This is a genomic window from Xenorhabdus innexi (assembly GCF_002632485.1).
GTDB classification, from domain to species: domain Bacteria; phylum Pseudomonadota; class Gammaproteobacteria; order Enterobacterales; family Enterobacteriaceae; genus Xenorhabdus; species Xenorhabdus innexi.
The window spans coordinates 1-57,671 of the sequence record NZ_NIBU01000021.1; the positions used below are offsets into that span (position 1 = coordinate 1).

The following is a 57,671-nucleotide window of genomic DNA, read 5'->3' on the forward strand; positions in this document are numbered from 1 at the left end:
CTCAGAGTTGGAGATAAATCTCGTGGCAAATCGATTAAATAAACGTCCTCGAAAAACGCGAGGTTATCAAACACCGAATGAGTTATTTAAAGGCATACCGACTCGTTTACTTCGTTCATAACGGTGTTGCACTTATTATGTGAATGCAAGAATTGTTTTTAATTGCGGCATGGCCTGTTCTGCCATTGTTTTTGCCGCCGGTCTTCCTATCAATGAATAGAAGCAGAAAACCGCAACCAATGATGCTGCGCCGCTGACAGAACGGAAAACGTCCTCCCGCTTGATATCAAACAAGGTATATCCGAGTAAGGAATAACTGAGCGTATAAAGATAATGATTCAATCCTGATACTAATAACAGAGCAATCACGACCCAGATACTCTGTGTACTATTGATAACCCTGAGAATAACTGAATAAATTGTTGTCAGTAGCACGGCGCTGCCAACTCCTCCCAGCCAGAACGCGGCATGATACAAAATAATCGGAATAATCATGCTCAGTATGACATCCCGTGATATTAAATAACGCCAGATGGATAAATGTGCTCGCTGCATGATTTACCTGATATTTAATTGAATACTATACGTATAGCCGGATTTGCTTATTCTGCAACAAATAAACAGTTTATTTATCTTATGCTGTAGTTCTAAACTTTTATTAAACATATAGTATGAATAACGCTATTTTTTCTCAGGCGGAAAGATGATTGTCATGTATCTCTCAATAATATAGCTGATATTAAATGTCGTTAATTTAGAGAAGGGATTTCACATTAGATTTATCATTGCCTTAGCCGGATAAATACATTAGATTGATGCGCGATTGTTTATTTAGTACTTTGTCGTAGTTCAGTTAAAAGAAGTTACTTTTGTTGTCCTGAACCGAATATATACCTAAAGTTAATTGGGCGTTAACAGGATAAAGGAGAATGAACATGAACGTCCGTGAGTCGAAAGAAATATCTGAAACCCAGCTGGCACGTTGTGTACAGACACTGAATCGTGCTTTTGATGGATATTCCTTAATGCGGCATTTTCTGGCAGAAGATGATCACGAACAGAGAGTGCGGCGCTATCAGGAGACTTTTCTTAGAAAAGTAGGTATGACAGTAGGGCATGTATGGGCTACTGATGACGGAACGGCTTTATCTATATGGACATCCCCTGATATTGAAGACGCAGAGGCTGTTTTTACACCATTGTCTGTCGAATTTGAAAAGATAGCAGGGGCGAGAGCAAACGTCATGCAGGCATCCGAAGCGATTATGGCAAAAGCACGCCCGGAATTTCCGTGCTGGTTTCTGGGGGCTGTGGCCGTCGATCCTGATTTTCAGGGAAAGGGGCTGAGCCGTGCAGTTATTGAACCCGGTCTCGAGAGAGCCGAACGTGAAGGGTTTCCTGTATTTCTTGAAACTTCTGATGAAAAAAACGTCAGGCTCTATGAACATTTGGGATTCAAAATTACGGCATCGTATCTGCTTCCCTTTAATGGCCCGATGACGTACGCAATGATAAGATAGCGGATATCATTGTGAGTTTACTCAGTGCAGAAATGTTAATATTATTCTGCACTTTTTTGTATTTCAGCCTCCTGAAAAAGTACATTATTCTGATTTAGTTTATTAACGGAAAGATCATCAGTGTAACCGGAGGTTGTTGAACTATCATCAGGTTAGTTTCTCTGAATAGTCATGATAATATCCGACATTTAATTAATATAGTTAATTGATTTTAAATGATTATATTTTCTTTTTTGTAAAAATTCGGATTTGCAAATATTTTTTAACACACCTTATTGTAAAATATCTCTTCAATAAGTGAATAATTATCAGTCAAAATGAGACTGTTTTTCGCCCTGTCTAATTTTATACCTCCTTTTATTTATTTTTTATGCAACGTTTGTGCATAAATTGCATAAAAAATCATTTTTATAAATTGTGAAAAACATCAAAAAAGTAAATTCATTGTGATTATGTTGTGTTGACTTTGTTAAAAATCAAAGAGATGATGCGATTAATTGTTAATCAGGTCAAACAATGAAAGGTACTAAAAGATTATTTTAGATTTCAGAGAAACATTGATTCAGTGAATGAGTCTGGCTGAAAATCAATAGAAATAATTAATGGAAAATATGGTTATATCCGTTAATTTAAAAACGCTTTATATTCAATCTTAATATCGCCTTTCTTGTTAATTTTCCGAGGTAAAACAAATGACAAAAGCAATTCAGAGAAGTTGGTTTGAACAGTATATGGTTCCTTGTTTCGCACCTGCTCCCTTTATTCCCGTCAAAGCCGAAGGCTCCAGAGTATGGGATCAAGATGGAAAAGAATACGTTGATTTTGCCGGAGGTATTGCTGTTAACGCATTAGGGCATGCCAATAAAGAATTAAAAGAAACATTAAGCACTCAAATGGAAAACCTTTGGCATATCGGTAATGGATACACAAATGAACCTGTCTTAAAATTAGCAAAAGATCTGGTCGAGAATACCTTTTCTGATAAGGTTTTTTTCTGTAATTCCGGTGCTGAGGCAAATGAAGCTGCACTGAAAATTGCCAGAAAATATGCGTTAGATAAATATGGCAGCCATAAAAACGAAATTATCTCATTTGAAAACTCTTTTCACGGCAGAACATTATTTACCGTAACAGTCGGGGGACAACCGAAGTATTCACAAGATTTTGCACCTCTTCCACAAGAAATTACTCACCTTCCTTATAACGATATTGAAACCATTAAAGCGCGTATTTCTGAAAAAACGTGTGCCGTTATTGTGGAGCCAATTATTGGCGAAGGTGGAGTGATCCCCGCAGACCCGGCCTTTATGAAGGCGTTGAGAGAGCTGTGTGATCAATATCAGGCATTGTTGATTTTTGACGAAATACAGACGGGTGTTGGCCGTACAGGTTATCTGTATGCCTATGAAGAAACGGGAGTTGTGCCGGATATTCTGACTACGGCAAAAGGATTAGGAGGCGGTTTCCCGATTGGTGCAATGCTGGTTAAGCAGCATGTTGCGGAAGTTTTCCAGCCGGGATCACACGGAACGACATTTGGTGGGAACCCTCTGGCAGCCGCCGTTGCCCATAAGGTGCTGAGTATAGTAAACCAGAAAGCATTTCTGGCCGGAGTACAGGAACGGCATCATGAATTTATCCGGCAGATGACCGCTTTGAACCAGCGTTATCAGGTGTTCAGTGAAATACGTGGTAAAGGGCTACTGTTGGGCGCAGAACTGACAGAAAAATATCAGGGTAAAGCTAAAACGTTGTCCAATATTGCTGCGGAAGAAGGGTTAATTGCCTTGATTGCAGGGCCGAATGTACTGCGTTTTGCTCCGGCCTTAAATATCGGGCAGCAGGAAATCAGCGACGGTTTTACCCGGCTTGAAAATGCCCTCAAGCGATTTGTTCAGGAATAACAGCAGGTTTGAGGTGATACCATGATGCTATTTAGATCCGTTCAACATAAAGATTTGGGGGATATCCTCGATCTCTCGTCTCGTGCAGGAGTGGGTTTGACGTCGTTGCCAAATAATCAGGAATACTTGGCGGCTCGGATTTCACGCAGCATTGATTCTTTTCACGATGCACGCGGGCGTTCACAACAGGGATTCTTGTTTACTCTGGAAGACACGGAAAAGCATCGTGTTGTTGGGGTGAGTGCATTGGAGGTTGCGGTTGGGCTGGAGGAGCCTTTCTACAATTACCGTATTCAGAGATCGGTGCGCTCATCCCGCGAATTAGGGGTTTACAATTCGTTTGAGACCCTGATTGTAGGGCAGGATCATACCGGATACAGTGAGCTGTGCACCCTGTTTCTTGACCCGGCTTACCATGGGGGTCGCAACGGTATTTTCCTTTCCAGAAGCCGATTTTTATTTATTTCCGCATTCCGTCATCTTTTTCCGAAAACTATTTTTGCGGAAATGCGCGGAGTGGTGAATGAACAGGGAGAATCGCCGTTCTGGAATGCACTAGGCCAACACTTTTTTAATGTTCCTTTTTCTCAGGCTGATTACCTGACCGGTATTGGCGCCAAAACATTTATTGCCGAACTCATGCCATTCCATCCGATTTATGTGCCCCTGTTACCGGAAGAAGCGCAGCGGGCTATCGGGCAGGTACATGAAAATACCGTTCCGGCGCGTATCATTCTGGAAAAAGAAGGCTTTTCCTATCACGGTATGGTCGATATTTTTGATGCCGGAGCCATTTTACAGGCTGAGATTGATGACGTGCGAACGGTAAAAGCAAGCCGACTGCTATCGGTTAAAAGAAGCGAAAAGGTCTCCAGACAGAGTGATGGCAGATTATGCATTGTTTCTAACCTACATTTTCAGGATTTTAAAGCGCTGCTGCTGAATATCCCTGACGCTATTGATAGTGATGAACTGCACCTGACCGATGCAGAAATGGATGCACTTCAAGTAGAAGATGGGGATTCAGTTCGCTGTGCTGCACTTTTTTCCGAGGAAACTTCACAATGAGTGATCAGGCAAATTACATTGATGGTAAGTGGGTAAGCGGGCAGGGTGTACAGGTAATCAAACATTCTCCCATTGATCAGCAAATCTTGTGGCAGGCACACAGTGCTTCTGTTACGCAAGTGGAAGAGGCTGGTCTGGCAGCACGCAGAGCATTTTCAGGCTGGGCAAAGCTGGCAGTTGAAAAGCGTATCGCCATTGTTCAGGCATTCGCTGATTTACTGGCTGAGGAAAAAGAAACACTTGCCCGTGTAATCAGTGAAGAAACCAGTAAGCCATTGTGGGAAACCCGGACAGAAGTTCAGTCTATGATTGGTAAAGTTGCTATTTCCATTGAAGCATGGCAGCAACGTACGGGGTATTCGGAAACGGTTATGCCGGATGGAAAAGCAATATTGCAGCATCGTCCTCATGGCGTGATGGCTGTTTTCGGGCCTTATAATTTCCCCGGTCATTTGCCTAACGGCCACATTGTTCCCGCTTTGATTGCCGGTAACACATTAGTTTTTAAGCCAAGTGAGTTGACTCCTGTCACCGCAGAAAAAACGATGGCCTTATGGATCAAAGCCGGATTACCAGCAGGAGTATTGAATCTCGTTCAGGGAGGCAGGGAAACCGGCGGTGCGTTACTGGACTGCCGCGAAATTGACGGAGTGCTGTTTACCGGCAGTGCAACCACCGGTTTTCATTTCCACCGCCTGCTGGCAGGCCAGCCGGAAAAAATGCTGGCATTGGAAATGGGGGGAAATAATGCCCTGATTGTCGATGATTATGATGATCTCGATGCGGCAGTTTATACCATCATCCAGTCTGCTTTTATTTCCGCTGGTCAGCGTTGTACCTGTGCGCGACGGTTACTGGTAAAACAGGGTGAAAAGGGCGATGCTCTGATTCAGCGGCTGACAGAAGCTGCTCGTCAGATAGTCCCATCCCATTGGGATGCTGAACCTCAGCCTTTTATGGGCGGCGTTATCTCTTTGGCTGCGGCAGAAAATATGCTGAATGCTCAGTCAGCATTGTTGGCATTAGGCGCTACTGCACTGCTGACGTTAACACAGCCAGATCCCCATTCAACCTTTATGACCCCCGGTATTATTGATCTGACTGGCGTAAGTCAGGTTCCTGATGAAGAATATTTCGGCCCTCTGTTGACTTTACAGCGTTATGACACCTTCGAAGAAGCTATTTCCATCGCGAATGATACCCGTTTTGGTCTGGCTACAGGGTTGATTTCACCTGATGAAAGTCTTTTCCTTCGGTTACAGGAAGAAGCGAGAGCCGGGATTGTGAACTGGAACAAGCCACTGACCGGCGCTTCCAGTAAAGCACCTTTTGGCGGGATTGGCGCATCAGGTAATCATCGCCCCAGTGCTTACTATGCTGCTGATTATTGTGCATGGCCAATGGCATCATTGACGGCGGATAAGTTGTCTCTGCCGGATGCACCAGCCCCCGGACTTGATTTTTTCCGCTCTTAATTTTTTCAGTCAGTTTTTTTCTGAACGTCAGTTTTTCAAAGAACAGCCGGTTGTCAAAGAATAGCCGGTTTTCAAAGAACAGCAGGGAGAACAGGAATTATTATGTCGGGAATTGAAGCAAACTTTGATGGTTTGGTGGGAATGACTCACCACTATGCCGGGTTATCAATGGGTAATGAAGCCTCGATAAATCACCGCGGGCAAAAATCCAACCCTCGTAAGGCGGCCTTACAGGGATTAACAAAAATGAAAGCACTGTCAGATATGGGATTAGTGCAGGGGGTTTTACCCCCGCAACAGCGGCCTGATTTAGCTACTCTGCGCCAGTTAGGGTTTACGGGAAATGATGCTCAGGTGCTGAATAAAGCGGCAAAATACTCACCATTGCTGCTGTCTAATCTCAGTTCTGCCTCTTCCATGTGGACGGCTAATGCAGCAACAGTATCCCCCTCCGCTGACAGTGCTGATAACCGGGTTCACTTTACGGTAGCAAATTTAAATAACAAACTGCATCGCTCACTGGAAAGTGTCACTACATCCAGAGCATTAAAAGCGGTTTTTTCAGATCAGAATTACTTTTCTCATCATGCGCCATTGCCTCAACATGCTGACTGGGGGGATGAAGGTGCAGCAAACCACAACCGTTTTTGTGGTGAATATGATGAAGCTGGTGTACAGCTATTTGTATATGGCCGCAGTGCTTTCCGCGGAGGCCCGGCACCAGAACGCTATCCGGCCCGTCAGACACTGGAAGCGAGCGAAGCTATTGCACGCTTACATCAGCTTGAGGAAAGTCAGACGGTTTTTGCCCAGCAGAACCCTATTGCGATTGATAGCGGCGTTTTCCATAACGATGTCATCGCTGTCAGTAACAAAAATGTGTTGTTTTATCATGAACAGGCATTTTTAAATCAGCAGTCAGTATTGGCTGAAATTGAGGAGAAGCTGGCACTCCTCGGTCAAAAGCTGATCCCTGTTGAAGTACCCGCATCGCAGGTATCTATGCAGGATGCAGTCAGTTCATATCTTTTCAACAGCCAGTTATTAAACTTGTCTGACGGCAGTATGGCACTGATTTTACCGGAAGAGTGCCGGACGAATACTCACGTATCATCATATTTACAGTCTCTGGTTGCGACGGATGATAGCCCTATTCGTCAGCTTCATTTCTTTGATCTGCGGGAAAGTATGCGCAATGGTGGCGGGCCTGCCTGCCTGCGTCTTCGGGTTGCCATGAAAGAAAAAGAGCTGGCAGCAGTCAATCCGGCAGTGCTTATGACACCCGATCTGTATCTGAATTTAACTGACTGGGTTGAACGTCACTATCGTGATTCTTTATATGCCGCTGATCTGGCAGATCCGCAGCTATTGACAGAAGTCTGTTCGGCGCTGGACGAATTAACCCAGATCCTCAGGCTTGGTTCAATCTATGAATTTCAGCGCTAATCAGGAGGACTGATGGATTTACTTTCTCCATTACTTGAAAAGAAACTAGCAAGTACACTCAGTTTTCCGCCTGATTTAGCTGCGACATGGCTGGCAGATGGTGTATTGCAGCTAATCCCACAAGAGAGTAAAAGCAGCACGCTGATCATTTCCGCAGGAATTCATGGTAATGAAACGGCACCGATTGAAATCCTGCTCCGGTTGCTAGCACAACTGGTTCAGGGGCATCTGTCGTTGCAACATAACCTGTTGTTGATCCTCGGTAATGTGCCTGCCATGCGTGAAAGTAAGCGCTATATCGATAATGATCTCAATCGCATGTTTGGCGGGCGGTATCAGAACTTCCCTTCTGGAAATGAGACGCAGCGGGCAGTTGAGCTGGAGTCTGTGATACAGCGTTTTTTTCAGGAGCCTGCGGTTATCGCATCAACACGGCGCTGGCATCTTGATCTGCATACGGCAATTCGTGGCTCCTGTCATGAACAGTTTGCCCTGCTTCCTTTCCAACAGCGTGAATATGCACCTGAGCTACTACAGTGGCTGGATGGAAGTGATATTGACGCGATGGTTTTCCATAAAAGTGAAGGCGGAACATTCAGTCAGTTTACCAGCCAATATTTTAATGTGGATAGCTGTACGATGGAAATTGGCAAAGTCTATCCTTTCGGGCAGAACGATCTGACTAAATTCAGCAATATCACCGCCGCCTTACAGAATCTGATTACTGGTACTTTTTCTGTTAAACGGCAAAAACCGGAAATAAAACGTTATCGTGTTGCTGATTCCATTATCAAACAGGACAACAGCTTCCGGCTTCATATTCCGCAAGATACAAAAAACTTCACAGCCCTGTCGGATGGTTTTGAAATTGCCAGTCAGGAAAACCAATCCTGGAAAATCGCTTCTCCGGCAAACTTTATTTTATTTCCTAACGCTAACGTTGCCATTGGGCTGAGAGCAGGTCTGCTATTGGAGCAAATAATCTGATTACTTCATATATCCCTATATAAAAATAAAACTGTGGAGGTTATTAATGGCGAATACGGTAAAAACATCTGCGGAGCAATCCGCAGGTGCGCAGACACTTCACCGTGGATTGGGAAAACGTCATGTCCAGTTAATTGCCATTGGTGGCGCTATCGGGACAGGTTTATTCATGGGTACAGGGAAAACCATCGCTGTATCAGGCACTTCAATTATTCTGACTTATCTTTTGATCGGCTTTTTTGCCTTTATGGTAATGAGGGCGATGGGTGAGTTATTGCTTTCCAAACTGGATTACCGAACTTTCGCTGATTTTGTTGCTGACTATCTCGGTGAAAAAGCCAGCTATTTTCTGGGCTGGACATACTGGATGAGCTGGGTAGTAAGCTGCATTGCGGATGTTGTGGTATGTGGCGGTTATATTCAGTATTGGTATCCTGATGTTTCTCTTTGGTTTACTGCGCTATTTATTCTCGGATTAATGTGTTTATGCAACTTTTTTTCAGTGCGCCTGTTCGGTGAGACGGAATTCTGGTTTGCGATGATCAAGGTTGTGGCGATAGTTGCGTTGATTATTGTTGGAATCGGCATGGTTGCTGTCAGTTGGACATCTCCAGATGGAGTGACTGCTTCCGTCCGCCATCTGACTGAGCCTGAGTTCTTTCTGCCTAATGGTGTATTTGGGTTTTTGGCCGGTTTTCAGATTGCCATTTTCTCTTTTACCGGTATTGAATTAGTGGGAACAGTCACGGCTGAAACGAAAGAGCCGGAGAAGATTTTACCGAAATCCATCAACAGTATTCCCATTCGCGTCATTATTTTTTACGTGCTTTCCATGATGTGCATTATTGCCGTGACTTCATGGCCTCGTATTTCCGCAGAAGTCAGCCCGTTCGTTACGCTGTTTGCGCTGGCGGGGTTACCGGCAGCGGCGGCAGTGATCAATTTTGTGGCGCTGACATCGGCAATGTCTTCAGCAAACAGTGGATTATATGCCTGTACCCGCATGTTATATGGCTTGTCTACTGAGAAATTGGCACATGGTTGGTTCGGGCGGCTTTCAGCAAACAGCGCAATTCCTGTTTTCAGCCTGATATTTTCTGTTGTTTGTATGGCAAGCGGTGTGCTTCTGCTGTTTATCATCCCCGATGTGATGAAGCTGTTTACCATTGTTTCCACTGTGGCTGCCATCATGGTTGTTTATAGCTGGTGTATGATATTGCTTGCGTATCTGGCTTACCGTAAAAAACGCCCTGACCTGCATGAAAAATCCATCTATAAAATGCCGATGGGCATTCCGATGACATGGTTTACCCTGATATTTTTTGCCTTCACAGTCGTAATCATGATCTTTGATTATGATACGCGTGTTTCGTTATATGGCACACCAATATGGTTTGTGATATTGGAGGTTTTATGGCGGATACGGAAAAAACGGCAACAACAGAAAATCGCTGTATCGCAATAAAGGCACCCGATTAACGCAGTGTGATATCGCAAATAAAGTCGCCAGTGGTGAATAAACCAGTGGATTACCCGTGGTTTCATGTATGAAAAATAACGGTGGCAAATCTCCTGCCGGGCTTAATGGTATTGGGTTAGCCTCGAAAATAGAAACCGGTGGATGGGGATGTTTACTCACCGCTATGGCCAGTTCACTCAGGGTTGGGTAAGTAAATAATGTAGGCAACGTAACTTCCATACCTTGTTCACGCATACGAGCCAGGAGCTGTGCTGCATTCAGTGAATGACCGCCCAGTTCGAAAAAATTGTCATGGCGACCGATATGTTCCAGCTTTAATAACTCCTGCCAGATCCCGGCTAATGTCGTTTCGATGTTTCCGAGGGGGGCTTCATAGCGCTGTGTCACCATGGCTGACAGGTCTGGTGCAGGTAATGCCTGTCGGTCAAGTTTACCGTTGGAAGTCAATGGAAAATGATCGAGTACGACAAAAGCGTTGGGTAGCATATAATTAATCAGATATTGCGCGAGTTGCCATCGCAATTCAGACGGTATTAATTTCGTATCCGGCTCAGCAAGTAAGTAAGCAACCAGTTTTTGTTCATCGGGTTGGTCGCCCAAAACCAGAACTATTGCTTCTTGTACACCGGGGCATTGCCTCAGTCTGCTTTCGATTTCCCCTAATTCGATGCGAAAGCCACGTAGCTTAATCTGAAAATCATTACGGCCACAGTATTCAATCTTGCCGTCCGGCAACCAGCGGCCGAGATCACCTGTTTTATACATTCTTGATCCCGTCTGCGAAGAAAAGGGGTCGGGGAGAAAACGTTCAGCGGTCAGGTCAGGCAGATTTAAATAACCACGGGCAACACCGGCTCCGGCAATATAAATTTCTCCGGTTACACCAAAGGGCACAGGCTGACCATTGGCATCAAGAATATAGATCCGGGTGTTTGCAATCGGACGACCGATAGGGGGTGCTGAGTTTTCCCGACTATTACACTGGTAAGTGGTTGCATAGACCGTAATTTCAGTTGGCCCATAAGCATTGATCATGCGCCATCCATCCGCCCAACGTCTGACCAGCGAAGGCGGGCAGGCTTCGCCGCCCACAACCAGCATTTCTAACGTCGCAGGGAGTGTATCCATTACTGTTAGTGTTATCGGAGGTAAAAGCACATGGGTGATGGTATGAGTCTCTAACGTTTTTAACAGGGCAGAACCGGGAAAAAGTGCAGCTTGCTCGGCAAGACAGAGGCTGGCTCCACTCAGCAAAGCCATACAGCACTCCCAGATACAGACATCAAAACCGGGTGAGGCAAATTGCAGAATACGACTGCTGGGAGATATTGCCAGCGTATTTTGTTGGTTATACACCAGATTGATCAGACTATGATGTTCAACCATCACACCTTTCGGTTGCCCGGTGGAGCCGGAGGTGTAAATCACATAGGCCAGATGGCGTGAATTCAGACCGCTGATGCGGCGGTTGGGATTTGAATCAGGGGCTTCTTTGAGGGTGAACAGTAAGTCGGGAGCATCCAGCAGTATGGCTGGCAAGTGATAGTCCAGTTTTTTCTTCAGGGTGGACTGGGTGAGCAGTGCCACGGGAGCCGCATCCTGAAGCAGATAACTAAGACGCTCTGAAGGAGTGACCGGATCGAGAGGCACATAAGCCCCACCTGCTTTCAGAATAGCCAATAATCCCACTATCATTTCCGGACTTCGTGCCACGCAGAGCGCAATGCGGTCATCGGGCTGAACACCTGATTCAATTAAATAATGTGCCAGTTGGTTTGCTCGTTTGTTCAATTCGTCATAAGTCAGACTTTGCTTGTTGAACACGATGGCAGTGGCTTCCGGAGTTTGTTTTACCTGTTGCTCAAACAGTTCGTGGATCAAAGCCCCCTGCGGGAAATCAGCCTGAGTTTTGTTGAAATCCACCAGTAATTGCCGGAGTTCTGTCGCAGGCAGCATAGGTAAATGGGCGATATCCTGTTTGCTATCGTTGGCAAATGCAGTTAATACATTTTTGAAGTAACCGGCGATACGTTGGATTGTCGGATATTCGAACAGTTCTGGGGTATATTCCAGATAACCATTCAAGCCCTCAGGTGTTTCATGCAGTGATAGCGTCAGGTCAAAAAGAGCACTTCGGCTTGTCTGTTCAATTGACGAAATGGATAAATCAGGAAGCTCAATATGCTGTGATGGCGTGTTGTTTAAACTTAGCATGACCTGAAAGAGCGGATGGAAATTCTGGCTACGAACGGGTTGCAGCACATCGACAATTTGTTCGAAGGGTAGAGCCTGATGTTCATAAGCTGCCAGTGTCTGTTTGCGAACATGGGCAAGAAGTTCTTCCACGGTATGACCGGATGTCAGTCTCACACGTAAGGGCAATACATTGATAAAAAATCCGATCAGTCCTTCAAGTTCAACATATTGGCGGTTGGCAACCGGTGTACCAATGATGATATCGTCCTGACTGCTGAGGCGGCTGAGTACTAAGCTCCAGGCGGCTAGCAGGATCATAAATAACGTTGAGTCATGACGTTGTTCAAGTATTTTCAGTTTATTCAACAAATTAATATCAAGGTGAATAGGGATCTGTTTGCCATTGTAAGTTTGTACCTGCGGGCGGGGTCGATCCGTGGGCAGTGTTAACAATGAAGGTGCATCCAGAAGTCGTTTACGCCAGAAATCAGCATGGAGAGTCCAGCGCTTTTCTTGCATCCATTTGTGTTGCCAAACGGCATAGTCGGCATATTGGATAGGGAGTGGGGATAATGGTTGTTCATGACCGTCAAGAGCAGCTTGATAGAATATACTGAATTCACGGAATAATATTCCCATTGACCAGCCGTCGGAGATAATGTGGTGTTGGGTAAGAATAAATATATGTTTATCATCAGCCAGTTGTATCAGCTTACCGCGAATAAGTGGTCCATCAGAAAGATTAAACGGCGTGAGGCGATCGCTTTCAACCAGTTCAGCAATACGTTGCTTCTGTTCTACTTCGCTCTGTGACTGAAGATCCAGATAAGTAAGGGTAAAACTGCTATCGGCAGCATCGATTAACTGGTAAGGCTGTTCATTTACCAGTACAAGGCGGGTGCGGAGTATTTCATGTCGGGCAACCAGATTATCGAAGGCGGCGGTAAACGCAGAGAGATTGAGCTGCCCCGAAAAGTGCAGAACAGCGGGAATATTATAAGAAAGGTTTGCAGCCGAACTGAGTTGGGTGAGAAACCAGAGGCGTTGTTGACCAAAAGAAAGTGGAAGTGGCTGATTGCGGTCAGCGATAGGAATAGCAATTTGGGTTTTTATCGGAAATTCGGGAAGTATAGCGGCTAAATCTGACAGGATCGGGTTAGAAAACAGTTGTTGTATGGGAAGTTCCCGCGCCAGTACCTGATGGATATGTGCAACTAGCTGGACTGCGGTTAGGGAATGCCCTCCGAGTTCGAAAAAGTGATCATTTCGACCAACACGTTCTAGTTTTAATAGTTCTTGCCAGATCTCTGCCAACGCTGTTTCTGTTTCTCCGATGGAATCTTCATAACCACGCGAAGCTATTGCAGATGAATCCGGTGCCGGAAATGCCTGTCGATCAATCTTTCCGGTGGCAGTCAGCGGGAAGGATTCAAGGCTTACAAAAGCATTGGGTAACATATACTCAGCCAGATGTCGTGCTAGCTGTTGACGTAATTTAGCCGGAATCAGAGTAACACCCGGTTGAGGGATAATGTAGGCAACTAATCGGTTCTGGTCAGGTTCATCTTCACGAGTAAGAACTGCTGCTTCACGTACACCATTACATTGCATCAGTCTGGCTTCAATTTCACCTAATTCAATCCGGCAACCATGTATTTTAACCTGAAAGTCATTGCGGCCGAGGTAGACGATATTACCGTCAGGCCGCCAGTATCCCAAGTCACCGGTTTTGTACATGCGTGCACTGGGATCAGACGAGAATGGGTTGGCGAGAAAACGCTCGCTGGTGAGATCAGGACGATTCAGATAGACCCGTGAAATACCTGCTCCGGCAATATAAATTTCGCCCGTGATGCCTATCGGGACGAGTTGAGCCTGAGTATCAAGGATATAAATTTGAGTATTGGCAATAGGATGACCAATCGGTGGATCACGCTCTTCCTGACTGTCACACTGGTAAAAAGCGGAACAGATTGTGGCTTCTGCCGGGCCGTACATATTAAATAATCGCCTGCCGGGCGCCCAGCGCTTAACCAGTGCCGCTGTACAAACATCACCACCCAGAATCAGGGTCTGCAATCTGTCGGGCAGCGTTTCCATTGCTACCATTGTTGTTGGTGCTAAAAAAGAGTGGGTAATGGCATGGCTTTCTAAGAAGTGCAGTAGCGGCGGGCCGGGCAGAAGTTCGGCAGAGCTGGCCATATGGAGACAGGCCCCTGTCACCAGTGTTGTAAGAAATTCTAACAGGCTGACATCAAAACCACATGAAATAAATTGCAGGATATGGCTGTCCGGAGTAAATCCCAATATAGTCTGGTGATCCATAATGGTATTACACAGACTGTGGTGTTCAACCATGACGCCTTTGGGCTGACCCGTCGAGCCGGATGTATAAATAACATAGGCCAGATGATAGGGTTTCACTCCCAGAGCCTGAGTATCCGGATTATCAGCCGGTATGCTTTCAGACATGTTTATAGAAACGTATTCTGGTATGTCGAGCAGAAGAGTGGGTACAGAGCTTGTAAGGCTATCAGCCAATGAGGTTTGAGTCAGCATGAGCACTGGGGTTGCATCTTCCAGTATATAAGCCAACCGTTCTGCCGGATAAGCCGGATCGAGAGGCAGGTAGGCCGCACCTGATTTTAAAATACCCAACAAACCGATGACCATTTCCAGACTGCGCTCGACACAAATAGCGATGCGATCATCCGGCTGCACTCCCAGAGTCATCAGATGATGAGCCAAACAGTTGGCTCGCTGGTTCAATTCATAATAACTCAGCGATTGTTTTTCGAAAGTCACAGCGATGGCATCAGGGGTGCGTTGTACCTGCGCTTCGAACAGTTGGTGGATTAGCTTATTTTGTGGGTAATCAACCTGTGTGGCATTGAAGTCTACTAACAACTGCTTGCGTTCACTGACGGGCAGAATAGAGATACGCATTATTTTCTGATGAGGCTTGCTTTCCAATGCTTCAATTAAACCCGCCAGAGCTGTTGTCATATAGCCAATCAGGCGTTTTGGGTCGATATCTGATACAGCCTGGGTATGTAACCGGAATTCTTCACCTAAATCATCGACAGCTAACCCAATGGGGTAGTGAGTTCTTTCCTGTGACTCTAACAGGCGTATGCCTTCCCAGACAGGGAGTTGACGGGAAGTGCCCGATTGACTATGGCGGTAATTTAACAACGAGTTGAAAAGCGGCAGAGGTGGAACGACATCACTGCAACGTTGCGCCAGTGCTAGTGATGCCTGTTCGTGTTCGAATAATTCTGTTAGATGACGTTGGCTGTTTTGCACAACATTCAATACACTCAGATCGGTCAGGCAAATACGTATCGGTAATGTATTGATAAAAAGCCCTAAACTTCGGCCAATTCCGGCGCTTCCCTGCATTCGTCCTAATAAGACGGTCCCGAAGACAACATCAGAACGTCCGCTGGTGTGTGCCAGCACCTGTGCCCACGCAACGTGGAATAACACACTGGGTACAATGCCATAACGGCTGGATTGTGTGCGAATCGCTTTACTCAGTGTGGTATCAAGAAATTGTCTGGCTTCTGTTATTTTTTTTCCCTCACCATGAATATTGAGTACTTCGAAAGGCGCGGTAGGAGCATCAATACCTGCGAGCATCTTGCGGAAATAGGTTTCATGAAATGATGGTGGCACATGCAGAGAATGAGCGATGAAGTCACGATAACTCATTGCCTCATTTATTTTTGCCTTGGAAGAATTAGCAGAGGACGGGGTTTCAGGATGGCCATTGAGCTGTTGGTGGATTTCAGTGAAGATCATTTCTAATGTCAGATGATCACCAATGAGGTGGTGGAGGGAAAGTGCCAACAACCACTCATTCCGAACGGGGTCATGCGTTATATCTGTGGAAATAAGCGGTGCATGGTAAATATCAAGACGGCGTTGCAACGGGTCAGTATGAGATAACAATTGTGATCGAACGTCTTGCTCATCGTAAGGCGCTGGAGGTTCGAACGTGGAGATATGTAATGGTGCCTGACGCCAGATGATTTGTACTGGCTGGGGCAGCTCCTGCCAACAGAGTGAAATGCGCAGTATATCGTGACGATCAATCACCTGTTGTAAGGCTATCAGAAAAGCGTCGAGACGTTCCCGGTTATCAAAAGCGAGTAATCTGCGTAACAGGTAGACATCTCCTTGTGTTTCCAGCAAATAATGGAACAGAATTCCTTCCTGTAGTGGTGAGAGCGGATAGATATCCTGAATATTGGCTGCCCCACCGGGAACGGTAGCAGTGATTGCTTCAATTTCCGATTGAGACAGCGAAACCAGTGGCAGCATATCCGGTGTGATGGCAGTACAGTTTTCAGGAATAAGATTGGGCGGTGCGATAAATGTATTCGTATCACTCTCAATAGACTGTATGGTTTCGGCCATTTCTGCCAGTATCGGTGAAGAAAACAGAGTACGGATATCGAGCATCAACCCCAGATTACGCAATCGTTTGATCAGGCTAACCGCCATAAGAGAGTGGCCACCCAGTTCAAAGAAATGGTCGTAACGCCCTACAGTTTCCAGTCCTAACAATTCTTGCCAGACGCCAGCCAGTATTATTTCTGTCTCGTTGACCGGAGTTTCATAGTTGCGGTTTACGGTGGCTTTCTGATCTGGATCGGGTAGCGCCTGTCGATCCAGTTTGCCGTTGGGGGTCAGAGGGAAAGAGTCAAGTACAACGAAGGCACTGGGAATCATATAATCAGTGATATGTTGCGCAAGTTGTTGCAGGAGTTGAGCCGGTTCAGGCTTTGCATTTGGTTCGGTGAGTAAATAAGCCACCAGACTCTGTTGATTTTCCTCATTTTGACGAACAATCACGGCAGCTTCGTGCACGCCATTGCACTGTACCAGCCTTGCCTCAATTTCCCCCAGTTCAATTCGGAATCCGCGAAATTTGACCTGAAAATCATTACGCCCCAGAAACTCAATATTACCGTCTGGACGCCAGCGCCCAAAATCACCGGTTTTGTACATGCGCGCACCGGTTTGAGTCGAAAAAGGATCAGGCATAAAGCGTTTTGCTGTCAGCTCAGGGGCGTTCAGATAACCACGGGCAACGCCGGTGCCTCCAATAAATATCTCACCTGACACCCCTATCGGAACAGCCTGCCCTTCAGTATCAAGGAGATAAATACAGGTATTGGCAATAGGTCGGCCAATCGCTGGCGCACTCTCTTCCTGACTATCACACGGGTATAAGGTAACGCCTATTGCGGCTTCTGATGGTCCGTATCCATTAAACATCTGTCTCTTTTCTGCCCAGCGCTTAACCAATGCCGATGAGCAGGCTTCCCCTCCGACCAGTAAGGCTTGCAGTGTGTCAGGAAGCATCTCCATATGTGCCAATACTGATGGTGGCATAAGAGTATGGGTAATAGCATAGTGTTCTAAGTAACGGTATAGAGCGGAGCCGGGCAGGATATCGGTGCGTCTGGCAAGGTAAAGACGCGCACCCGCCAGCAGTGTCATACAGCATTCCAGAATACAGGCATCAAAACTACTTGAGGTAAGTTGCAAGAGGCGGCTGCCCGGATTGAGTGCCAGTCTGGTTTTATGCTCTATAACGGTATTACATAAACTGTGATGTTCGACCATGACCCCTTTGGGTTGACCTGTTGAACCAGAGGTGTAGATGACATAGGCCAGATGTCGTGGATTCAAGCCAATTGCACGGATATTCGGATTATGGTCTGGCAAGGCTGCGTAATTAATTGTTCCGGCGTCATCGCTACTCAGCTTATCGGCGTTCAATAAAATGACGGGAACAGGGGAGTCCAGAGTTTCAATCAGTGTATGCTGAGTCAGCAGTGCCTGAGTCAATAATACAACCGGTTTTGCATCCTCAAGCATATATAGCAGCCGGCATATGGGATAATTCGGATCGAGCGGAACATAAGCACCACCGGCTTTGAGAATAGCGAGTAATCCCACCACCATATCCGGCCCGGACTCAACACAGAGGGCAACCCGATCATCTGGACGGACACCCAGTGTAATCAGGTGGTGAGCCAGCCGGTTAGCCCGTTTATTCAACTCGTCATAACTCACAGACTGTTCTTCAAACACGACGGCAATGGCGTCAGGGGTATTTTGTACCTGAGCTTCGAACAGCTGGTGGAAGAATGCTTCTTGCGGGAAGGTGTCTTGAACACCACTAAAATCCACTAACAATTGCTGACGTTCCGCAGCAGACAGAAGAGGCAGATGAGCAAGAGGTTGTGTTTCATCTGCCGTCATGGCAGTCAGTATATTTGTCAGATATCCCACCATACGTTCCACAGTCGCATGATCAAATAAATCAGATGAATATTCCAGACGACCCCGAAGACCTTTTCCGGTTTCAGTCAGAGATAATGTCAGGTCAAAATGCGTGCGGTTGTGTTCCTGTTCAAGCCGGTCAATGGACAGGCCGGGTAAGGCAAGAGCTTCAACAGGCGTATTATTCATCACCAGCTCAACCTGAAAGAGAGGGCTATAACTCAGACTGCGAACCGGTTGCAGAGCTTCAACCATCTGTTCAAACGGTAAATCCTGATGGGCATAGGCTGCCAGTGCTTGTTCCCGAGTGTGGGCAAGTAATTCCGTCACTGTGTGACAGGAGGCCAGTTTAATACGCAAAGGGAGAGTATTAGCAAAAAAACCAATCAGCTCCTCAAATTCAGCGCGCTGACGATTGGCAACCGGAGTGCCGATAACGACATCATTCTGACCACTAAGGCGAGCCAGCATATAACTCCACCCTGCCAGCAACACCATAAATAGTGTGATGTTATGACGTTGCCCGAGTTCTTTAAGTGCCGTCACTAAATGACTGTGCAGATAAACCGGTACGTAACTGCCGATGTAACGCTGTTCCCGTGGACGTGAACGATCGGTAGGCAGTGTCAGCAGGGCAGGTGCATCACGAAGTTGTTGCCGCCAGAAGTCAAGTTGGACAGTGAGAATATCCCCCTGTAACCATTGCCGCTGCCAGACAGCATAATCGGCATACTGAACAGACAATGGTGGCAGGGAGATCTCGTCACCACTCAGTATTGCAGAGTATATTTTTCCCATTTCGCGGATCAGTATTCCTTCTGACCAGCCGTCAGAGATAATGTGATGTTGTGTGAGGATCAACAAATGTTCTTCATCAGCCAGTTGTAACAACTGACCGCGAATAGCGGGTTCATTGGAAAATTCGAATGGTGTCTGTTTTTCGTATTCCAGTCGCTCAGCAATACCGTCTTGGCGCGAATTATTGTCTAATTTGCGCAGATCCAAATAAGACAGATTAAAGGTGCTGTCAGTGGAATCAATCTGCTGATAAGGTTCTCTGCCTGTCAGCACAAAACGGGTACGCAGAATTTCATGCCGGACAACCAGACGATTCAGGGTGGCAATAAATGCCTGATGATTAAGTTTTCCACAAAAGCGCAAAACAGCGGAGTTCTGGTAGGCCAGATTAGCCGCAGGATCAAACTGCGCGAGGAATAACAAACGTTGTTGTGCAAAAGAGAGAGGCAGTGGCTGCCTGCGATCTACAATCGGAATAACGTCATGGGGAATAACAGTTTGGGTGACGGTAGCTTGGGTAACTATAGAAGTGTCGGTCAGTAATGCCGCTAAATGAGTCAGGATCGGATGAGTGAAGATTTGTTGTAATGCCAGCTCCAGTTTCAAAGCCCGACGGACATGTGCAGTGAGCTGGACAGCGAGCAGAGAATGTCCACCCAGTTCGAAAAAGTGATCATACCGTCCCACTTTTTCTACCCTTAACAGCGCCTGCCAGATTTCCGCCAGTGTTGTCTCAATGTTACCGATCGGCTTTTCATAATGCCGTGTCCCAAATGAGTCCTGATCCGGCGGGGGTAATGCCTGTCGATCGACCTTGCCATTGGTGGTCAGAGGAAAACTCTCCAGCACGACAAAAGCACTGGGTAGCATATATTCGGCAAGATAAAGAGCAAGCTGCTGGCGCAGTTCAGCAGGAATTAATGTGGTATTGGGTTGGGGTTTCACATAAGCAACAAGGTGTTTTTCATTTGAATGGCCTTTATTTTGGCTATTGTTCTGGCTGTTTACACGGGCAATAACGATAGCGTCACGTACGCCATCACATTGACGCAACCGGATTTCTATTTCGTCCAGTTCAATGCGGAAACCGCGCAGTTTGACCTGAAAATCGTTGCGTCCCAGATATTCAATCGTTCCATCGGGTAACCAGCGTCCCAAATCGCCGGTTCTATACAGGCGGGCATCGGCTATTGTTGAAAATGGATCAGGCAGGAAACGTTCTGCGGTCAGTTCCGGCTGGTTCAGATAACCACGGGCAACACCGTTTCCGCCGATATAGAGTTCCCCCTCAACCCCCATTGGCACGGGTTCGCCATGCTGATCCAGAATATAAATTCGCGTATTGGCAATGGGGTGCCCGATTGGCACGTTATCAATAAAGCAGCTCGGATGTTGAGTATCAAAAATGGTGCAACCGACGGTAGTTTCTGTCGGGCCATATTCGTTGATAATGCGGGAATCCGGCGATAATTCGTTCCACAATGCTACGGTGTTGCTGGGTAGCGTTTCCCCGGCGACGACAAAACAATGTGCCGGACAGGTTCTTCCGGTAGCTTTCAGTTCCTGCCCTATAGCGGAGAAGTGGCTGGGTGTAATCTTGACTAACGCGCCGGATTTCAGAGAAAGCAGCAGGGGGAGGAGTTCGGTCAATTCCTGTCCGTCACGGAGCAGGTGAATTTTACCTCCACACAGTATGGGAAGGTAGAGGCTGGTGACAGTGGCATCAAACGCTAACGGCGATGACACAATACCATCCTGTTGCTGTTCAGTCAGACCATATTCCAGCGCCCAGAATAGGTAGTTGCAGACACTATGATGTTCAACCATCACCCCTTTGGGCTGTCCGGTTGAGCCGGAAGTATAGATGATATAAGCGAGATGATGTGGTGTCAGTCCCAGAGTATGGATATCAGGGTCATTGATGGACTCCGGGGAAATGCAGGACTGAGTAAAATCATCCAGTATTACCGTAGGAATAGTGCAGTTCAGCCTGTTTTTCACCGTATTCTGAGTGAGCAGTAGTACAGGGGCAGCATCAGCAAGTATATAGGCCAGCCGTTCAGTCGGATAAGTTGGGTCGAGCGGCACATAAGCCGCACCTGATTTGAGAATGCCCAGCACTCCGATGATCATGTTCAGGCTGCGCTCGGTGCAAAGGGCAACATGGTCATCAGGATGAACGCCCTGCGCTATCAAATAGTGGGCAAGATGGTTGGCTTGCCGGTTCAGTTCACGATAGCTGAGAGAGTGGCCTTCAAAGACCACCGCAGTGGCATCCGGTGAATGTTGTACCTGCATTTCAAATAGCTGATGGATTAATGCGTCTTGTGGGAATACTCTTTGGGTTACATTAAAATCCACCAGTAGTTGCTGATGCTCAGCAGCCGACATAAGCGGTAAATCAGAAAGGCACTGAGCGTCATTTTCCGTCATGGCGGTCAGTACATTTGTCAGATATCCCACCATCCTTTTAGCGGTCGTCCGGTCAAACAAATCTGAGGCAAACTCCAGATAACCATTCAGTCCTTTTTCGGTTTCAGTAAATGATAGTTTCAGATCGAAATGTGTATGGTTGTGTTCCTGTTCAATTAATGAGACTGATAAACCGGGTAATTCAGTTTGCAAAGGCAGGGTGTTATTTAATGTCAGCATGACTTGAAAGATAGGGTTGTAGCTCAGGCTACGGGCGGGTTGTATAGCTTCGACCAATTGTTCAAAGGGTAAATCCTGATGGGAATAAGCAGCCAGCGTTCGCTCACGGACATGCGCAAACAGTTCGGTCACTGTGTTACAGCAACCGGATTCAATACGAATTGGCAGGGTATTAACAAAAAAACCAATGATATTTTCCAGCTCACTGTGCTGGCGGTTGGCGGTAGGCGTTCCGATAACGATATCATCCTGACCGCTGAGGCGGGAAAGTACAATACTCCATCCCGCAAGCAGGATCATAAACAGTGTAATTTTCTGGCATTGTCCGAGGGTTTTAAGGGCAGTAAGTAAGTCAGCAGTAAGATGGATAGGGACTTTACTGCCAGTATAATGCTGTATTGGGGGGCGAGACCTGTCGGAAGGCAGGCTCAGTAAACTGGGTGCTCCCTGTAGCTGTTTCTGCCAGAAAGCAAGTTGCGCGGCTAATTTTTCTCCCTGTAACCATTTCCGTTGCCAGACGGCATAATCAGCATATTGGACAGATAAAGGCGGCAGCGGGTTGGGGATCGCAGTATGATTAAGTTCAACATGATAAAACGTCCTCAGCTCGCGGAAGAAGATGCCAACAGACCAGCCGTCAGAAATAAGATGGTGTTGGGTGAAAAGCAATACATGCTCTTCATCCGCTAATTGCAACAATTTAATCCGAATCAGCGGTTCACCGGTTAAATCAAAGGGGGTTTGTTGTTCTTGTTCAGTAAGTTCAGAAATACGTTTTAATCGAGCGGTTTCATCTAACTGACGCAGATCCAGATAACTCAGGTTAAAATCTGTGTCAGGAGGATCAATAACCTGATAAGGCTGCCCCTCGATCAGGATGAAACGAGTGCGCAGGCTCTCCTGTCGGGTAACGAGACAATTAAGTGCAGAAGTAAACGCCGGGTAGTCAAGTTTTCCAGATAGGCTGAAAACAGCAAGCTGATGATAGGCGAGCGCGGCTTTTGGATCGAGCTGAGTAAGAAACCACAGGCCCTGTTGGGCAAACGATAGAGGCAAAGGTTGATCTCTTGCGGTTGGCTCAATGACGGAAGACTGCTGAGTTCGTGAGCGTGATTTCAACTGTTCCTGAATTTTTTTCTCCAAGTTCAGTCGGTTCAGATCAGCCGGATTTGCATTGAAATTGCTCATTTATCTATACTCCTGTTGACAATTTTTGCCAGCTCTTCTGGTGACATTAAGTCGGATATGTTTTTCAAAGCTTCGGGATTTTCTTCACCCAGCGTATTAATCTGAATCGATAAAATCACACTTGCCTGCTCCCGCAATGTCGGGAAGTTGAATAATTCCGCAATCGTAATATTGATGAAAAACTGAGTCTGAATATGGACAATTAATTGCATCATTATTAACGAGTTCCCGCCCAACTCGAAAAAATTATCATGACGACCGATCTGTTCTATCTTCAGTAACTTCTGCCAGATTTGCACCAGTGTTGTTTCTATATCACCGACAGGAGGTTCATAGCCGGATGTCACAATGGCGAACTGATCGGGTTCAGGCAGCGCCTGACGGTCAAGTTTACCGCTCAGGGTTAATGGGAAGGTATCAAGGGTTACAAAAGCGTCAGGGAGCATATAGTCGGGAAGTTGTTTTGAGAGATGCCGATACAGAATGGCGGGCACCGGTTCTGTTTCCGGTTCAGACATCTTCTGTCCGGTAAGTGCATAGGCGGTGAGCACATAGGCGATAAGACGCTTGTCGCCGGACTGTTGCTCACGCGCGATCACAACGGCATCACGTACACCGGGGTATTGTCTCAGTTTCGCCTCTATTTCTCCCGGCTCAATACGAACGCCACGTATTTTAATCAGAAAATCGTTCCGTCCCTGATAGTCAATACTGCCATCCGGCAGCCAGCGCCCTAAATCACCGCTCTTATACATCCGCGCATCTGGATAAGGGCTGAAAGGGTCATGAATAAACTGTTTTGCTGTTAGTTCAGGACGATTCAGATAGCCGCGTGCGACACCAATACCACCGATATAAATTTCCCCCGTAACACCGACAGGAACAGCCTGTTGATATTTATCAAGAATATAAATTTGCGTATTGGCAATCGGGTAGCCTATAGGGACTAAACCAACATGTTTTTCGGCATTGCAGCGCCATGCGGTGACATCAATAGCGGCTTCGGTCGGCCCGTATAAATTGTGTAATGCACTATCGGGGAAGTGAACCTGACACTGCTGTTGCAGGGAATAAGTCAGGGGTTCCCCACTGCATAAAATCTGACGCAAAGAAGCGCAGCACTCTGGCGGAGTAAAATGAATGAAACTTTGCAACATAGAAGGAACAAAGTGAATAGTAGTAATGCCACGTGCTTCAATCTCTTCCTGCAAATAGCGGGGGTCTTTATGCCCGTCCGGGCGTGCCATCACTAATTGAGCACCGGAGAGCAGGGGCAGGAAAAATTCCCAGACTGAAACATCGAAACTGAAAGGGGTTTTCTGCAATACGCGATCATCCTGAGCTAACTGGTATTCATCCTTAGCCCATAGCAGGCGATTGATGACAGCACGATGTTCATTCATTACTCCTTTAGGCAAACCTGTTGAACCAGAGGTATACAGGACATAAGCCAAATTACGGGATGTCAGTCCCAAATCAGCAACAGATGGGTTCTCTTCCCATTGATTCTCACTGTATGGCTGAAATTTTTTATCTTCCCGTATCCTGTTTTCCCATATCTGGTTTTCCCATATTAAGAGGGGAACAGTGGTGCCGGGCAAGTGACGCTGTAGCCCGTGATGGCTCAGAATAAGTGCTGGTTCACTGTCGGTCAGGATATGCTCAAGGTGATTGGTCGGGTATTCAGGGTTGAGGGGAACATAAGCTGCTCCGGCCTTCAGTATTGCCAGCAACATAATCACCATTTCCAGACTACGCTCTGCGCAAATCGCTATCCGGTCATCTGGCTTTATCCCCTGAGCAATGAGGTAATGAGCCAGCCGATTAGCCCGACGATTAAGCTCTTCATATCTCAATGATTGTTCTTCGAAGATCACTGCAATGTTGTCTGGTGTGCGTTGCGCCTGCGTTTCAAATAATTGTTGGATCAATTTATCCTGTGGATATTCCTTTTTAGTCGTATTAAAACCCGTCAGCAGTTGCTGACGCTCGGCAGCGGGCAAAATAGTGATGTTACTGATAGCTTGTTGAGGCGCAGATTCCAGCGCCTTAACCAGACCAGAGAGAGTGACAGTCATATAATTGATCAGGCGGTTCGGTTCAATACTGTCTACGCTCAGGGCGACCAACTGAAATGTTTCCACCAGATCATCCACAGACAGGGTAACAGGGTAGTTGGTTCTTTCCGGTATCAGCTTCAGGCGTATGCCTTCCCATGTATCCAGAGTCATATCCTGTTGATTGTGGCGATAATTGAGCAGTGTACTGAACAGCGGCAAGGGAGGCTTGATACCGCTACAGCGCTGAACCAGCGCAAGAGGAGCCTGCTCGTGTTCCAGCAGCCCGATCAGGCTCTGATAAGTTGCCTGTACAATGTCCTGTACACTGTTATTCATCAACCTGATGCGGATGGGTAATGTGTTGATAAATAGACCAATACCCTGCTCGGTTTCTGTGTTTTCCTGCATATGTCCTAACAGAACTGTCCCGAAGATGACCTCTTCCTGCCCGCTGATTTTTGCCAGTACTCGTGCCCATGCCACATGGAACAGGACACTGGCACTCACTCCCTGACGATTAGCCTGTAGACGGATAGCGCGGCTTAACGCTGTATCCAGTGACTGAGTAACGGCCGTGACGGGGTTATTCTCACTATGAACATTCACAATGCCGAAAGGTGCTGTTGGCGTATCTACATCCGCGAGTAATTCACGGAAATAGGCCTCATATTCGGCAAGCGATACCCGCAGTGACTGAGCAACAAAATTACGGTACGGCAGAGGAATGGTCAGTGGTGCGGCAGAGTTATGCAGCAGTTTATGCATTTCATTGATAATCACTCTGACGGTGATATTGTCATTGACCAGATGATGAAAAGAGAGCGCCAGCAGCCACTCATTCCGATGCGATTCATAGGCAATATCAATGGCAAAAAGCGGAGCCTGCCTTATATCCATACGCCGCCGCAGCGGATCGGTATATGCCAGTAACTGGGCTTGGATATCGCTTTCATCATCCGGCACAAATGCCTTGATATGTAGAGGCGCCTGCCGCCAGACTATCTGCACCGGCTGAGATAATTCTTCCCAATAGAAAGAGGTGCGCAGGATATCATGGCGATTAATGATCTGTTGCAGGGCAGCCAGAAAGGTATCAAGGCGTATACGGGAGTCAAAGGTGAGCAAGTGACGTAGCAGATAAGTATCACCTTGTTGCTGCATCATATAATGGAACAGAATGCCTTCCTGTAATGGTGCGAGCGGATAGATATCCTGAATATTGGCTGCCCCACCCGTCACTGTTGTGGCGATGATATCTATTTCATGTTGGGACAGGGAAACCAGCGACAGCATATCTGGTGTGATAGTTGTGCATTCAGCGGGGATCAGATTGGGCGGAACCGTGGAATCAGCATTTTTATCCTGAATAGCCTGTATTTTCTCTGCCATATCAGCCAGAACGGGTCTGGCAAAAACGGCACTGAGATCAAGACTCCACCCACGGCTGCGCAATTGCTCGAGCAGATTGACGGCTGTCAGTGAATGCCCCCCAAGTTCGAAAAAATGATCATAGCGCCCGACACGCTCCGGCCCTAACAATGTTTGCCAGATTTCAGCCAGCACAGTTTCCCGAGTACTCATTGGCGCGGCGTAATTACGTGTTACAAATGCGTTCTGCTCTGGTGCGGGCAGTGCCTGTCGATTGAGTTTGCCATTGTGTGTTAGTGGAAACGCATCAAGGATAACAAATGCACTGGGTAGCATATATTCAGTAAACTGCTGGGCAAGATGGTGACGCAGTTCAGCGGGAGTCAGTACGGTATCAGGCTGAGGCTGTACATAGGCAATAAGATGTTTATCATTCATCAGATCATTTTTATTCAGACCTTCTTTATTCAACCCATTGTTATTTAACCTATCGTTATTTAAGCCATCGTTATTTAAGCCATCGTTATTTAAGCCATCGTTATTTAAACAATGCTCTCGGATAATAACGACAGCATCACGTACACCTGAGTATTCTCGCAATTTAGTTTCGATTTCCCTCAGTTCAATGCGGAAACCGCGCAGCTTAACCTGAAAATCGTTGCGTCCCAGATATTCAATTGTCCCATCGGGCAACCAACGTCCTAAATCACCGGTTTTATACAGGCGGGCATCGGCTTTTGTTGAAAAATGGTCAGGCAGGAAACGTTCTGCGGTCAGTTCCGGCTGGTTCAGATAACCACGGGCAACACCGTTTCCGCCGATATAGAGTTCCCCCTCAACCCCGATTGGCACAGGGTCTCCATGCTGATCCAGAATATAAATTCGCGTATTGGCAATGGGGTGCCCGATTGGCACGTTATCAATAAAGCAGCTCGGATGTTGAGTATCAAAAATGGTGCAACCGACGGTAGTTTCTGTCGGGCCATATTCGTTGATAATGCGGGAATCCGGCGATAATTCGTTCCACAATGCTACGGTGTTGCTGGGTAGCGTTTCCCCGGCGACGACAAAACAATGTGCCGGACAGGTTCTTCCGGTAGCTTTCAGTTCCTGCCCTATAGCGGAGAAGTGGCTGGGTGTAATCTTGACTAACGCGCCGGATTTCAGAGAAAGCAGCAGGGGGAGGAGTCCGGTCAATTCCTGTCCGTCACGGAGCAGGTGAATTTTACCTCCACACAGTATGGGAAGATAAAGGCTGGTGACAGTGGCATCAAACGCTAACGGCGATGACACAATACCATCCTGTTGCTGTTCAGTCAGACCATATTCCAGCGCCCAGAGTAGGTAGTTGCAGACACTACGATGTTCCACCATCACGCCTTTGGGCTGTCCGGTTGAGCCGGAAGTATAGATGATATAAGCGAGATGATGTGATGTCAGTCCCAGAGTACGGATATCAGGGTTATTGATGGACTCCGGGGAAATGCAGGACTGAGTAAAATCATCCAGTATTACCGTAGGAATAGTGCAGTTCAGCCTGTTTTTCACCGTATTCTGAGTGAGCAGTAGTACAGGGGCAGCATCAGCAAGTATATAGGCCAGCCGTTCAGTCGGATAAGTTGGTTCGAGCGGCACATAAGCCGCACCTGATTTGAGAATGCCCAGCACTCCGATGATCATGTTCAGGCTGCGCTCGGTGCAAAGGGCGACCCTGTCATCAGGATGTATATCCTGTGCTATCAAATAGTGGGCAAGATGATTGGCTCGCTGGTTCAGTTCACGATAGCTGAGAGAGTGCTCTTCAAATACTACCGCAGTGGCATCCGGCGTGCGTTGAGCCTGTGCTTCAAATAATTTATGAATAAGAAACCGGGATGCCGGATCGCTCTGTACTACGTTGTTATATTCTTTGAAAGCAGATCGTTTGAAAGCAGACTGTGTGAAATCACTATAAGTGGCGTTGAAATCCCGCAGTAACTGCTGGCGTTCGCGGGCAGGCAAAATGGTGATGTCAGAAAGTGGTTTCTGTGGTTCTGTGGCTAATGCTTCGACCAGACCGGTAAGAGCCGTTGTTATATAAGTGAGTAACTGAGTCGGATCGATACCTGATACAGTCTGGCAAACCAGCCGGAATTTTTCATTTAAATCATCTACGGCCAGATAGAAGGGATAGTTGCCCTCCGACTGTATCATTATCTGGCGTATGTCTTCCCAATTATCGAAAGGTGTTTCTGAGCGGCTATGACGATAGTTAAGCAGCGTGTTAAAAAGTGGTAGTGGGGGAGCTACACCACTACAACGCTGTGCCAGAGTCAGTGGTGCCTGTTCATGCTCCAGTAATTCCATCAGATAGTGGTAGGTTTCCCGAACAATTTTTTGGGGGCTATTGTCGGTAAGCCGGAAGCGTATGGGCAGAGTATTAATGAATAACCCCATCATCTGATTGATAACGGCATTGTTTTTCATTCGTCCCAGCCGTCCCAGCAGAACAGTGCCGAAAACGACATCCTCCGATCCGTTTATTTTTGCCAGAACTTGCGCCAGAGCCACATGAAATAAAACGCTGGGATTGACCCCCTGTCGTTGGGACTGCTTGTGGATCGCTTTGGTCAGTAAGGCATCAAGATAATGGGAGGATTCGGTTACTTGTTTATTCCTGCTGTGGATATCTGATATACCAAAAAGAATGGTCGGGGTATCTATATCAGCCAGCTTGTCACGAAAATAATTTTCGTGGATTGAAGCAGGCTGCCGCAAGGTTTGTGCGACAAAATTCCGGTAAGGTTGGACGGGCGGTAATGTTACTAAATGGTGGGCTTCATCACGAACAGAAAGTAATTGACTGATTTCAGCAATCATCAGTTCCAGTGTGATATGGTCGCTGACCAGATGATGAAAACGCAAGACCAGCAGCCATTCATCCTTATATGGATCATAAGCAATGTCAGCAGAAAAAAGCGGTGCCTGATTCAGATTGAGGCGTTGTCTGTGTAGATCAGTATGTGCCAGTAACTGCGATGGAGCATCCTGTCCGCTATCTGACACAGTGAAGGTATTTATGTTCAGCGTAGCCTGACGCCAGACGACCTGAACGGGTTGAGTCAATTCTTGCCAGCAGACAGCAGTGCGCAAACTATCGTGACGATTTATCACCTGTTGCACGGCAGCTAAGAAGTGGTTAAGGCGGTCACGGGTGTTAAAGGCAAGTAAGGTACGTAACAGATAAGTATCCCCGTGAATTTCAGACTGCGCCTGATACAAAGAATGAAACAGAATACCTTCCTGTGGCGGAGTGAGGGGATAGATATCCTGAATATTAGCCGCACCTCCAGAGACCGTAGCAACGATAGTATCAATTTCGGACTGAGACAGAGAAACTAAGGTCAGCATATCTGGCGTGATAGTGTGACAGCCGGCCGGAATAAAATTGGGTGGTACGGTAAAGTCTGTGGCATCTCCTTGCTTTATTGCTGGTTTTACTGTTTTTGTTGACATCGCTTTTGCCATTTCCTTCAGTATCGGAGTTGCAAACACATTGCGAATATCCAGTACCCATCCCAGGCCGTGCAATTGTTCAATTAAGCTGACAGCTCGTAATGAATGCCCGCCAAGCTCAAAAAAATGGTCGTGACGGCTGACTCGTGCTATTCCCAACAATGTTTGCCAGATTTGGCTCAGTGCGATTTCTGCCTCCCCGGTCGGGGCGGCATAATGGCGGGTAATAAATGCGTCCTGTTCTGGTATGGGCAGTCTTTGTCGGTCTAGTTTGCCATTAGGGGTGAACGGAAAGGCATCCAGTACAACAAAAGCTCTGGGTATCATATATGCGGCAAGGTATTGCCCTAATTGTCGGTGTAATGCTCCTGGTGTTAGTTCAGTGTTTGGTTCAGCAATGATATAAGCCGCCAGCCATTTTTCGTCCGGCTGATCACCACAGACCAGCACTACGGCTTCATGAACGCCATCACATTGAGTCAGATGGTTTTCTATTTCTGCCAGTTCAATACGAAAACCCCGCAACTTGATCTGAAAATCATTACGACCGAGATATTCAATCACTCCGTCAGGCAACCAACGCCCCAGATCGCCCGTTTTATACATGCGGGCATTGGGTTTGTCGGAGAAAGGGTCGGGAAGAAAACGCTCTGCTGTCAGATCAGGGCGGTTCAGGTAGCCACGGGCAACACTCACACCACCGATATAAAGCTCTCCTGTGACACCCATTGGAACAATTTGATCATGAGAGTCCAGGATATAAATTTGAGTATTAGCAATTGGACGGCCAATAGGCATGATATTTTCTGTTTGGCTATCGCATAGGTGGAGTGTAACAGTGATTGTCGCTTCTGTTGGCCCATACCCGTTGAACATTTTTCGTCCGCCTGCCCACCGCTTAACTAGCGTAAGCGGGCAAGCCTCACCCGCTACGACTAAGACTTCTACCGTTGCTGGCAGCGCTTTCATGACCATTAAAGCCGTGGGTGTCAGAAAAGGAACATGAGTAATTCTATGAGTTTCCAGGTATTGGAACAGCATTTCACCAGGCCGGAGATGGGCAGGCTTAGCGAGATACAGGCAAGCACCTGTAAGTAAAGTAAGGCAAAATTCCCAAATAGACGAGTCAGAGCTGTTAGAGGCAAATTGTAAAACACGGCTGTTTGGGGTGATGTCTAGTGCCTCTTTCTGGGTGCTAATGATATTGCACAAGCTGTGATGTTCGATCATCACCCCTTTGGGTTGCCCGGTCGAGCCGGAAGTATAAATAACATAGGCCAGATGGTGAGAGGTCAATCCAATGGATTGTAGATTCGGGTTGTGCTCTGGTTGGTTTGTCAGAAACGGTTGCCGGATATCAAGCACAATAGTGGTTGTCTGGTGGCTAAGTTGATTAGCTAATGCGTTTTGGGTAATTAATACTCTGGGTGCTGAGTCATCAAGCATCCAGTTCAGACGCTTAACCGGATAAGTCGAATCAAGCGGAACGTAAGCCCCACCGGCTTTAAGTATACCCAGAAAACTCACGATTATATCCAGATTGCGTTCAACGCATACGGCTACCCGATCATCCGGTTTTACACCCAGTGATATTAAATAATGGGCCAGTTGATTGGCACGGCGGTTCAGCGCCGCGTAACTCAGGAATTGGTTTTCAAAGACAACAGCAATAGCATCTGGTGAACGTTGTACCTGTGCTTCGAATAACTGATGGATCATCATTTCCTGCGGAAAATCTGCCTGAGTGGTATTGAAGTCAACTAATACTTTCTGGCGCTCTTCTTCAGGTAGAACAGGTAAATGCATTATTGGTATATCAGGTGAGGTCAGAGCTGCATCAAGCAGGGCGGCAAAGCGGGAGCGGAGAGTGGTAACTTCTGTGGTATTCAGGTAATCGCTGGAGTAATTGAATTCAATAGCGACAAAGTTAGCAGCATCTTCGGGTAGCGCAGTACCTGTATATTGTTTAATTCTGACCGCAAGGAGGCTGGGGGTATTATTTTGTATCTTAAAACATGTAACACTCGCACCTTCTTGTACCAGATGCAGATTGGTCTTAAAGGATTCGAATGATAGAGAGATATCGAATAATTGGGATCGCCCTGTTTTCTGCTGACAGTGGGTTTGTCGGTTAAGCTCGACAATCGGAACACGATGATATTTATAGCAACTTCTCATTTCCGCTTTTGCTTTGTGCATAACGTCACGGAAAGTATCCTCAGGAGAAATGTTCACTTTAATTGGGAGTAGGGATGTAAAGACTCCGATAGTCTCTTTTTGCCGAGGATTCTTGCGGTTGTGTGTGGGAACACCGATGACAATTTCATCTACACCCGTTGTCCGGGAAAAATAGCACGCCAGAACGGCATATATTACATATAGAATGGACGATCCCTGTTCGGCAGCGATATTTTTGATGCGTTCTAAGAGTGTCTGCTCTATTGGCCACAAAACAGGCTGACCTTGCCTGTGTTGTATAGTTTGGTTGGGTTTAACCGGATTGAGCAACGGCGATGGCAGATTTTCATAGCGTTTAAGCCAGAATTGCAGGTGATCAGTGTAGTTTCGGGAAGTCAGGTAAGTCTGTTCATCCTTAATGAAATCAAGGTAAGAGGGAAAAGACTTGTCCAAAGGTTCGCCCTTAACTAAACAATTATAAGCATTGATCACATCGTCAAGGAGTATGAACAGGCTGCTGCCATCCAGAATGAGATGGTGACAGCAGAAGTGCCAGTACCAGTGAGTATTGTTTACCTTTAACAGCTCGGAGCGCCACAGCATTCCATTTAAATAGAAGGGATGTGAGAATCTGGCATCCAAATGTTGTTTTGCTCTGACTTCTGCGTCTGGATATGATGAAAAATCATGGATGGAGACAGATACAGGGAGAGAGTCAGCGACTATTTGAGTGGGTAATGTATGGGTGTTAATAAACTGTAATCGCAGAGAGTCACGGTGGCCAACAATAGTATCAAAGGCTCGTATAAACAAGGCTTCATTAAATTCTCCTTCGATACCGATAAAAAAACCAATATGGTAGTCGGTATGCTCAGGGTGACTGACCTGATCGAACCAGATGGCCTGTTGTACTGAGCTGAGAGGGTGAAAGAGGGGAGAACTGTTGTTATCAGTAGCTGAGGATGATTCAGGGAAGCCATGCGCAGAGGAACTATTGTGTCTTTGTGACATACTCATTTCTCCGAATAGTTATTTAAAATAGTGTTTAATCACAATTTGTTATTTATTTTTTGGATAAAATAGAGTCATCAACTTTATTTTGTGATCAGTTTGGACAAAAATTTCGCAATAAGCTGATTGCTAATGAAATAGTTTTTTGACTAAAAATTCTGTGATTGGATTAGCATAAATAATAAATGGAAGTTACTATTTTTGCTGTGATAATAATTATTGTTATCAAAATATAGGGCGGGGATATTACATTGATAATACAATTCCGGCTTCAAGCCGGAACTGTATTAGGCAGGATCACATAAAAATTATGCGTTTTCTTGCTGAGTTGCCTGAATAGCAGTCAGTGCAACAGTGTAAACGATGTCGTCAACCAGTGCACCACGGGACAGGTCGTTAACAGGCTTACGCATACCTTGCAGCATTGGCCCGATAGAAACCAGATCCGCAGAGCGCTGTACCGCTTTATAAGTGGTGTTACCGGTGTTCAGATCCGGGAAGATGAACACGGTAGCCTGACCAGCAACCGGTGAGTTTGGTGCTTTGGATTTTGCTACGTCTGCCATGATAGCCGCATCATACTGTAATGGGCCGTCGATGATCAGGTCAGGGCGTTTTTCCTGAGCCAGACGGGTTGCTTCGCGAACTTTCTCAACATCGCTGCCTGCACCAGAGTTACCAGTGGAGTAGGAGATCATGGCAACACGAGGATCGATACCGAATGCTTTCGCAGAATCTGCGGACTGAATGGCGATTTCAGACAGTTGCTCTGCGGTTGGGTCTGGATTGATTGCACAGTCACCATAAACCAGAACTTGTTCTGGCAGCAGCATAAAGAATACGGAAGAAACCAGTGAGCTGTTTGGCGCAGTTTTGATTAATTGCAATGGCGGACGGATAGTGTTTGCGGTTGTATGCACAGCACCGGAAACCAGACCGTCAACTTCGTTTTGTTCCAGCATCATCGTGCCGAGAACAACGTTGTCTTCCAGTTGCTCACGGGCGACCACTTCGGTCATGCCTTTATTCTTACGCAGCTCAACCAGACGTGGAACATAACGTTCACGTACAGCCGCTGGGTTAACGATTTCAATACCTTCACCCAGTTCAACACCCTGAGCGGCTGCAACGCGGCGGATCTCTTCCGGATCACCCAGCAGAACACACTCAGCAATGCCACGCTCAGCACAGATAGCGGCGGCTTTAACGGTACGTGGTTCATCACCTTCCGGCAGAACAACACGTTTACCCGCCTGACGCGCCAGCTCAGTCAACTGGTAGCGGAATGCCGGTGGTGACAGACGGTTAGGACGTTCAGAAGTTGCTGCCAGAGAATCGATCCACTCGCTGCTGATATGCTGCGCCACATAGTTTTGCAGCTTCTCAATACGCTCATGGTCATCAGCAGGAACTTCCAGACTGAAACTTTGCAGGTTCAGGGAAGTCTGCCAAGTGTTAGTGTTCACGGTGAAAACCGGCAGGCCGGTATTGAATGCGCGTTCACACAGTTCACGAATAGAGTCATCAATGGCATAACCGCCGGTCAGCAGAACCGCACCAACTTCAACGCCGTTCATCGCTGCCAGACAAGCAGTGATCAGAACGTCAGGACGGTCTGCGGAAGTCACCAGCAGGGAACCCGGACGGAAGTATTCCAGCATATTAGGAATGCTGCGGGCACAGAAAGTGACGGATTTGATACGGCGGGTCTGAATAGCACCTTCGTTGATGATATCCGCTTTCAGGTGTTTTGCCATGTCAATCGCACGGGTTGCGATCAGATCGAAACTCCACGGGATACAGCCGAGAATTGGCAGCGGGCTGTTTTTGAATACAGTTGCTGGCTCAATCGCTGTAACGGTAGCTTTTGTTGCTTCGTCAAAAATTTCGGACAGATCAGGGCGGGTGCGACCCTGTTCATCAACCGGAGCATTCAGTTTATTGACAATAACACCGATAATGTTTTTGTTTTTGCTGCCACCGTATTCTGCACGGCTCAGTTCAATCTGCTCTTTTAACTGTTCTGGAGTGTGAGTACCCAGAGCTGTAACGAACACGATTTCTGCATTCAGAGTTTTGGCAATTTCATAGTTCAGAGACTGTGCAAACGGATGTTTGCGGGTCGGAACCAGACCTTCGATCAGAACCACTTCAGCGTCTTTGGTGTTAGCGTGGTAGTTAGCCACGATCTCTTCCATCAACACATCTTTTTTATTGGTGGCCAGAAGGGATTCCACATGAGCCATTGCCAACGGTTCAGCAGCGTGAATGCTGGTGTGGGAACGGATGATAGTGGTGGTTCTGTCTTGGGAGCCGCTGTTACGTGGCTGGGCGATAGGTTTGAAGACACTCAGGCGAACGCCTTTTTGCTCCATAGAGCGGATTACACCCAGACTGACACTGGTTAAACCAACGCTGGTGCCGGTAGGGATCAACATAATTGTACGGGACACGGAAACCTCTTTAACGGTTGCAGGTCAAAAGCAATAACCGCCAGCAATGCTGGCGGTTACCGGAAATCATCTTACTTATGCAGTCAGGCGAGCTGAATCCTGAGCGATCACCAATTCTTCATTGGTTGGGATCACCAGAGCAGGACGGCTGTTATCAGTAGTGATCACACCGTCTTTGCCGAAACGGGCTGCAAGGTTGCGCTCGTGATCGTATTCGAAGCCCAGCAGAGCAATTTTCTTCAGGGTCAGTTCACGAACCAGAGCGGAGTTTTCACCGATACCACCAGTAAATACGATAGCATCCAGACGACCTTCCATCAGTGCGCTGTAAGCACCAATGTATTTTGCCAGACGGTGGCAGTAAACATCCATTGCACGCTTAGCGTCAGCTTTAGTTTCGTAGTTGTCTTCAACGTAACGGCAGTCGCTGGTTACTTCAGTCAGACCCAGTAAACCGGACTCTTTGGTCAGCAGAGTGTTGATCTGATCAATGCTCATACCCATTGCATCGTGCAGGTGGAATACGATAGCCGGATCGATGTCACCACTACGGGTACCCATTACCAGACCTTCCAGTGGAGTCAGGCCCATTGAAGTATCGACACACTGACCGTTAACAATCGCAGAAACAGAACCACCGTTACCCAGATGACAGATAATGGTATTCAGTTCTTCAGCTGGTTTGTTCAGCATTTTTGCTGCTTCACGGGAAACGAAGAAGTGGCTGGTGCCGTGTGCGCCGTAGCGACGGATGCCATGCTCTTTGTACAGGTTGTATGGCAGAGCGTACAGATAAGCTTCTTCAGGCATAGTCTGGTGGAAAGCGGTATCGAATACAGCAATGTTTTTCTCAACCAGATGAGGGAATGCTTTTTTCGCTTCAGCAATACCGATCAGGTGTGCTGGGTTGTGCAGCGGTGCGAATGGGATCGCAGCTTCAATACCTTCGATAACTTCATCAGTGATAATCACAGAAGAAGTGAATTTTTCACCACCGTGAACGATACGATGACCGATGGCTGAAATTTGTGCAGAAAGTTCTGGCTTTTCAGACAGAATAGTATTAACAATGAAGTTCAGCGCTTCACTGTGTGCAGCGCCGGCACCTAAAGCAGCTTCGTTTTTTGCGCCATCAATTTTCCATTTGATACGAGCTTCAGGCAGACCGAAACATTCAGCCAAACCAGAAAGATATTCTTCACCATTAGCAGGATCGATGATAGCGAATTTCAGAGAGGAGCTACCGCAGTTAAGAACCAGTACCAGCTTACTTGACATGGAATTACCTATTATCTTGTTGTGATCTAATCTTAAATAAGAAAAATGTTAAAAAATGAAGCAATTTATTAACAAACGGAACCAAAATGTTGCGAAAACAGGCGGGTTTTCTGTTTTGTTGCTGCAACCGCACAAAAGTCTGTGTAGGATACCGTTTGCCAGCAATAAAGACAAAATATACCTAATACTATTAATACTACAAAAAAGTTTTTATCTTTTGTAGGTATTTTTTAAAAACAATACCTTTAATTGATTGAGGTCATGATGAATACGATGCCACCTGCCAACCACGGTTGGTTCAAAAAAGTCCAGTTGGGGCAACAATATCTGAAAACGTGGCCGCTGGAAAAACAGCTTGCTCCTGTGTTTCCTGAAAATCGCATCATTAAAGCGACCCGCTTTGGCATCCGTTTTATGCCGCCGTTGGCGATTTTTACCTTAACATGGCAAATCGCACTGGGCGGGCAATTAGGGCCATCTGTCGCAACCGCGCTGTTTGCCTGTAGCCTGCCATTGCAGGGGCTATGGTGGCTGGGAAAACGTGCTGCCACGCCTTTACCGGAAAGCTTGCTGAAATGGTTTTACGAAATCCGTGAGAAATTTGCCGAAGCCGGGATCGCAATGATGCCTGTGGAAAACACACCAACCTATTTATCACTGGCTGAATTGCTGAAACGTGCATTTAAACAACTTGATGATTCATTCCTTGATGATATTTAAACCGCCAGAGTTCGTTCTGGCGGTTTTTGTGCTTATTGGTTGATAATCAACTCCCTATTTAAAAACTTTTACACTACCTTGCTCATGTCTATTTATATTTAGGCTCTTTTCTTTTGCTTAATATTGTCTGAATATTATTGTCGAACTATACCTGATGATTAACACATAACTGCATTTAAAGGAGTTGGCTTTGGAGCTGAAATGTAGAGGTTTTTTATTTGATTTGGATGGTACGCTGATTGACTCGTTGCCTGCGGTTGAACGGGCATGGATTAAGTTTGCTGATAAACTGGGTATTGATCGTGATGAAGTGTTGGCCTATGTACACGGTACTCCGGCGATACTATCAATACGCCATTTTATGCCTGATGCCACAGAAGAAGAAATTGTTGATACTTTTAAGTGGATTGAAAAGCTCGAAACGGAGGATACAGAGGGTATCACTGCCTTACCCGGTGCTATCGCTCTGATTGATAAACTGAATGCGCTGGAGATCCCGTGGGCAATCGTGACATCAGGAACTATTCCGCTTGCCTCCGCCCGTCACAAAGTGGCTGAGTTACCAGAGCCTGCCCATTGGATAACGGCTGAATCAGTCAAAAACGGTAAACCAAATCCTGAGCCTTATTTGCTTGGGGCACAAAAATTAGGGTTATTGCCGGAAGAATGTGTGGTTTTTGAAGATGCTGTCGCCGGAATTCATGCCGGGTTAGATGCGGGCTGTCAGGTGGTGGTTGTTCATGATGAGCCGGGCATTCCGCGTCGTGATGAAACCCATATGACTGTCACAAATCTGGAAGATATCGAAATTGTCAAATCTGGCGGCTATGTAACTATTTATCAGATGAATCAGTAAGTTTGTTGATATTTTGTTGATCTGAGCCTAAGACTTATTCTGATAAAACAGGTTTAATTACCGTCACTCATACCTATTGGTATAGGTTTTTGTTGATAATACCCGGCCTGCCTGTTAGCAGGCTGGTTTTCTGATAGAGGCCGTATTGAATAGCGAATTGTTGTGGGTATTGACCCTGTTATTGGTAGCCATTGTTCTTTTCACGACCAATAAAGTCAGAATGGATGTCGTGGCTTTACTCGTTATTATTGCTTTTGTCCTGAGTGGTACGCTCTCCTTAAATGAAGCCACTGTCGGTTTCAGTGATCCTAACGTTTTATTGATTGCAGCGCTGTTTGTCATTGGCGAGGGGCTGGTGAGGACAGGGGTCGCCTACCAGATGGGAGACTGGCTGGTGCGGGTAGCCGGTAATAGTGAAACTAAAATGTTGGCTTTACTGATGCTGTCGGTTGCTGGGTTGGGGGCTTTCATGAGTTCCACCGGTGTTGTGGCCATTTTTATTCCGGTTGTTTTAAGTGTGGCGGCCAGAATGCAGACTTCATCAGGGCGATTAATGATGCCATTAGGGTTTGCCGGGCTTATCAGTGGCATGATGACGCTGGTTGCAACACCTCCGAATATGGTGGTAAATAGCGAACTGGTACGTGAAGGCCTGCAAAGTTTTGGTTTTTTCTCGATTACGCCTATCGGGATTCTGGTTTTACTGGCAGGTATTATCTATATGCTGCTCGCTCGCCGTTGGCTGGGGAGTAAAACGCCGCCAAAACCTGATGAACGCTATCATCGTTCATTTCGTGATCTTATCCGTGACTATAAATTATCAGGGCGTGCCCGACGTCTTACCATCCGACAGTATTCGCCATTGGTAGGACACACTCTGGATGAATTAGGGTTACGTGCACGTTACGGGGCGAACGTGATTGGCATTGAACGCTGGCGAAAATTCCGGCGTGTTATGGTTGCTGCAACCGGCGAGACAGAACTACGCGAACAGGATGTTTTGCTGGTGGATATGTCTGACAGTGATATCGATTTACGGCAATTCTGTAGTGAGCAGCAGTTAGAACCCATGATATTGCGCGGGGAATACTTCTCTGATCAATCAAGGGAAGTCGGAATGGCAGAAATATCCCTGATTCCTGAATCAGATTTATTGGGGCAATCACTGCGTAGTATGAAGTTCCGTACCCGTTACGGTTTAAATGTGGTCGGGATTCGGCGTAGTGGTAAGGCTCTGGTTGGCAAATTGTTTGATGAGCCTTTGTTGTTGGGCGATACTTTGCTGGTTATCGGTGACTGGAAGTTGGTGCGTGAACTGAAAACCAAAGCGCCCGATTTTATTATGCTGAATTTGCCAGTTGAAGTAGAGAGCGCTGCACCGGCTGCATCTCAGGCACCCCATGCCCTGTTTTGTCTGGCTTTAATGGTAGCAATGATGCTGACCAATGAAATTCCGAATTTTATTGCCGCTTTGATTGCCTGTTTGCTGATGGGGAAATTTCGCTGCATTGATATGGAGAGTGCGTATCGTGCTATTCACTGGCCAAGTATTATTCTGATTGTCGGTATGATGCCATTTGCATTGGCGCTGCAAAAAACCGGTGGAATTGATCTGATTGTCAGCGGATTAATGGACATTGCCGGTAATATGGGGCCGCGAGCCATGCTGGTCTGTTTATTTATTCTTTGCGCAGTTATCGGATTATTTATTTCTAATACAGCAACTGCTGTATTAATGGCACCGATTGCCATTGCAGCGGCAAAACAGATGTCGGTATCCCCACTGCCTTTTGCGATGATTATCGGAGTAGCCGCTTCAGCCGCATTTATGACACCAGTTTCTTCGCCGGTTAATACCCTGATATTAGGGCCGGGTGGGTATCGTTTTGCTGATTTCCTGAAATTGGGAGTGCCTTTTACATTAATTGTATTGGTTATTAGTGTGGCAATTGTTCCTATTCTTTTTCCTTTCTGAATAGCTGCTGTGGTACATTTTGAAGTAGATAGAATATATATCGGGCAGCTTGATAAAAATGTAAAGCTGCCCGATTTTTTTGCAGTTACGGTTGTTTTTATAGACTAATTTCATCAAGGGAGAGGCTAAAACTTGGAACAAATACGGTTATGAAATAATCCATTTCCTGGCTGTGACGTTTTTCTAATGTTTTTTCTAACCTGATTTTAGCCTGATTGAATTCAGAATTACCAGCGGATAATTCTTCCAGACATTTTAAATAAGCGCATAAAGCATCAGCTTGTTTAATAATATTAGTTTCTTCCTCAGTATGATATTGATCATCTAAAATAGAACGGAAATCATTTTGTAATTCAGCAGGTAACATATTTAATAATTTATTTTGGGCGACTTTTTCTATTTTTTTGTATTCATGAGCAATTTGAGGGTTATAGTATTTTATTGGAGTTGGTAAATCCCCGGTAATAACCTCACTGGCATCATGATACATTGCTAATATTGCAATTCGTTCCGGGTTTATATTTCCACTAAATTTACGGTTTTTTATTATTGCCAGTGCATGCGCAACAAAAGCAACCTGTAAACTATGTTCTGAAACGTTTTCTGTGCGTACGTTACGCATAAGTGGCCAGCGATTAATCAATTTAAGGCGGGATAACTGGGCGAAAAAATGGCTCATAATCTTCTCTTGTAATGAAACAGGGTGATTATGATTGTGGGCGTTGGTTCAGAGGAAGTAAACCCATCGGCCTTCAAGTTGCAGCTTTACTGGCTGCATCCTGAAGGTATCAAATATATAATTGATTTATTTTTATATTATTTTTGTCGGTAATCGCCAAGGAAACGGGCAAATTTTTCAATGGCCATTTGCAGATCTGCGGTATGTGGTAATGTGACAATACGGAAGTGATCCGGTTCGGGCCAGTTAAACGCTGTTCCCTGAACTAATAAGACTTTTTCCTGTAGCAAAAGATCCAAAACCATTTTCTGGTCATCATAAATATTGAAACGTTTTGTATCAATTTTAGGGAACATATAGAGAGCACCCATTGGTTTAACACAGGAAACCCCGGGGATCTGATTAATTAATTCCCATGCATGGTTGCGCTGCTCATAGAGGCGGCCGCCCGGCAATATGAATTCACTGATACTTTGATAACCACCGAGCGCGGTCTGAATTGCGTGCTGCATCGGGACATTAGCACAAAGGCGCATAGATGCCAGCATTTCCAGCCCTTCGATATAGCCTTTTGCCTGTGTTTTCGGGCCGTTCAGTACCATCCATCCCTGACGGAAACCGGCAACGCGATAGGTTTTTGACAGACCATTAAAGGTGACGGTAAAAAGATCGGGCGCCAGCGCGGCGATGGAATGATGTTGGGCTTCATCGTACAGGATCTTGTCGTAAATCTCGTCAGCAAAAATAATCAGGTTATGTTGGCGGGCAATTTCCACGATTTCCAGCAGGAGTTCTTTACTATATACCGCGCCAGTCGGGTTATTCGGGTTAATGATGACAATACCACGGGTGCGTGGGGTGATTTTACGGCGGATATCATCTAAATCAGGGAACCAGCCTTGTTGTTCATCACATAAATAATGGACCGTTTTACCGCTGGAAAGAGAAACGGCCGCAGTCCATAGCGGGTAGTCAGGAGCCGGAACCAGCATTTCATCACCCGTATTGAGCAAAGCCTGCATAGACTGAACAATAAGTTCAGAAACACCGTTACCGATAAAAATATCCTCAACGGTGACATCCAGCATATTCCGCGCCTGATAATGCTGCATAATAGCTTTACGCGCCGAGTACAGGCCTTTCGAATCAGAATAGCCCTGGGCTGTTGGCAGATTACGGATAACATCAACTAAAATCTCATCAGGCGCTTCGAAACCAAAGGGTGCCGGATTACCAATGTTTAATTTCAGTACCTTATTCCCTTCCTCTTCAAGCCGTTTGGCTTCTTTAAGGGCGTTACCTCGAATGTCGTAGCAGACATTATCTAATTTGCTGGATTTATTAATGGAAAACATAGGGTGCCTTAACCTTTTTCTTGGCAAAAGTGGATCTTATCCGGCTTACAAAAAATGTAATGTTCAATGTACTCCTCTCTTTCAATCTTTTGAAGAGCCCATGATATCTTTGGTTAAAACGGTTGTTTTAATGTCTAATGCATAAGTCTGCTATCTAAAAACATGTGGTTAACTGGGTTATAGTTCCGATTGTTTTTAGTATGTCGGAGTTTAATTCTGTATAATTGGGTGTTTTTAGTATGGGGATGGAAAAAGCGAAGCAATCATGCTGATTTTTTTAACTTAAACCATAAATGCAAGCTGAATTGTCAATAAAAGTAAGATAATTTGTATAATGTATTCTTATAATTTATCGTTGCCGACATAAAATTAATTAAGGTTTTTATCTTGGATACTTCCAGAATCTTTTTGAATTTTTACCCGTAACATTTTTATGACTTTTCAATAAAAGTATTAATTCATTAAAAATACTAATATTGTTTGCTGCAGTTAAGTTTTACGAATTGAAGTTATGTTATTCTTTGAAGCAAGTCAGAAAAAGACTATTTGTACTGGAAATTGATGGTTATGTAAGGTAAATAGGTTTTTATCTGCTCATTAATTCAGTGATTGCATAAATTTTGTTAAGAAAGGAGAAAATAAAACCCATGATGATATAAGTAGTAAAAAAATGCAGTAAACCTTTGCCCTCTTTTATAGAGTAGAGTAATGTCAGAATCGGTATTATTTTATTTGATACTGCTGAAGTAAAAACACCAGGTTAGTTAGTAATTAAAATCAAAAAAAAGTGATGAATAAACAATGATAAATGCAAATCGTCAGATAATAAACCTCGATCTCGATCTGCTAAGGACTTTCGTTGCCGTTGCTGACTTAAATACTTTTGCAGCAGCAGCAGCAGCAGTTTGTAGAACGCAGTCGGCTGTTAGTCAGCAAATGCAACGTCTGGAGCATTTAGTTGGGAGAGAATTATTCGCTCGCCACGGACGTAATAAACTCCTTACCGAGCACGGGCTTCAACTTCTTGGTTATGCACGCCAGATCCTGCGCGCTAATGACGATGCTACCGCATCATTGACATACAATGATGCAGACGGTGAACTCAGGATAGGGGCGTCTGATGACACAGTCGATACACTTCTTCCTTTCCTGCTAAACCGCATTGCTTCTGTCTATCCGCGTATTGCTGTTGATGTGCGTATTAAACGCAGTCAATTTATTGAAAGTATGCTGGATAACCATGAAATTGATTTAGCATTAACCACAGCAAAAATTAATCATCACCCTAGTACTGTACTTCGTTCTTCGCCGGTCTTGTGGCACTGTGCGCCTGACTTCCAGTTACAGGTGAATGAACCTGTGCCTCTGGTTGTGATGGACGAAACAAATACTTTCCGTCAAATCGCTCTTGATACTCTTGATATGAGTAACATTCCGTGGCGTATTGCCTATGAGGCTGCATCTTTATCCGCTGTTCGTTCTGCTGTCAATGCAGAGGTTGGTATTACTGCCCGCCCTTTGGAAATGCAGAATGCTGACTTAAGAATTCTTGGTGAGAGTGAAGGCCTGCCGCGTTTGCCAGAAATACAGTTCTTCTTGTATCGGAACAGTAATGAACAAAATGAATCTGTTCTGACAGTTTTTGATGCTATAGAAAATAAGAAAACACCTTATACAGTGACATCCATTGAATCAGATGAAACAGATGATATTGATGTATCTGATGACTCTATTGAATCTATTGATGAATCCTCAATCGAAAATATAAACGAGTAATATTTACGTGTGTTTTATAGGCTAATATTTCCATTTTATTTGTGGAAATATTAGCCTTTTTCTAAATATATATTAATAACCTTTCCATTTTTCCATTCTAATAAGTGATATTTATTGTCAGAAATATCACTTATTAATTTTATTATCCTCTCTAATTTTAGTTAATATAATGTTTATTTGTTAACAACTTTCATTTTTTAAACGGATAAAATAAATCTATTTTCAGAAATAGTTGCCTTATTAAACTCAAATCGTTTCTTTTAGAAACAGATTATTAATAGTTGAATAAAATTTATTCTAATGTTGAATGTTTTTCAATGAAACTGTGCACTTGATCATAAAAATACCCCCCCTTGCACACTGGAAAGACAGGTTTTTCCTGAGATAATAGTGTAGTAAAGTCGAGTTATCGGTTAGACTAGTCATAACGCGTTGGCAGTTTTTTGTTCTACTGACACGTTTTAGCTGTACACAAGCACGATCTGTTAAGTAAAGGTTCGTGTTTTGTAAAATAAATAGGTAAGCATATTTGTCATAACTGACAAAATTGTTGAGAGGAATAAAAACCAAAGTGTTCCATGCTATCAACGAAATTGATTAGCAGTGTTTCAGATTTGGTTGTTATCCCTTCCCATGAATCGATGTGGTGCAATACTGCCGATTAAAAGAGCAGACACCTTGACACCACTTTTGATGAGTAAGCAACGAGTATGTCTACATCTACTGGAGTTTTGGCCCATCACTGGGCATTTGCGATTTTCCTGCTAGGTGCCCTTGGGTTGTGCGCACTCATGTTACTGGGAGCGTACTTTCTTGGGGGCCGAGCGAAAGCCAGAGCAAAACACGTCCCTTATGAATCGGGTATTGATTCTGTCGGCAGTGCCCGTCTGCGCCTGTCGGCAAAATTTTATCTGGTTGCCATGTTTTTTGTCATTTTCGACGTTGAAGCCCTTTACTTATACGCGTGGTCAGTCTCTATCAAAGAGAGTGGCTGGCTGGGCTTTGCTGAAGCAAGTATTTTCATTTTGGTCTTATTAGCAGGTCTGGTTTATCTGGCTCGTATCGGGGCGCTGAATTGGACACCCGTGCGTTCAAGGCGTCAGGTTAGCCATCCCAGTGCTGATGTTCATAGTGCTAACGTCAGTACCACAAATGTTAATACCAACAATGTTAATACCAACAACAGTCACATGCAGTAATAGCGAGGCATAAAGATGGATTATACGCTCACCCGCATAGATCCGAACGGTGAGAATGACCGTTACCCCCTGCAAAAGCAGGAGCTTGTCAGCGATCCTCTGGAGCAGCACGTCCACCGTAGTGTCTATATGGGTAAATTGGAACATGCTCTGCATGACATGGTGAACTGGGGAAGAAAGAACTCCCTGTGGCCTTATAACTTCGGCCTTTCCTGTTGTTATGTAGAAATGGTGACTTCTTTTACCGCGGTTCATGACGTTGCACGCTTCGGTGCTGAAGTACTGCGGGCATCTCCCCGTCAGGCTGATTTTATGGTTATTTCAGGTACATGCTTTGTCAAGATGGCTCCGGTTATCCAGCGGTTATATGACCAGATGCTGGAACCCAAATGGGTCATTTCGATGGGAGCCTGTGCAAATTCAGGAGGGATGTACGATATTTATTCTGTCGTGCAGGGCGTTGATAAGTTTATTCCTGTCGATGTCTACATTCCGGGTTGTCCACCGCGTCCTGAAGCTTATATGCAGGCTCTGCTGCTATTGCAGGAGTCTATTGGCAAAGAGCGCCGCCCATTGTCATGGGTCGTTGGTGATCAGGGGGTTTACCGTGCAAATATGCAATCAGAAAGAGAACGGAAGCGTGGTGAACGCATCGCAGTGACAAATCTGCGTACCCCAGATGAGATTTAAGGCTGTTAGCCTCTATTTTTTGGCTGTTAGCCATTAAAAATAACCAGAGCAATGTCGTAACTCCGTAACTAATTAATCAGTAACTAATTAAATAGTGTGTTGCGATCACATTAAACCCTGATCAAGCGTTATGGTGAAGAATGATGACAGATCAGATAGCGCAAGAAAGCGTACGGCCTGCTTGGGAAACCCGTGACCATATTGATGATCCGGTCTTAAGTGAGCTTAATCGCCAATTTGGCCCTGATGCGTTTACTGTTCAGCCTACCCGCACTGGTATGCCGGTTGTCTGGATCAAACGGGAGCGGTTAACGGAAGTAATCACGTTCCTGAGAAAGTTACCCAAACCTTATGTCATGCTGTTTGATTTGCATGGTGTTGATGAGCGTCAGCGTTCTCACCGCGAAGGTTTGCCTGCGGCGGATTTTTCGGTGTTTTATCACCTGCTTTCTATCGAGCGTAACCGCGACATTATGTTAAAAGTTGCACTTGATGAAAAAGATCTCAATATCCCGACTATCACGTCCATTTTCCCGAATGCCAATTGGTATGAACGTGAAACGTGGGAAATGTTCGGCATTACCTTTAAGGGGCATCCGAATTTACGTCGTATCCTGATGCCACCAACCTGGGAAGGTCATCCGCTGCGTAAAGAATATTCAGCACGCGCCACGGAATTTGACCCTTTCATGTTGACCAAACAGAAAGAAGATCTGGAAATGGAAGCCCTGACTTTCAAGCCAGAAGAGTGGGGCATGAAACGGGGGACGGAAAATGAAGATTTCATGTTCCTTAACCTCGGGCCAAATCACCCGTCAGCTCACGGTGCATTCCGCATTATTCTCCAGCTTGATGGTGAAGAGATCGTTGATTGTGTACCTGATATCGGCTATCACCACCGTGGCGCGGAAAAAATGGGTGAGCGTCAGTCATGGCACAGCTATATCCCTTATACCGACCGGATTGAATATCTGGGGGGATGTGTTAACGAAATGCCTTATGTACTTGCCGTTGAAAAACTGGCGGGTATTGAAGTGCCTGAACGTGTGAAAGCTATCCGTGTCATGCTGTCTGAACTGTTCCGTATCAACAGCCATCTGCTTTATATCAGTACCTTCATTCAGGATGTCGGTGCGATGACTCCAGTGTTCTTTGCCTTTACCGACCGCCAGAAAGTTTACGATGTTGTTGAAGCCATCACCGGATTCCGAATGCATCCGGCTTGGTTCCGTATTGGTGGTGTTGCTCATGACCTGCCGCGTGGCTGGGATAAACTGCTGCGCGAATTACTGAACTGGCTGCCGAAACGTTTGAATTCCTACGTCAAGGCCGCACTGAAGAACAGCGTCCTGAAAGCGCGTTCTGTCGGTGTCGCGTCTTATAACGCTAAACAGGCTCTGGACTGGGGAGTGACAGGCGCAGGTCTGCGTGCAACAGGCGTTGAGTTTGATGTACGGAAATGGCGTCCTTATTCCGGTTATGAAAACTTCGATTTTGAAGTACCGGTTGGTTACAACGGCGATTGTTATGACCGTGTGATGCTGAAAGTGGAAGAGATCCGCCAGAGTATGCGCATCCTTGAACAGTGTCTCAAACACATGCCTGAAGGTCCGTTCAAGGCTGATCATCCACTGACCACGCCTCCGCCGAGAGAGCGCACCCTGCAACATATCGAAACCATGATTAACCACTTCCTGCAAGTGTCATGGGGGCCGGTCATGCCAGCCAATGAATCATTCCAGATGATTGAAGCGACTAAGGGTATCAACAGCTACTATCTGACCAGTGATGGCAGCACCATGAGTTACCGTACCCGTATCCGCACACCGAGTTTTGCTCATTTACAACAGATCCCTTCGGTGATCCGCGGCAGTCTGGTTTCTGACCTGATCGTTTATCTGGGTAGTATCGATTTTGTTATGTCTGATGTGGATCGCTAACGATGCAAAGTGAATTTAACACAAACAAGCAGGCACGCCTTGATGTGGTCAACGTAACAGACACTCAGACATCGGATGAATTTGTACTGAGTGCCGGGGAACGTGATGCTATCGAGCAGGAAAAACACCACTACGAAGATCCACGGGCGGCGTCAATCGAAGCACTGAAAATTGTGCAGAAGCAGCGTGGTTGGGTGCCGGATGGTGCAATTGGCGCCATTGCAGAAGTATTAGGCATTCCCGCCAGTGATGTGGAAGGGGTGGCGACATTTTACAGCCAGATTTACCGTCAGCCGGTAGGCCGCCACATTATTCGTTACTGTGACAGTGTTGTTTGTCACATTACGGGCTATCAGGGAATTCAGGCCGCAATTGAAAAGCACCTGCATATTCGGCCGGGGCAAACTACGACAGATGGTCGTTTCACACTACTGCCGACCTGCTGTCTGGGTAATTGTGACAAAGGGCCGACTATGATGATTGATGATGACACCCATAGTTATGTGAAACCCGAAGAAATTGAAAAATTGCTGGAGCAGTATCAATGACAACGCATTCAGGAGTGAAAGAAATTATCCGCGCAGCGGAAACTCATCCCCTGACATGGCGGTTGCGCGATGATCAACAACCGGTCTGGCTGGATGAATACCGTAGCAAAAATGGTTACAAGGGAGCTGAAAGAGCACTGAAGGGCATGGCTCCTGATGAAATTACCACACTGGTGAAAGATGCTGGCCTGAAAGGGCGTGGCGGTGCAGGCTTTTCCACGGGGTTAAAGTGGAGCCTGATGCCGAAAGATGAAAGCATGAACATTCGCTATCTGCTGTGTAATGCCGATGAAATGGAGCCGGGGACTTATAAAGACCGTTTGCTGATGGAGCAATTGCCTCATTTGCTGGTGGAGGGAATGCTGATAAGCGCTTTCGCGCTGAAAGCATACCGTGGCTATATCTTCCTGCGCGGTGAATATGTTGAAGCCGCCATTCATCTGCGTAAAGCAATTGAAGAAGCGAAAGCAGCAGGGTTGCTCGGTAAAAATATTCTGGGCAGTGGTTTTGATTTTGAACTGTTTGTGCATACCGGCGCGGGACGTTATATCTGCGGTGAAGAAACCGCACTGATTAACTCCCTTGAAGGGCGCCGAGCCAATCCCCGTTCCAAGCCGCCATTCCCGGCAACAGCCGGTGTCTGGGGAAAACCGACCTGCGTCAATAACGTAGAAACCCTGTGTAATGTTCCGGCTATTCTTGAACATGGTAAAGAGTGGTACATCGGTTTAAGTGAAGGCAAAAGTAAAGATGCAGGCACCAAACTGATGGGTTTCTCCGGCCGGGTCAGAAACCCGGGATTATGGGAGTTGCCGTTTGGTACCACAGCCCGCGAAATTCTCGAAGATTACGCCGGCGGCATGCGTGACGGGCTGAAATTTAAAGCCTGGCAGCCGGGGGGGGCAGGAACTGACTTCCTGACTGAAGACCATCTTGATCTGCCGATGGATTTTGAACATATCGCCAAAGCGGGCAGTCGTTTAGGTACGGCGCTTGCAATGGCGGTTGACCATGAAATTAACATGGTTTCCCTGACCCGTAATCTTGAAGAATTTTTCGCACGTGAATCCTGTGGCTGGTGTACGCCATGCCGTGATGGTCTGCCCTGGAGTGTCAAAATTCTCCGTGCCATTGAAGAGGGAAAAGGCCAGCCCGGTGATATCGAGACACTGGAACAGCTCTGCCGTTTCCTCGGCCCCGGTAAAACTTTCTGTGCTCATGCCCCCGGTGCCGTAGAACCTTTGCAAAGTGCAATCAAATACTTCCGCGAAGAGTTTGAGGCGGGGATCGTCACCAAAGATTACGGGAATACCAATTTGATTGCGGGTATTCAGCCAAACCTGCTCAAGCAACGTTGGTAGAGCAGACAAAAAAACATACTCAATGGATTTCGGGTTGTATCGCGGCGGCAAGGGAACGCAATCCCCTGAGCGCAGCCAACAATGAGATAACTTGAAAGACAACGAGTATCGGAATTTTTGATTAACGCCTGCTATGGCAGGCCATTGGGAAGCATGCTGACTATGGCTACGATACATGTAGACGGCAAAGATTATGATGTAAACGGGGCTGATAACCTGTTGCAAGCCTGCCTTTCACTGGGGCTTGATATACCTTATTTTTGCTGGCATCCGGCGCTGGGAAGCGTTGGCGCTTGCCGCCAGTGTGCGGTTAAGCAATATCAGAACGCGGAAGATACACGTGGTCGTCTGGTAATGTCCTGTATGACGCCCGCCTCAGATGGTACGTATATCTCCATTAATGATGAAGAGGCAAAACAGTTCCGTGCAAGTGTGGTGGAATGGTTGATGACTAACCACCCGCATGACTGTCCTGTCTGTGAAGAAGGTGGTAACTGCCACTTACAGGATATGACGGTGATGACGGGGCACTCATTCCGTAAGTACCGTTTTACCAAACGTACACACAAAAATCAGGAACTGGGGCCGTTTATTGCGCATGAAATGAACCGTTGTATCGCCTGTTACCGCTGTGTTCGCTACTACAAAGATTATGCGGACGGAACGGACTTAGGCGTTTATGGTGCGCACGATAATATCTATTTTGGCCGCCCTGAAGATGGCACGCTGGAAAGTGAATTTTCCGGTAACTTGGTTGAAATCTGCCCGACAGGGGTGTTTACCGATAAGACTCACTCAGAGCGTTATAACCGTAAATGGGATATGCAGTTTGCACCGAGTATCTGCCAGCAATGCAGTATCGGTTGTAACACCAGCCCGGGAGAACGTTACGGAGAATTACGCCGGATTGAGAACCGTTATAACGGTACAGTTAACCACTATTTCATGTGTGACCGTGGTCGCTTTGGTTATGGCTATGTCAACCGTGATGACCGTCCTCGTCAGCCACGACAGCTTCGTGGTGATCAGTGGATCTCACTGAATGCCGAACAGGTGATGCAGGGCGGGGCAGATATTCTGCGTCAGGCGAAAAATGCGATCGGCATCGGTTCACCGCGTGCCAGTATTGAAAGTAACTTTGCACTGCGTGAGTTAGTTGGCGCAGCAAATTTCTACAGTGGCATCTCAGCAGAAGAGCAGCACCGTCTCGACATGATGCTGGAAATTTTGCAGCAGGGCGGGGTTTATACACCATCTCTGCGGGAAATCGAAGATTATGACGCAGTATTAGTGCTGGGTGAAGATTTAACGCAAACAGGCGCCCGCATGGCATTATCGGTGCGTCAGGCGGTGAAGGGCAAAGCCCGTGAAATGGCAGCAGCCCAAAAAGTGGCCGACTGGCAGATTGCGGCAGTGATGAACATCGGTCAGCATGCCAAATATCCTCTGTTTCTGACCAGCGTTGATAATACCCAGCTGGATGATATCGCAGCATGGAATTACCGCGCACCGGTTAATGATCAGGCGCGTTTTGGTTTTGCCGTGGCACATGCCCTGAATAATATCGCACCTGCTGTCAGTGACCTGCCGGATGAATTGAAAGCAAAAGTAGAAATTGTTGCTCAGGCGCTGCGCGGAGCGAAAAAACCATTGATTATCAGTGGCAGCAACGCAGGCAGTGACACTTTGATTCAAGCCGCTGCAAATATAGCATGGGCACTGAAAGACAGTGGTGCGAATGTCGGTCTTTCCTATGTCGCCGCCTATGCGAACAGCCTTGGTTTGGCGATGATGGAGGCACAATCACTGGATGTTGCTTTACAGCGTATTGCGAAAGGCGATTCAGACACGGCTATCGTGATGGAAAATGATCTCTACCGCCATGCTCCGGCCGATAAAATTGACAGCGCACTGGATAGCCTGAAAAACCTGATTGTTGTTGATCATCAACATACCGCCATCATGGATAAAGCTCATCTTATCCTCTCAGCGTCCAGTTTTGCAGAAAGCGATGGCACACTGGTCAATCAGGAAGGCCGTGCTCAGCGATACTTCCAAGTGTATGAGCCTGCATTCTATGACAAATCCGTTGTCATGCTGGAAAGCTGGCGCTGGATGCACTCTCTGTATACCACTTATACACAGCGTCAGACCGACTGGACTCAGCTTGACCATGTGATTGAGGCTTGTGTCAAAGAAATGCCGCAGTTCAACGGCATCGTCAATGCAGCGCCGGATGCCACATTCCGTATCCGTGGTCAGAAACTGGCTCGTTCACCGCATCGCTACAGTGGCCGTACCGCCATGCTTGCCAATGTCAGTGTCCATGAACAACGGCAGCCACAGGATATCGATACGGCATTCGCCTTCTCAATGGAAGGGAACAACAGTCCATTTGCTGACCGCCAGCAAATCCCGTTTGCATGGGCACCGGGCTGGAACTCACCACAGGCATGGAACAAATTTCAGGCAGAAGTGGGTGGCAAACTGCGTTTCGGTGACCCCGGTGTACGTCTGATTGAGACAGTGGATGGCGGGCTGAATTACTTTGACAGCATTCCGGCTGCCTTTAGTGCGCAGAAAAATGAATGGCACATCGCACCTTATTTCCACTTGTTTGGTAGTGAGGAGCTATCCCAGCGCGCTGATGTTATTCAGGAACGTATGCCTGAGCCGTATGTCATGATGAACCGTCAGGATGCTGAACATCTTAACGTGAAAGAAGGTTCCATGATGGAATTTGATTGTGAGGGGCAGAGACTACGTTTAGCGGTACGTTTAAGCAATAATCTTGTTCAGGGTCAGATTGGCCTGCCATTAGGAATGCCGGGTATTCCGCCGGTTCTGGCTGGTCGCTCAGTCAATAACTTACGGGAGGTTGCATAATGAACTGGCTTACTCCCGAATTGACTGAAATTCTGATTACTGTCCTTAAAGCGGTTGTCATTCTGCTGGTTGTTGTTGTCTGCGGGGCATTCATGAGTTTCGCGGAACGGCGTCTTCTCGGGCTGTTTCAGAATCGTTACGGGCCGAACCGTGTAGGGTGGGGCGGGTCGTTACAGCTTGCTGCTGACATGATCAAGATGTTCTTCAAAGAAGACTGGGCGCCACGTTTCTCAGACCGCATGATTTTCACTCTGGCGCCTATCGTTGGTTTCTGTTCCCTGTTACTGGCTTTTGCCATTGTACCAGTCAGTCCGACATGGATGGCGGCAGACCTGAACATCGGTATCCTGTTTTTCATGATGATGGCGGGTCTGGCTGTTTATGCGGTGTTATTTGCCGGATGGTCGAGTAATAACAAATACTCGCTGTTAGGGGCAATGCGCGCATCAGCTCAGACCCTGAGCTATGAAGTTTTCATTGGTCTGTCCATGATGGGCGTTGTCGCACAGGCTGGCTCTTTCAATATGGTGGATATTGTCAACTCTCAGCAGCACCTGTGGAATATTATCCCGCAGTTCTTCGGCTTCCTGACGTTCGCCATTGCGGGTGTTGCGGTGTGTCACCGTCACCCCTTTGACCAGCCGGAAGCAGAGCAGGAGCTGGCAGATGGCTATCATATTGAATATTCCGGTATGAAGTTCGGTATGTTCTTTGTCGGTGAATATATCGGCATTGTGACGGTATCTGCTTTAATGGTCACACTCTTCTTTGGTGGCTGGCATGGGCCTTTCCTGCCTTCATTTGTCTGGTTTGCACTGAAAACAGCATTTTTCATGATGATGTTCATCCTGATCCGTGCTTCATTGCCACGTCCTCGTTATGACCAGGTGATGTCATTCGGCTGGAAAATTTGCCTGCCGTTAACGTTACTCAATCTGCTGGCAACCGCCGCAGTGATTTTATACAACGCTCAATAAAGGGGTGATTGAACCATGACATTAAAAGAGTTATTGGTTGGTTTCGCCACCCAGGTACGCAGTATTTGGATGATAGGGCTTCACGCCTTCCATAAACGCGAAACAAAAATGTATCCGGAAGAACCGGTTTATTTGCCACCCCGTTACCGTGGGCGCATCGTTCTGACGCGTGATCCTGACGGTGAAGAGCGTTGTGTCGCCTGTAACCTGTGTGCAGCCGTGTGTCCGGTGGGATGTATTTCTCTGCAAAAAGCTGAACATAAGGATGGTCGTTGGTATCCGGAGTTTTTCCGTATCAATTTCTCACGCTGCATTTTCTGCGGATTGTGTGAAGAAGCCTGTCCGACAACGGCAATCCAGTTGACACCGGATTTCGAACTGGGTGAATTCAAACGTCAGGATCTGGTGTATGAGAAAGAAGATCTGCTGATTTCCGGGCCGGGTAAATACCCTGATTATAATTTTTACCGTAAGAGCGGTATGGCGATTGATGGCAAGGATAAAGGTGAAGCCGACAATGAAGCCAAACCTATCGACGTTAAAAGCCTGTTGCCATAAGGAGCGATATTCATGGAATTTGCATTTTATATCGCAGGGCTGGTTGCCATTCTCGCAACACTCAGGGTAATAACGCACACTAATCCTGTTCATGCGTTGCTGTACCTGATTATCTCCCTGCTGGCGCTTTCAGTTGTCTTCTTCTCACTGGGGGCTTATTTTGCCGGTGCACTGGAGATCATCGTCTATGCCGGGGCGATCATGGTGTTGTTCGTCTTTGTGGTGATGATGCTGAACCTCGGCAAATCTGTTGTTGATCAGGAAAGACAATGGCTGAAGCCAAGAGTCTGGATTGGGCCGACAATTCTTTCGGCTATTTTGCTGGTTGTTCTGATCTTTGCTATTAGCAGTCTGCCTGAGGCGGTAATCAGTGGCGAAGTGGTCAGTGCCAAAGAAGTGGGCATCAGCCTGTTCGGGCCTTACGTACTGGCAGTAGAGCTGGCATCCCTGCTATTACTGGCAGGGCTTGTAGTGGCTTACCACGTTGGTCGTGAAAGTCGTCAGGGTGAAGTACTCAGCAATCGTGTGGAGGACCAACAATGATACCTTTAGAACATGGTCTGATTCTGGCGGCTATCCTGTTTGCATTGGGTTTCACTTGCCTGATTATCCGTCGTAATCTGCTATTTATGCTGATCGGGTTGGAAATCATGATCAATGCTTCAGCGCTGGCATTTATTGTTGCCGGTAGTTATTGGCTCCAGCCTGATGGTCAGGTGATGTACATTCTGGCTATTACACTGGCAGCCGCCGAGGCGAGTATCGGTCTGGCTCTGTTACTACAGCTGTACCGTCGTCGCCAGAACCTGAATATTGATATAGTCAGTGAGATGCGCGGATGAACTTACTCTATTTAACAATTCTGTTGCCACTGCTGGGTTTCTTGCTGCTGGCATTCTCCCGTGGCCGCTGGTCTGAAAATCTGTCGGCGACCATCGGAATTGGTTCTGTCGGGTTGGCAGCGTTGGTCACGCTCTGGGTCGGAATGAGCTTTCACGCTCACAATGATGCTGGCGGATTTGTCTATAGCCAGACATTATGGAACTGGATGAGCGCAGACAGCTTCAGTATTCCGGTCAATCTGGTACTGGATGGTCTGTCATTAACCATGCTGAGTGTCGTGACAGGCGTTGGTTTCCTGATCCACATTTATGCTTCATGGTATATGCGTGGTGAAGAAGGCTATTCCCGTTTCTTTGCTTATACAAACCTGTTTATCGCCAGTATGGTAGTTCTGGTTCTGGCAGATAACATGCTGCTGATGTATCTGGGTTGGGAAGGGGTAGGGCTGTGCAGTTACCTTCTGATCGGCTTTTACTACCAAACCCCTGCCAATGGTGCGGCGGCAATGAAAGCCTTTATCGTAACCCGTGTGGGTGACGTATTCCTTGCCATCGGCATGTTTATCCTCTATGACCAGCTTGGTACGCTGAGCTTCCGCGAACTGGCGGTACTCGCACCACAGCATATTGAAGCAGGTTCCACAGCAATCACATGGGCAACCCTGATGATTCTGGGTGGTGCAGTAGGTAAATCTGCACAATTGCCATTACAGACATGGCTGGCGGATGCGATGGCAGGCCCGACACCGGTTTCTGCCCTGATCCACGCCGCAACAATGGTGACAGCCGGTGTCTATCTGATTGCCCGCAGCCATGTTCTGTTCCTGCTGGCACCTGATATTCTGCATCTGGTAGGTATTATTGGCGCAGTTACTCTGCTGCTGGCTGGTTTTGCGGCACTGGTACAGACTGACATCAAACGCGTATTAGCCTATTCCACCACGAGCCAGATTGGTTACATGTTTCTGGCGTTGGGCGTACAGGCGTGGGATGCGGCTATTTTCCATCTGATGACCCATGCTTTCTTCAAAGCGCTGCTGTTCCTTGCTTCCGGCTCGGTGATCCTTGCCTGTCATCATGAACAGAATATCTTCAAAATGGGGGGGCTGAGCAAACGGATTCCGTTTGTTTATCTCTGTTTCCTGGTGGGTGGTTCGGCATTGTCAGCTCTGCCGTTACTGACAGCGGGCTTCTACAGTAAAGATGAAATCCTGTGGGGAGCGCTGGCAAATGGTCATATGAACCTGATGCTGGCCGGTCTGATTGGTGCATTGATGACCTCACTGTACACTTTCCGTATGATTTTCATTGTGTTCCACGGAAAAGAAAATACCCAAGCGCATTCAGTTAAAGGCATTACTCACACATTGCCATTGTCAGTGCTGCTGGTGCTGTCCACCTTTATTGGTGCATTGATTGAGCAACCGCTGACAGGCGTCCTGCCGGGTAATGGAGCGGAAGGGCATGACGGCAAGATGATGCTGGAAATTATTTCCGGCGTAGTTGCTGTTCTGGGCATTTTACTGGCTGCCGCGCTGTACCTTGGCAAACGTAGTCTGGTCAATGCAACCGCCAACAGTGCTCCGGGGCGTTTCTTCTCGACATGGTGGTTCCATGCCTGGGGTTTCGATGCCCTGTATGACTGGGTATTTGTAAAACCATTCAAAGGTATTACACAACTGTTACGCAATGATCCACTGAACTCATTGATGAATATCCCTGCCATATTGTCACGCTGGGGCAATAAGGGGCTTGGCTTGAGTGAGAACGGACAGGTTCGTTGGTACGCTACCTCTATGGGGTTGGGTGCAGTGCTGGTTTTAGCTCTGCTGCTTTTGATTTAATTAAGGGACACATTGCGCCATGCTACTACCTTGGCTAATTCTTCTGCCCTTCATCGGAGGCCTGCTGTGTTGGCAGGCTGAGCGCTTCGGCACCCGTGTGCCGCGTTGGATAGCGTCTCTTGCGATGGGGCTGACTCTGCTGCTTTCTCTGTACCTCTGGATGCAGGGAGGCTATACGCTGACCAACCCACAAGGCATTCCACAGTGGCAATCGGAATTCCTGCTGCCGTGGATACCGCGCTTTGGCATCTCCATTCATTTAGCTCTGGATGGTCTGTCATTGTTGATGGTAGTCCTGACCGCACTGTTGGGTTTAATGGCAATACTTTGTTCGTGGAACGAGAACCAGCCTTATCAGGGTTTCTTCCATCTGAACCTGCTGTGGATCCTCGGTGGCGTGATGGGGGTATTCCTTGCCATCGACCTGTTCCTGTTCTTCTTCTTCTGGGAAGTGATGCTGGTTCCGATGTACTTCCTGATTGCACTTTGGGGGCACAGAGGTTCACAGGGTAAGACCCGTATTACGGCTGCGACGAAATTCTTCATCTATACCCAGGCCAGTGGTCTGGTGATGCTGATTTCGATTCTGGCACTGGCTTTCATCTATC

At 46.6% G+C, this 57,671-nt stretch carries 30 protein-coding genes and 1 pseudogene (1 of these 31 running past the window's edge); 24 read left to right on the top strand and 7 right to left on the bottom strand.

Translation table 11 applies throughout. The annotated features are described in order from the left end of the window. Positions 1 to 121: pseudogene (locus tag Xinn_RS10395) on the top strand (IS30 family transposase); the annotation flags it as partial. Between the two features lie 14 nt (positions 122 to 135). Here the strand turns inward: Xinn_RS10395 and Xinn_RS10400 are convergent. After that, positions 136 to 555 (bottom strand): hypothetical protein, encoded by a 420-nt coding sequence (locus Xinn_RS10400; RefSeq protein ID WP_099137649.1) that lies wholly within the window; start codon positions 553 to 555, stop codon positions 136 to 138. 380 nt (positions 556 to 935) lie between these two features. On the opposite strand from Xinn_RS10400, the gene Xinn_RS10405 reads away from it, so the two are divergent. From Xinn_RS10405 to Xinn_RS10435, 7 genes are all read left to right on the top strand, one after another. Beyond that, positions 936 to 1,520, top strand: coding sequence for a GNAT family N-acetyltransferase (locus Xinn_RS10405; protein ID WP_244590182.1), 585 nt, complete (start codon positions 936 to 938; stop codon positions 1,518 to 1,520). A gap of 692 nt (positions 1,521 to 2,212) precedes the next feature. Continuing rightward, entirely contained in the window at positions 2,213 to 3,424 is a 1,212-nt protein-coding gene (locus Xinn_RS10410; RefSeq protein ID WP_086956161.1) for an aspartate aminotransferase family protein, read from the top strand. Positions 3,425 to 3,445: 21 nt separating this feature from the next. Continuing rightward, positions 3,446 to 4,492: an arginine N-succinyltransferase gene (astA, locus tag Xinn_RS10415; protein ID WP_086956162.1), complete on the top strand. Its 1,047-nt coding sequence runs from the start codon at positions 3,446 to 3,448 to the stop codon at positions 4,490 to 4,492. Beyond that, positions 4,489 to 5,967, top strand: a complete 1,479-nt coding sequence (gene astD / locus Xinn_RS10420; RefSeq protein WP_086956163.1) for a succinylglutamate-semialdehyde dehydrogenase — start codon at positions 4,489 to 4,491, stop codon at positions 5,965 to 5,967. Before astA ends, astD begins: the two co-directional genes overlap by 4 nt. A 102-nt stretch (positions 5,968 to 6,069) precedes the next feature. After that, complete coding sequence (astB, locus tag Xinn_RS10425; RefSeq protein ID WP_086956164.1) at positions 6,070 to 7,413, top strand: N-succinylarginine dihydrolase; 1,344 nt, start codon at positions 6,070 to 6,072, stop codon at positions 7,411 to 7,413. Positions 7,414 to 7,425: 12 nt separating this feature from the next. Continuing rightward, positions 7,426 to 8,400: a succinylglutamate desuccinylase gene (gene astE, locus Xinn_RS10430; protein ID WP_086956165.1), complete on the top strand. Its 975-nt coding sequence runs from the start codon at positions 7,426 to 7,428 to the stop codon at positions 8,398 to 8,400. A 46-nt stretch (positions 8,401 to 8,446) separates the two neighbouring features. Further along, positions 8,447 to 9,865, top strand: a complete 1,419-nt coding sequence (locus Xinn_RS10435) for an amino acid permease (protein WP_086956166.1) — start codon at positions 8,447 to 8,449, stop codon at positions 9,863 to 9,865. Here the strand turns inward: Xinn_RS10435 and Xinn_RS10440 are convergent. The 4 genes from Xinn_RS10440 to ackA all read right to left on the bottom strand — a co-directional run bounded on the left by Xinn_RS10440 (position 9,812) and on the right by ackA (position 36,857). After that, positions 9,812 to 22,969, bottom strand: a complete 13,158-nt coding sequence (locus tag Xinn_RS10440) for an amino acid adenylation domain-containing protein (protein WP_483263816.1) — start codon at positions 22,967 to 22,969, stop codon at positions 9,812 to 9,814. The two genes, Xinn_RS10435 and Xinn_RS10440, sit on opposite strands and share 54 nt — an antisense overlap. 41 nt (positions 22,970 to 23,010) lie before the next feature. Beyond that, positions 23,011 to 33,126 (bottom strand): non-ribosomal peptide synthetase, encoded by a 10,116-nt coding sequence (locus Xinn_RS10445; RefSeq protein WP_099137650.1) that lies wholly within the window; start codon positions 33,124 to 33,126, stop codon positions 23,011 to 23,013. Between the two features lie 308 nt (positions 33,127 to 33,434). Beyond that, on the bottom strand, positions 33,435 to 35,579 hold the full coding sequence (gene pta / locus Xinn_RS10450) for a phosphate acetyltransferase (RefSeq protein ID WP_086956169.1): 2,145 nt from the start codon (positions 35,577 to 35,579) through the stop codon (positions 33,435 to 33,437). A 75-nt stretch (positions 35,580 to 35,654) separates the two neighbouring features. Continuing rightward, positions 35,655 to 36,857, bottom strand: a complete 1,203-nt coding sequence (ackA, locus tag Xinn_RS10455) for an acetate kinase (protein ID WP_086956170.1) — start codon at positions 36,855 to 36,857, stop codon at positions 35,655 to 35,657. A gap of 264 nt (positions 36,858 to 37,121) precedes the next feature. On the opposite strand from ackA, the gene yfbV reads away from it, so the two are divergent. The 3 genes from yfbV (at position 37,122) to Xinn_RS10470 (ending at position 40,408) form a co-directional block, all read left to right on the top strand. Further along, a complete protein-coding gene (gene yfbV / locus Xinn_RS10460; RefSeq protein WP_086956171.1) occupies positions 37,122 to 37,577 on the top strand; it encodes a terminus macrodomain insulation protein YfbV in 456 nt (151 codons plus the stop codon). Positions 37,578 to 37,767: 190 nt separating this feature from the next. Then, positions 37,768 to 38,433: a sugar phosphatase gene (locus tag Xinn_RS10465; RefSeq protein ID WP_086956172.1), complete on the top strand. Its 666-nt coding sequence runs from the start codon at positions 37,768 to 37,770 to the stop codon at positions 38,431 to 38,433. Between the two features lie 145 nt (positions 38,434 to 38,578). Beyond that, a complete protein-coding gene (locus tag Xinn_RS10470) occupies positions 38,579 to 40,408 on the top strand; it encodes an SLC13 family permease (protein WP_086956173.1) in 1,830 nt (609 codons plus the stop codon). Positions 40,409 to 40,505: 97 nt separating this feature from the next. Here Xinn_RS10470 and yfbR read toward each other — a convergent pair whose 3' ends face one another. Both yfbR and Xinn_RS10480 read right to left on the bottom strand, forming a co-directional pair. Continuing rightward, a complete protein-coding gene (gene yfbR, locus Xinn_RS10475; RefSeq protein WP_086956174.1) occupies positions 40,506 to 41,087 on the bottom strand; it encodes a 5'-deoxynucleotidase in 582 nt (193 codons plus the stop codon). A 137-nt stretch (positions 41,088 to 41,224) separates the two neighbouring features. Next, on the bottom strand, positions 41,225 to 42,442 hold the full coding sequence (locus Xinn_RS10480; RefSeq protein ID WP_086956175.1) for a pyridoxal phosphate-dependent aminotransferase: 1,218 nt from the start codon (positions 42,440 to 42,442) through the stop codon (positions 41,225 to 41,227). 801 nt (positions 42,443 to 43,243) lie between these two features. On the opposite strand from Xinn_RS10480, the gene hexA reads away from it, so the two are divergent. From hexA to nuoM, 13 genes are all read left to right on the top strand, one after another. Next, positions 43,244 to 44,218, top strand: a complete 975-nt coding sequence (hexA, locus tag Xinn_RS10485; protein WP_086956176.1) for a transcriptional regulator HexA — start codon at positions 43,244 to 43,246, stop codon at positions 44,216 to 44,218. 710 nt (positions 44,219 to 44,928) lie between these two features. Further along, positions 44,929 to 45,417: an NADH-quinone oxidoreductase subunit A gene (locus Xinn_RS10490; protein WP_086956177.1), complete on the top strand. Its 489-nt coding sequence runs from the start codon at positions 44,929 to 44,931 to the stop codon at positions 45,415 to 45,417. Positions 45,418 to 45,432: 15 nt separating this feature from the next. Beyond that, a complete protein-coding gene (locus tag Xinn_RS10495; protein WP_047682317.1) occupies positions 45,433 to 46,107 on the top strand; it encodes a NuoB/complex I 20 kDa subunit family protein in 675 nt (224 codons plus the stop codon). A 140-nt stretch (positions 46,108 to 46,247) separates the two neighbouring features. Further along, positions 46,248 to 48,047 carry an NADH-quinone oxidoreductase subunit C/D gene (gene nuoC, locus Xinn_RS10500; RefSeq protein ID WP_186435673.1) on the top strand — a complete coding sequence of 600 codons (1,800 nt, stop codon included), beginning with the start codon at positions 46,248 to 46,250 and terminating at the stop codon, positions 48,045 to 48,047. Between the two features lie 2 nt (positions 48,048 to 48,049). After that, positions 48,050 to 48,595, top strand: coding sequence for an NADH-quinone oxidoreductase subunit NuoE (gene nuoE / locus Xinn_RS10505; protein WP_169923563.1), 546 nt, complete (start codon positions 48,050 to 48,052; stop codon positions 48,593 to 48,595). After that, the gene (nuoF, locus tag Xinn_RS10510; RefSeq protein ID WP_086956179.1) at positions 48,592 to 49,956 is read left to right on the top strand and encodes an NADH-quinone oxidoreductase subunit NuoF; all 1,365 of its coding nucleotides are present in this window, start codon (positions 48,592 to 48,594) and stop codon (positions 49,954 to 49,956) included. The genes nuoE and nuoF overlap by 4 nt, the downstream gene beginning before the upstream one ends. A 162-nt stretch (positions 49,957 to 50,118) precedes the next feature. Next, positions 50,119 to 52,842, top strand: a complete 2,724-nt coding sequence (gene nuoG, locus Xinn_RS10515) for an NADH-quinone oxidoreductase subunit NuoG (RefSeq protein WP_086956624.1) — start codon at positions 50,119 to 50,121, stop codon at positions 52,840 to 52,842. Further along, positions 52,842 to 53,819 (top strand): NADH-quinone oxidoreductase subunit NuoH, encoded by a 978-nt coding sequence (gene nuoH, locus Xinn_RS10520; protein WP_086956180.1) that lies wholly within the window; start codon positions 52,842 to 52,844, stop codon positions 53,817 to 53,819. The genes nuoG and nuoH overlap by 1 nt, the downstream gene beginning before the upstream one ends. A gap of 15 nt (positions 53,820 to 53,834) precedes the next feature. Next, positions 53,835 to 54,377 carry an NADH-quinone oxidoreductase subunit NuoI gene (nuoI, locus tag Xinn_RS10525; RefSeq protein ID WP_086956181.1) on the top strand — a complete coding sequence of 181 codons (543 nt, stop codon included), beginning with the start codon at positions 53,835 to 53,837 and terminating at the stop codon, positions 54,375 to 54,377. 12 nt (positions 54,378 to 54,389) lie between these two features. Next, entirely contained in the window at positions 54,390 to 54,920 is a 531-nt protein-coding gene (nuoJ, locus tag Xinn_RS10530; protein WP_086956182.1) for an NADH-quinone oxidoreductase subunit J, read from the top strand. After that, a complete protein-coding gene (nuoK, locus tag Xinn_RS10535) occupies positions 54,917 to 55,219 on the top strand; it encodes an NADH-quinone oxidoreductase subunit NuoK (protein ID WP_086956183.1) in 303 nt (100 codons plus the stop codon). Before nuoJ ends, nuoK begins: the two co-directional genes overlap by 4 nt. Then, complete coding sequence (nuoL, locus tag Xinn_RS10540; RefSeq protein WP_086956184.1) at positions 55,216 to 57,063, top strand: NADH-quinone oxidoreductase subunit L; 1,848 nt, start codon at positions 55,216 to 55,218, stop codon at positions 57,061 to 57,063. The genes nuoK and nuoL overlap by 4 nt, the downstream gene beginning before the upstream one ends. 19 nt (positions 57,064 to 57,082) lie before the next feature. Continuing rightward, on the top strand, positions 57,083 to 57,671 hold the start of the coding sequence (gene nuoM / locus Xinn_RS10545; RefSeq protein ID WP_086956185.1) for an NADH-quinone oxidoreductase subunit M. It continues 932 nt past the right edge of the window; 589 of the gene's 1,521 nt are visible here — the first part of the coding sequence; the start codon lies at positions 57,083 to 57,085; the stop codon falls past the right edge of the window.

Bases quoted from the DNA above. Each gene is read 5' to 3' on its own strand.
- yfbV (WP_086956171.1), top strand. From the start codon at position 37,122: ATGAATACGATGCCACCTGCCAACCACGGTTGGTTCAAAAAAGTCCAG.
- Xinn_RS10490 (WP_086956177.1), top strand. From the start codon at position 44,929: ATGTCTACATCTACTGGAGTTTTGGCCCATCACTGGGCATTTGCGATT.
- nuoG (WP_086956624.1), top strand. From the start codon at position 50,119: ATGGCTACGATACATGTAGACGGCAAAGATTATGATGTAAACGGGGCT.
- nuoI (WP_086956181.1), top strand. From the start codon at position 53,835: ATGACATTAAAAGAGTTATTGGTTGGTTTCGCCACCCAGGTACGCAGT.
- nuoH (WP_086956180.1), top strand. From the start codon at position 52,842: ATGAACTGGCTTACTCCCGAATTGACTGAAATTCTGATTACTGTCCTT.
- Xinn_RS10400 (WP_099137649.1), bottom strand. From the start codon at position 555: ATGCAGCGAGCACATTTATCCATCTGGCGTTATTTAATATCACGGGAT.
- astE (WP_086956165.1), top strand. From the start codon at position 7,426: ATGGATTTACTTTCTCCATTACTTGAAAAGAAACTAGCAAGTACACTC.
- nuoE (WP_169923563.1), top strand. From the start codon at position 48,050: ATGCAAAGTGAATTTAACACAAACAAGCAGGCACGCCTTGATGTGGTC.
- ackA (WP_086956170.1), bottom strand. From the start codon at position 36,857: ATGTCAAGTAAGCTGGTACTGGTTCTTAACTGCGGTAGCTCCTCTCTG.
- Xinn_RS10435 (WP_086956166.1), top strand. From the start codon at position 8,447: ATGGCGAATACGGTAAAAACATCTGCGGAGCAATCCGCAGGTGCGCAG.
- yfbR (WP_086956174.1), bottom strand. From the start codon at position 41,087: ATGAGCCATTTTTTCGCCCAGTTATCCCGCCTTAAATTGATTAATCGC.
- nuoF (WP_086956179.1), top strand. From the start codon at position 48,592: ATGACAACGCATTCAGGAGTGAAAGAAATTATCCGCGCAGCGGAAACT.
- nuoC (WP_186435673.1), top strand. From the start codon at position 46,248: ATGATGACAGATCAGATAGCGCAAGAAAGCGTACGGCCTGCTTGGGAA.
- astB (WP_086956164.1), top strand. From the start codon at position 6,070: ATGTCGGGAATTGAAGCAAACTTTGATGGTTTGGTGGGAATGACTCAC.
- nuoJ (WP_086956182.1), top strand. From the start codon at position 54,390: ATGGAATTTGCATTTTATATCGCAGGGCTGGTTGCCATTCTCGCAACA.
- nuoK (WP_086956183.1), top strand. From the start codon at position 54,917: ATGATACCTTTAGAACATGGTCTGATTCTGGCGGCTATCCTGTTTGCA.
- Xinn_RS10445 (WP_099137650.1), bottom strand. From the start codon at position 33,126: ATGTCACAAAGACACAATAGTTCCTCTGCGCATGGCTTCCCTGAATCA.
- nuoL (WP_086956184.1), top strand. From the start codon at position 55,216: ATGAACTTACTCTATTTAACAATTCTGTTGCCACTGCTGGGTTTCTTG.
- astA (WP_086956162.1), top strand. From the start codon at position 3,446: ATGATGCTATTTAGATCCGTTCAACATAAAGATTTGGGGGATATCCTC.
- Xinn_RS10405 (WP_244590182.1), top strand. From the start codon at position 936: ATGAACGTCCGTGAGTCGAAAGAAATATCTGAAACCCAGCTGGCACGT.
- astD (WP_086956163.1), top strand. From the start codon at position 4,489: ATGAGTGATCAGGCAAATTACATTGATGGTAAGTGGGTAAGCGGGCAG.
- Xinn_RS10480 (WP_086956175.1), bottom strand. From the start codon at position 42,442: ATGTTTTCCATTAATAAATCCAGCAAATTAGATAATGTCTGCTACGAC.
- Xinn_RS10410 (WP_086956161.1), top strand. From the start codon at position 2,213: ATGACAAAAGCAATTCAGAGAAGTTGGTTTGAACAGTATATGGTTCCT.
- hexA (WP_086956176.1), top strand. From the start codon at position 43,244: ATGATAAATGCAAATCGTCAGATAATAAACCTCGATCTCGATCTGCTA.
- Xinn_RS10495 (WP_047682317.1), top strand. From the start codon at position 45,433: ATGGATTATACGCTCACCCGCATAGATCCGAACGGTGAGAATGACCGT.